At 68.5% G+C, this 56,328-nt stretch carries 56 protein-coding genes (2 of these 56 running past the window's edge); 29 read left to right on the forward strand and 27 right to left on the reverse strand.

Annotated features, from left to right (window positions below; genetic code table 11):
- The 3 genes from purM to GPY60_RS06290 all read right to left on the reverse strand — a co-directional run.
- Positions 1–916 carry the 5' portion of a phosphoribosylformylglycinamidine cyclo-ligase gene (gene purM / locus GPY60_RS06280; RefSeq protein ID WP_156686779.1) on the reverse strand. Its footprint begins 179 nt before the window's first position, so the window shows 916 of its 1,095 coding nt (coding positions 1–916); its start codon is at positions 914–916; the stop codon falls past the left edge of the window.
- Positions 917–988: 72 nt separating this feature from the next.
- Positions 989–2,524 carry an amidophosphoribosyltransferase gene (gene purF / locus GPY60_RS06285; RefSeq protein WP_156686780.1) on the reverse strand — a complete coding sequence of 512 codons (1,536 nt, stop codon included), beginning with the start codon at positions 2,522–2,524 and terminating at the stop codon, positions 989–991.
- Positions 2,525–2,662: 138 nt separating this feature from the next.
- Entirely contained in the window at positions 2,663–3,052 is a 390-nt protein-coding gene (locus GPY60_RS06290; RefSeq protein ID WP_156686781.1) for a sterol carrier family protein, read from the reverse strand.
- A gap of 19 nt (positions 3,053–3,071) precedes the next feature.
- On the opposite strand from GPY60_RS06290, the gene GPY60_RS06295 reads away from it, so the two are divergent.
- The gene (locus GPY60_RS06295) at positions 3,072–4,277 is read left to right on the forward strand and encodes an MCE family protein (RefSeq protein WP_156686782.1); all 1,206 of its coding nucleotides are present in this window, start codon (positions 3,072–3,074) and stop codon (positions 4,275–4,277) included.
- Here the strand turns inward: GPY60_RS06295 and GPY60_RS06300 are convergent.
- Genes GPY60_RS06300 through GPY60_RS06310 form a run of 3 tightly spaced genes read right to left on the reverse strand, consistent with a single transcriptional unit; the run spans position 4,274 to position 8,002 of the window.
- Positions 4,274–4,891: an Rv0804 family intramembrane glutamic endopeptidase gene (locus GPY60_RS06300; RefSeq protein WP_231639401.1), complete on the reverse strand. Its 618-nt coding sequence runs from the start codon at positions 4,889–4,891 to the stop codon at positions 4,274–4,276. The two genes, GPY60_RS06295 and GPY60_RS06300, sit on opposite strands and share 4 nt — an antisense overlap.
- Positions 4,879–7,176, reverse strand: a complete 2,298-nt coding sequence (gene purL / locus GPY60_RS06305) for a phosphoribosylformylglycinamidine synthase subunit PurL (protein ID WP_156686783.1) — start codon at positions 7,174–7,176, stop codon at positions 4,879–4,881. The genes GPY60_RS06300 and purL overlap by 13 nt, the downstream gene beginning before the upstream one ends.
- Positions 7,177–7,186: 10 nt before the next feature.
- The gene (locus tag GPY60_RS06310; protein ID WP_156686784.1) at positions 7,187–8,002 is read right to left on the reverse strand and encodes a helix-turn-helix domain-containing protein; all 816 of its coding nucleotides are present in this window, start codon (positions 8,000–8,002) and stop codon (positions 7,187–7,189) included.
- A gap of 123 nt (positions 8,003–8,125) precedes the next feature.
- Here GPY60_RS06310 and GPY60_RS06315 point away from each other — a divergent pair, with 123 nt between their 5' ends.
- Positions 8,126–8,521: a nuclear transport factor 2 family protein gene (locus tag GPY60_RS06315; protein WP_156686785.1), complete on the forward strand. Its 396-nt coding sequence runs from the start codon at positions 8,126–8,128 to the stop codon at positions 8,519–8,521.
- A 46-nt stretch (positions 8,522–8,567) separates the two neighbouring features.
- Here GPY60_RS06315 and GPY60_RS06320 read toward each other — a convergent pair whose 3' ends face one another.
- On the reverse strand, positions 8,568–8,915 hold the full coding sequence (locus GPY60_RS06320) for a VOC family protein (RefSeq protein ID WP_156686786.1): 348 nt from the start codon (positions 8,913–8,915) through the stop codon (positions 8,568–8,570).
- A gap of 11 nt (positions 8,916–8,926) precedes the next feature.
- On the reverse strand, positions 8,927–10,195 hold the full coding sequence (locus tag GPY60_RS06325; RefSeq protein WP_156686861.1) for a M18 family aminopeptidase: 1,269 nt from the start codon (positions 10,193–10,195) through the stop codon (positions 8,927–8,929).
- A gap of 172 nt (positions 10,196–10,367) precedes the next feature.
- Between GPY60_RS06325 and GPY60_RS06330 the strand changes: the two genes are divergently transcribed.
- The 8 genes from GPY60_RS06330 to GPY60_RS06365 all read left to right on the forward strand — a co-directional run bounded on the left by GPY60_RS06330 (position 10,368) and on the right by GPY60_RS06365 (position 18,612).
- The gene (locus GPY60_RS06330) at positions 10,368–11,384 is read left to right on the forward strand and encodes a Dyp-type peroxidase (protein ID WP_197283560.1); all 1,017 of its coding nucleotides are present in this window, start codon (positions 10,368–10,370) and stop codon (positions 11,382–11,384) included.
- A complete protein-coding gene (locus GPY60_RS06335; protein WP_156686787.1) occupies positions 11,381–12,181 on the forward strand; it encodes a family 1 encapsulin nanocompartment shell protein in 801 nt (266 codons plus the stop codon). The genes GPY60_RS06330 and GPY60_RS06335 overlap by 4 nt, the downstream gene beginning before the upstream one ends.
- 206 nt (positions 12,182–12,387) lie before the next feature.
- A complete protein-coding gene (locus GPY60_RS06340) occupies positions 12,388–13,266 on the forward strand; it encodes an alpha/beta fold hydrolase (protein ID WP_156686788.1) in 879 nt (292 codons plus the stop codon).
- 71 nt (positions 13,267–13,337) lie between these two features.
- A complete protein-coding gene (locus tag GPY60_RS06345; RefSeq protein ID WP_156686789.1) occupies positions 13,338–14,687 on the forward strand; it encodes a TetR/AcrR family transcriptional regulator in 1,350 nt (449 codons plus the stop codon).
- A gap of 161 nt (positions 14,688–14,848) precedes the next feature.
- On the forward strand, positions 14,849–15,898 hold the full coding sequence (locus tag GPY60_RS06350; protein WP_197283561.1) for a zinc-binding dehydrogenase: 1,050 nt from the start codon (positions 14,849–14,851) through the stop codon (positions 15,896–15,898).
- Positions 15,899–15,956: 58 nt separating this feature from the next.
- The gene (locus GPY60_RS06355) at positions 15,957–16,664 is read left to right on the forward strand and encodes a haloacid dehalogenase type II (protein WP_156686790.1); all 708 of its coding nucleotides are present in this window, start codon (positions 15,957–15,959) and stop codon (positions 16,662–16,664) included.
- A 31-nt stretch (positions 16,665–16,695) separates the two neighbouring features.
- A complete protein-coding gene (locus GPY60_RS06360; RefSeq protein ID WP_156686791.1) occupies positions 16,696–18,144 on the forward strand; it encodes a dihydrolipoyl dehydrogenase family protein in 1,449 nt (482 codons plus the stop codon).
- A gap of 3 nt (positions 18,145–18,147) precedes the next feature.
- A complete protein-coding gene (locus GPY60_RS06365) occupies positions 18,148–18,612 on the forward strand; it encodes a cupin domain-containing protein (protein ID WP_156686792.1) in 465 nt (154 codons plus the stop codon).
- Here the strand turns inward: GPY60_RS06365 and GPY60_RS06370 are convergent.
- Positions 18,591–19,007 carry a VOC family protein gene (locus GPY60_RS06370; RefSeq protein ID WP_156686793.1) on the reverse strand — a complete coding sequence of 139 codons (417 nt, stop codon included), beginning with the start codon at positions 19,005–19,007 and terminating at the stop codon, positions 18,591–18,593. The genes GPY60_RS06365 and GPY60_RS06370 overlap by 22 nt on opposite strands.
- Positions 19,008–19,072: 65 nt before the next feature.
- Here GPY60_RS06370 and GPY60_RS06375 point away from each other — a divergent pair, with 65 nt between their 5' ends.
- Together GPY60_RS06375 and GPY60_RS06380 are read left to right on the forward strand one after the other, a co-directional pair.
- Positions 19,073–20,743: an amidohydrolase gene (locus GPY60_RS06375; protein WP_156686794.1), complete on the forward strand. Its 1,671-nt coding sequence runs from the start codon at positions 19,073–19,075 to the stop codon at positions 20,741–20,743.
- Positions 20,744–20,839: 96 nt separating this feature from the next.
- The gene (locus GPY60_RS06380; RefSeq protein ID WP_156686795.1) at positions 20,840–21,298 is read left to right on the forward strand and encodes a YbjN domain-containing protein; all 459 of its coding nucleotides are present in this window, start codon (positions 20,840–20,842) and stop codon (positions 21,296–21,298) included.
- A gap of 9 nt (positions 21,299–21,307) precedes the next feature.
- Here the strand turns inward: GPY60_RS06380 and purQ are convergent, their stop codons facing one another.
- Positions 21,308–21,982: a phosphoribosylformylglycinamidine synthase subunit PurQ gene (gene purQ / locus GPY60_RS06385; protein ID WP_156686796.1), complete on the reverse strand. Its 675-nt coding sequence runs from the start codon at positions 21,980–21,982 to the stop codon at positions 21,308–21,310.
- Entirely contained in the window at positions 21,979–22,218 is a 240-nt protein-coding gene (gene purS, locus GPY60_RS06390; RefSeq protein WP_156686797.1) for a phosphoribosylformylglycinamidine synthase subunit PurS, read from the reverse strand. The genes purQ and purS overlap by 4 nt, the downstream gene beginning before the upstream one ends.
- Before the next feature lie 79 nt (positions 22,219–22,297).
- Between purS and GPY60_RS06395 the strand changes: the two genes are divergently transcribed.
- Entirely contained in the window at positions 22,298–22,936 is a 639-nt protein-coding gene (locus tag GPY60_RS06395) for an MBL fold metallo-hydrolase (protein WP_156686798.1), read from the forward strand.
- Positions 22,937–22,972: 36 nt separating this feature from the next.
- Here the strand turns inward: GPY60_RS06395 and GPY60_RS06400 are convergent, their stop codons facing one another.
- Together GPY60_RS06400 and GPY60_RS06405 are read right to left on the reverse strand one after the other, a co-directional pair.
- Positions 22,973–24,640 (reverse strand): FAD-binding dehydrogenase, encoded by a 1,668-nt coding sequence (locus GPY60_RS06400; protein WP_156686799.1) that lies wholly within the window; start codon positions 24,638–24,640, stop codon positions 22,973–22,975.
- Positions 24,641–24,679: 39 nt separating this feature from the next.
- Positions 24,680–25,384, reverse strand: a complete 705-nt coding sequence (locus GPY60_RS06405) for a DUF2334 domain-containing protein (protein ID WP_156686800.1) — start codon at positions 25,382–25,384, stop codon at positions 24,680–24,682.
- Between the two features lie 171 nt (positions 25,385–25,555).
- On the opposite strand from GPY60_RS06405, the gene GPY60_RS06410 reads away from it, so the two are divergent.
- Positions 25,556–27,196, forward strand: a complete 1,641-nt coding sequence (locus GPY60_RS06410; RefSeq protein WP_197283562.1) for a DHA2 family efflux MFS transporter permease subunit — start codon at positions 25,556–25,558, stop codon at positions 27,194–27,196.
- Here GPY60_RS06410 and GPY60_RS06415 read toward each other — a convergent pair.
- Both GPY60_RS06415 and GPY60_RS06420 read right to left on the reverse strand, forming a co-directional pair.
- Positions 27,160–29,298, reverse strand: a complete 2,139-nt coding sequence (locus GPY60_RS06415) for a S9 family peptidase (RefSeq protein WP_156686802.1) — start codon at positions 29,296–29,298, stop codon at positions 27,160–27,162. The two genes, GPY60_RS06410 and GPY60_RS06415, sit on opposite strands and share 37 nt — an antisense overlap.
- Positions 29,295–30,188: a phosphoribosylaminoimidazolesuccinocarboxamide synthase gene (locus GPY60_RS06420; protein WP_156686803.1), complete on the reverse strand. Its 894-nt coding sequence runs from the start codon at positions 30,186–30,188 to the stop codon at positions 29,295–29,297. The genes GPY60_RS06415 and GPY60_RS06420 overlap by 4 nt, the downstream gene beginning before the upstream one ends.
- 51 nt (positions 30,189–30,239) lie before the next feature.
- Here GPY60_RS06420 and GPY60_RS06425 point away from each other — a divergent pair, with 51 nt between their 5' ends.
- A complete protein-coding gene (locus tag GPY60_RS06425) occupies positions 30,240–30,860 on the forward strand; it encodes a hypothetical protein (RefSeq protein WP_156686804.1) in 621 nt (206 codons plus the stop codon).
- Here GPY60_RS06425 and GPY60_RS06430 read toward each other — a convergent pair.
- From GPY60_RS06430 to purB, 3 genes are read right to left on the reverse strand one after another with little or no spacing between them, the layout of a single operon-like run.
- On the reverse strand, positions 30,754–31,842 hold the full coding sequence (locus GPY60_RS06430) for a tellurite resistance/C4-dicarboxylate transporter family protein (protein ID WP_156686805.1): 1,089 nt from the start codon (positions 31,840–31,842) through the stop codon (positions 30,754–30,756). The genes GPY60_RS06425 and GPY60_RS06430 overlap by 107 nt on opposite strands.
- The gene (locus GPY60_RS06435) at positions 31,839–33,086 is read right to left on the reverse strand and encodes a cytochrome P450 (protein ID WP_156686806.1); all 1,248 of its coding nucleotides are present in this window, start codon (positions 33,084–33,086) and stop codon (positions 31,839–31,841) included. Before GPY60_RS06435 ends, GPY60_RS06430 begins: the two co-directional genes overlap by 4 nt.
- Entirely contained in the window at positions 33,083–34,501 is a 1,419-nt protein-coding gene (gene purB / locus GPY60_RS06440) for an adenylosuccinate lyase (RefSeq protein WP_156686807.1), read from the reverse strand. The genes GPY60_RS06435 and purB overlap by 4 nt, the downstream gene beginning before the upstream one ends.
- 136 nt (positions 34,502–34,637) lie before the next feature.
- Here purB and GPY60_RS06445 point away from each other — a divergent pair, with 136 nt between their 5' ends.
- Positions 34,638–35,372: a DUF429 domain-containing protein gene (locus tag GPY60_RS06445; RefSeq protein ID WP_156686808.1), complete on the forward strand. Its 735-nt coding sequence runs from the start codon at positions 34,638–34,640 to the stop codon at positions 35,370–35,372.
- A gap of 52 nt (positions 35,373–35,424) precedes the next feature.
- Here the strand turns inward: GPY60_RS06445 and GPY60_RS06450 are convergent, their stop codons facing one another.
- Positions 35,425–36,042 carry a TetR/AcrR family transcriptional regulator gene (locus GPY60_RS06450; RefSeq protein WP_156686809.1) on the reverse strand — a complete coding sequence of 206 codons (618 nt, stop codon included), beginning with the start codon at positions 36,040–36,042 and terminating at the stop codon, positions 35,425–35,427.
- A gap of 72 nt (positions 36,043–36,114) precedes the next feature.
- Here GPY60_RS06450 and GPY60_RS06455 point away from each other — a divergent pair, with 72 nt between their 5' ends.
- Both GPY60_RS06455 and GPY60_RS06460 read left to right on the forward strand, forming a co-directional pair.
- Complete coding sequence (locus GPY60_RS06455) at positions 36,115–37,026, forward strand: alpha/beta hydrolase (protein ID WP_156686810.1); 912 nt, start codon at positions 36,115–36,117, stop codon at positions 37,024–37,026.
- A gap of 16 nt (positions 37,027–37,042) precedes the next feature.
- Positions 37,043–38,626, forward strand: a complete 1,584-nt coding sequence (locus GPY60_RS06460) for a gamma-glutamyltransferase family protein (protein WP_156686811.1) — start codon at positions 37,043–37,045, stop codon at positions 38,624–38,626.
- On the opposite strand, the gene purD is transcribed toward GPY60_RS06460, so the two are convergent.
- Positions 38,623–39,891 (reverse strand): phosphoribosylamine--glycine ligase, encoded by a 1,269-nt coding sequence (gene purD, locus GPY60_RS06465; RefSeq protein ID WP_156686812.1) that lies wholly within the window; start codon positions 39,889–39,891, stop codon positions 38,623–38,625. The two genes, GPY60_RS06460 and purD, sit on opposite strands and share 4 nt — an antisense overlap.
- Before the next feature lie 24 nt (positions 39,892–39,915).
- Positions 39,916–40,323 carry a MarR family winged helix-turn-helix transcriptional regulator gene (locus tag GPY60_RS06470; RefSeq protein ID WP_156686813.1) on the reverse strand — a complete coding sequence of 136 codons (408 nt, stop codon included), beginning with the start codon at positions 40,321–40,323 and terminating at the stop codon, positions 39,916–39,918.
- A gap of 81 nt (positions 40,324–40,404) precedes the next feature.
- On the opposite strand from GPY60_RS06470, the gene GPY60_RS06475 reads away from it, so the two are divergent.
- Complete coding sequence (locus GPY60_RS06475; protein WP_156686814.1) at positions 40,405–41,490, forward strand: aldo/keto reductase; 1,086 nt, start codon at positions 40,405–40,407, stop codon at positions 41,488–41,490.
- Positions 41,491–41,515: 25 nt separating this feature from the next.
- On the opposite strand, the gene GPY60_RS06480 is transcribed toward GPY60_RS06475, so the two are convergent.
- From GPY60_RS06480 to GPY60_RS06495, 4 genes are read right to left on the reverse strand one after another with little or no spacing between them, the layout of a single operon-like run.
- The gene (locus GPY60_RS06480; RefSeq protein ID WP_156686815.1) at positions 41,516–41,944 is read right to left on the reverse strand and encodes a carboxymuconolactone decarboxylase family protein; all 429 of its coding nucleotides are present in this window, start codon (positions 41,942–41,944) and stop codon (positions 41,516–41,518) included.
- Entirely contained in the window at positions 41,944–42,801 is an 858-nt protein-coding gene (locus GPY60_RS06485; RefSeq protein WP_156686816.1) for an NAD(P)-dependent oxidoreductase, read from the reverse strand. Before GPY60_RS06485 ends, GPY60_RS06480 begins: the two co-directional genes overlap by 1 nt.
- Positions 42,802–42,847: 46 nt before the next feature.
- Positions 42,848–43,597, reverse strand: coding sequence for an SDR family oxidoreductase (locus GPY60_RS06490; protein ID WP_156686817.1), 750 nt, complete (start codon positions 43,595–43,597; stop codon positions 42,848–42,850).
- A 13-nt stretch (positions 43,598–43,610) separates the two neighbouring features.
- Positions 43,611–45,089: an aldehyde dehydrogenase gene (locus GPY60_RS06495; RefSeq protein ID WP_156686818.1), complete on the reverse strand. Its 1,479-nt coding sequence runs from the start codon at positions 45,087–45,089 to the stop codon at positions 43,611–43,613.
- A gap of 201 nt (positions 45,090–45,290) precedes the next feature.
- On the opposite strand from GPY60_RS06495, the gene GPY60_RS06500 reads away from it, so the two are divergent.
- The 9 genes from GPY60_RS06500 (at position 45,291) to GPY60_RS06540 (ending at position 53,966) form a co-directional block, all read left to right on the forward strand.
- Positions 45,291–45,935 carry a TetR/AcrR family transcriptional regulator gene (locus GPY60_RS06500; protein ID WP_370462658.1) on the forward strand — a complete coding sequence of 215 codons (645 nt, stop codon included), beginning with the start codon at positions 45,291–45,293 and terminating at the stop codon, positions 45,933–45,935.
- Entirely contained in the window at positions 45,932–47,149 is a 1,218-nt protein-coding gene (locus GPY60_RS06505) for a cytochrome P450 (protein WP_156686820.1), read from the forward strand. The genes GPY60_RS06500 and GPY60_RS06505 overlap by 4 nt, the downstream gene beginning before the upstream one ends.
- Positions 47,150–47,974 carry an SDR family oxidoreductase gene (locus GPY60_RS06510; RefSeq protein WP_156686821.1) on the forward strand — a complete coding sequence of 275 codons (825 nt, stop codon included), beginning with the start codon at positions 47,150–47,152 and terminating at the stop codon, positions 47,972–47,974.
- Between the two features lie 57 nt (positions 47,975–48,031).
- Positions 48,032–49,393 (forward strand): cytochrome P450, encoded by a 1,362-nt coding sequence (locus GPY60_RS06515; RefSeq protein ID WP_156686822.1) that lies wholly within the window; start codon positions 48,032–48,034, stop codon positions 49,391–49,393.
- A gap of 2 nt (positions 49,394–49,395) precedes the next feature.
- On the forward strand, positions 49,396–49,602 hold the full coding sequence (locus GPY60_RS06520) for a ferredoxin (protein WP_156686823.1): 207 nt from the start codon (positions 49,396–49,398) through the stop codon (positions 49,600–49,602).
- Positions 49,603–49,604: 2 nt separating this feature from the next.
- Positions 49,605–50,150, forward strand: a complete 546-nt coding sequence (locus GPY60_RS06525) for a nuclear transport factor 2 family protein (RefSeq protein WP_156686824.1) — start codon at positions 49,605–49,607, stop codon at positions 50,148–50,150.
- 232 nt (positions 50,151–50,382) lie between these two features.
- Positions 50,383–51,510: an NDMA-dependent alcohol dehydrogenase gene (locus tag GPY60_RS06530; RefSeq protein WP_156686825.1), complete on the forward strand. Its 1,128-nt coding sequence runs from the start codon at positions 50,383–50,385 to the stop codon at positions 51,508–51,510.
- Positions 51,511–51,524: 14 nt separating this feature from the next.
- Positions 51,525–53,522, forward strand: a complete 1,998-nt coding sequence (locus GPY60_RS06535) for an oxidoreductase (protein WP_156686826.1) — start codon at positions 51,525–51,527, stop codon at positions 53,520–53,522.
- Positions 53,523–53,537: 15 nt separating this feature from the next.
- Complete coding sequence (locus GPY60_RS06540) at positions 53,538–53,966, forward strand: ketosteroid isomerase family protein (RefSeq protein ID WP_156686827.1); 429 nt, start codon at positions 53,538–53,540, stop codon at positions 53,964–53,966.
- 21 nt (positions 53,967–53,987) lie between these two features.
- On the opposite strand, the gene GPY60_RS06545 is transcribed toward GPY60_RS06540, so the two are convergent.
- Together GPY60_RS06545 and GPY60_RS06550 are read right to left on the reverse strand one after the other, a co-directional pair.
- Positions 53,988–55,385 carry a hypothetical protein gene (locus GPY60_RS06545; RefSeq protein WP_231639387.1) on the reverse strand — a complete coding sequence of 466 codons (1,398 nt, stop codon included), beginning with the start codon at positions 55,383–55,385 and terminating at the stop codon, positions 53,988–53,990.
- A gap of 151 nt (positions 55,386–55,536) precedes the next feature.
- Positions 55,537–56,184 carry a dihydrofolate reductase family protein gene (locus GPY60_RS06550; RefSeq protein ID WP_156686829.1) on the reverse strand — a complete coding sequence of 216 codons (648 nt, stop codon included), beginning with the start codon at positions 56,182–56,184 and terminating at the stop codon, positions 55,537–55,539.
- 91 nt (positions 56,185–56,275) lie between these two features.
- Between GPY60_RS06550 and GPY60_RS06555 the strand changes: the two genes are divergently transcribed.
- Positions 56,276–56,328 carry the beginning of an HIT family protein gene (locus GPY60_RS06555; protein ID WP_156686830.1) on the forward strand. 352 nt of this gene lie beyond the right edge of the window, so the window shows 53 of its 405 coding nt (coding positions 1–53); it begins with the start codon at positions 56,276–56,278; the stop codon falls past the right edge of the window.

The following is a 56,328-nucleotide window of genomic DNA, read 5'->3' on the forward strand; positions in this document are numbered from 1 at the left end:
TCTCCTCGCGGGACACCCGGCCGCGCTGGGCGATCATGGCGAACACGGGTGCGGGCGTCCAGGTTCCGCGGTCGATTTCGGCGACCAGCCCGTGCGGGACGACCCGCTGCAGGTTGCCAGCAAGACCGCCTCCGGTGACGTGGCAGAACGTGCGCACGTGGGTTTCGGCGGCCAGCGCCAGGCAGTCCTTGGCGTAGATCCGCGTCGGTTCCAGAAGTTCCTCGCCGAGGGTGCGGCCGAATTCTTCGACGTAGCCCGCCAGGTTCATCCGGTCGATCTCGAGCAGCACCGCGCGGGCCAGCGAGTAGCCGTTGGAATGCAGGCCCGACGAGCCCATCGCAATGATCACGTCGCCGGGTTTGACGCGGTCGGGTCCCAGCACGTCGTCGGCCTCGACCACGCCGACGCCGGTGGCCGAGATGTCGTAGTGGTCCGGTTCCATCAGGCCGGGGTGCTCGGCGGTCTCGCCGCCCAGCAGCGCGCAGCCGGCGCGCACGCATCCCTCGGCGATGCCCGCGACGATGGCGCTCAGCCGTTCCGGCACGGTGCGGCCGACGGCGATGTAGTCCTGCAGGAACAGCGGCTCGGCGCCGCACACCACGAGGTCGTCGACCACCATGGCGACCAGGTCCAGGCCGACGGTGTCGTGTTTGTCCATCGCCTGCGCCACCGCCAGCTTGGTGCCGACGCCGTCGGTGGACGCCGCCAGCACCGGCTCCCGGTAACCGCCCCGCAGGGCGAACAGACCGGCGAACCCGCCCAGCCCGCCGCGAACCTCGGGTCTGGTGGCCTTCGTGGCCAACGGCCGGAACAGTTCGACGGCGCGGTCACCGGCTTCGATGTCCACCCCGGCCGACGCGTAGGTGATGCCCTGGCTGCCCGGTTCGCGTCCGGGGCTTTTTCCGGGATCCGTCATCGCGATAAAGGCTACCGGGCGCCGCTTGAGGCCGGTATCACCCGTCTGTGAAGTAATTTCACTTCAACACGGTCAGTGAACGACCGGCACCTCGTCCGGCGCCAGGTCGTCGAGCCCTGCCCCGCGCGCGGCGTTGGCGAGCATGTGCTCGATGACGTTCTTGCCCAGCGCACTCTCGCTTGGCAGTTCGATCGGGTACTTGCCGTCGAAGCAGGCGGTGCACAGCCGAGACGCCGGCTGCTCGGAGGCCGCCACCAGTCCCCGCAGCGAGATGTACCCGAGCGTGTCGGCGCCGATGGCGTGCCGGACCGCCTCGAGCATTTCCTCTTTGTCCTGCACGGCGTTGGCGATCAACTCGGCCGGGGACGGGAAGTCGATGCCGTAAAAGCAGGGCCACTTCACGGGCGGAGAGGCGATGCGCACGTGCACCTCGACCGCGCCGGCCTCGCGCAGCATCCGCAACAGGGCGCGCTGGGTGTTGCCCCGCACGATCGAGTCGTCGACGACGATCAGCCGCTTCCCGCGGATCACCTCTTTGAGCGGATTCAGCTTGAGCCGGATGCCCAGCTGCCGGATGGTCTGCGACGGCTGGATGAACGTGCGCCCGACGTAGGCGTTCTTCATCAGGCCCTGCCCGTACGGGATTCCGGACTCCTGCGCGTAGCCGACCGCGGCGGGGGTGCCCGATTCCGGGACGCCGATCACCAGGTCGGCCTCGACGGGGCATTCGCGGGCCAGCCGGCGACCGATCTCGACCCGGGTGCCGTGCACCGACCGGCCGGCGATCGTGCTGTCGGGCCGCGCGAGGTAGACGTACTCGAAGACGCAGCCCTTCGGGGTGGGGTTGGCGAAGCGGGTGGAGCGCACGCCGTCGGCGTCGATCGCCAACAGTTCGCCGGGCTCGATGTCGCGGACGAACGAGGCGCCGACGATGTCGAGGGCGGCGGTCTCGGAGGCGACGACCCAGCCACGGTCCAGCCGGCCCAGCGACAGCGGCCGCACGCCGTGCGGGTCGCGGCACGCATACAGGGTGTTCTCGTCCATGAAGGTGAGGCAGAACGCGCCGCGCACGGTCGGCAACAGTTCCAGCGCCGCCTGCTCGAGCGTGGAATCGGCGGCCCCGTGGGCCAGCAGCGCACCGAGGATGTCGGAGTCCGTCGTAGCGGGGGCGGGCGCGCGCTTGGCGATCAATCCCTCGTCCCGGGCGCGGGCGGCAAGCTCCGCGGTGTTGACCAGATTGCCGTTGTGCCCCAGGGCCACTCCGGTGCCCGCCGCGGTGTTGCGGAACACCGGCTGGGCGTTCTCCCACGTGGTGTCGCCCGTCGTGGAGTAGCGGCAGTGCCCGATCGCGACGTGGCCCTGCATCGCCGCGAGGGTCTGCTCGTCGAACACCTGACTGACCAGGCCGAGATCTTTGAACACGAGCACCTGCGAGCCGTCGGCGACGGCGATGCCGGCCGCCTCCTGCCCCCGGTGCTGCAGCGCGTACAAGCCGTAATAGGTGAGCTTCGCGACGTCCTCGCCCGGGGCCCAGACCCCGAAGACGCCGCACTCTTCACGGGGTGAGTTCAGGTCCTGCTCGGGTGCTTCTGGTCCTGAGACGGTCACGGTTCGGCGGCTCCCTGGCGAACGATTGGTGACGTACCGGAGTCTACGGGCACGGCGACCGCAGTACCCAATTCACAGCGCGTGTTGCGGGCCGAAAATTCCGGGTCGATACCCTAAACCTGCAGTTCACGGTTATGTTCAGCTGATATCGAACAAGGGCAGCCAGTGTTCAATCTCACCGGCGCGCGACCCGGACAGGCTCAGCGCACCGTCGCTCTTCGCCTCCGCAATCGACGACAGCCCGGTGACCAGTCGCAGCCACGTCCGGGGGTCGGCCTCGACGACGTTGGGCGGCGTGCCGCGGGTGTGCCTGGGCCCGGCGATGCACTGCACCGCGGCGAACGGCGGAATGCGGACCTCGACGCTGGAACCGGGCGCCATCGCGGCCAGCGTGCGCGCCGTGAGCCGGACGGCGGCCGCCAGGGTCCCGCGGTCGGGCGCCGGCCGGGATCCGTCGCGCAGCCATTCGGCCACGGCCAGGACGGCCTGCCGGGTCTTCGCCGGATCGGCTCTGTCGCGGGCGGCCATACCTTAGGGTCTCAGAACCATGGATCCGCGCGGCGGGCCACCATACAAGGCCGTGGGCCTCGTGACGATCGCGGTCACGGGGTTGGTCAGCCTGGTGTTGTATCTGCAATTCCGCGGCGATCTGACGCCGAAGGTGAAGTTGACGATGCTGGCGCCCCGGGCCGGCCTGGTCATGGATCCCGGGTCCAAGGTGACCTTCAACGGCGTCGAGATCGGCCGGGTGTCAGCCATTTCCGCCGTCGACCGGGACGGCGAACCGGCGGCCAGGGTCGTCCTCGACGTCCAGCCGGCGTACGTCGCGCGGATTCCGGCCAACGTCATCGGGGCCATCAAGGCGACCACCGTCTTCGGCAACAAGTACGTGGCGTTGACATCGCCCAGAGCCCCGGCGGCAGAGCCGATCTCGCCGGCGAGCCTGATCGACGCGACGTCGGTGACGACGGAATTCAACACGCTGTTCGAGACGCTGACCTCGATCACGGAGCGGGTCGACCCGGTCAAGCTGAACCTGACCCTCGGCGCCACGGCGCAGGCCCTGGCCGGGCTCGGCGAGAAGTTCGGTGCGGCACTGACCAACGGCGAAGCAATCCTCGATGACGTAAACCCTCGAATGAGACTTGCCCGCAACGACATCCGCCAACTGGCCAACCTGGGCGACACCTACGCCGACGCGTCCCCCGACCTGTGGGACGCGCTGGAGCACGCGGTGGTCACCGCACGCACCGTCGACCGTCAGGAGCGCGACTTGGATGCCGCGCTGCTGGCCGCCGCCGGGGTCGGCGAGGACGGCGCGGAGGTCATCGGCCGGGGCGGGCCGTACCTGCGGCGCGGGGCGGCCGATCTGGTGGGCACCAGCGAGCTGCTCGACGAGTACAGCCCCGCAATCTTCTGCACCATCCGCAATTTCCACGACGTCGCGCCGAAGATCCGAAACGCCCTCGGCGACAATCGCTATTCGCTGGGGGCGCACGCGAGCGGCGCGATCGCCGGCGCGCCCAATCCCTACATCTATCCGGAGAACTTGCCGAGGACCAACGCGCGGGGCGGTCCGGGCGGGCGGCCGGGCTGTTGGCAGACGATCACCCGGCAACTGTGGCCGGCCCCGCTGCTCGTGATGGACACCGGCGTGAGCATCGCCCCCTATAACCATTTCGAGCTCGGTTCGCCGTTGATCGTCGACTACGTGTGGGGCCGCCAGCTCGGCGACTACACCATCAACCCCTAGCTATTTCGCACCGCCAGCGCGGCGATCGCACCGGCCTCGTTGATCGCCAGGTGCGCCAGCATCGGCGCGGCGAGGCTGCCGGACCGGTCGGCCAGCCAACCGAACACCCAGCCGGCGGCGCCGGTGACCAGCACCGTGGGCAGGACCGGCGCGCCCGCCTCGCGCGCGTCGACGATGTGGGAGAGCCCAAAGGCGAAGGCCTGCAACATCCTTCCGCCGCGTCGGCCGAACGCGTCCGAGGCGGCGCGCGCCAGCGCCGCGCGAAAGGCGGCCTCCTCGGCCCACACGGTGCCCAGGGGTATGCGCACCAGCAGCCAGACCCGCACCGACGGCGGCAGCTCGCGGGTGGCCATCGATGCGCGCACGGGCGGCAGCCACGCGGAGGCGGCGATCGCGCCGCCGGCCGCCGCCGCGGCCGCCGACCCGATCCGCAGGCCCGAACCCAGGCTCGGTGGCCGCAGGCCGAGCCCAGGGCGGGTGCCCAGCACCAGCAACCCGCCGACGCCCGCCTGCGCCGCCACCCGCGTGGCGGTCGGCAGCCGCGGCGTCACAAAGCTCCAGCCGACCAGGGCGGCGGCCAGCGCCAGCGCCCGAAGGCCGCCTACCCGAAGAATCGCGGCAGCACCGCCTCGGAGGTCTCGCGGAGTTCTGTCAGCGAGACGGTGAACAAGCCCTGAACCTCGACAACTTCTGAATCCGGGTCCGCCACACCGATGCGGGTCGCGGGCAGTCCGCGCGCCTCGCACATCGAGCGGAACCGGCTCTCCTCGGTGCGCGGCACGGCGACCAGCACGCGTCCGGAGGACTCGGAGAACAACGTCACGAAGGGATCGACGTCGTCGGGAAGCACAATGCGGCAACCGGTTTCGCCCGCCAGGGCGGACTCCACGATGGCCTGGGCCAGCCCGCCCTCGGACAGGTCGTGGGCCGCGGACACCAACCCGTCGCGGGAGGCCGCCGTGAGCACGTCGGCCAACAGCTTCTCGCGCGCCAGGTTGACCCTGGGCGGCAGCCCGCCCAGGTGGTCGGCGGTCACCTGTGCCCACACCGAGCCATCGAACTCGTCGTGGGTGTCGCCGAGCAGGATGAGGGTTTCGCCCGGCTCGGCGCCCAGGCCGGTGGGGATGCGCCGTGCTACGTCGTCGATGACGCCGAGCACGCCGACCACCGGCGTGGGCAGGATGGCAACGGACCCGGTCTGGTTGTAGAAGCTCACATTGCCGCCGGTCACCGGAATGCCAAGGGCCGCACAGCCGTCGGCGAGCCCGCGGACCGCTTGCGAGAACTGCCACATCACACCGGGGTCCTCCGGAGAACCGAAGTTGAGGCAGTTCGTCACCGCGACGGGGGTGGCGCCGGTGACGGCGACGTTGCGGTAGGCCTCGGCCAGCGCGAGCTGGGCGCCGGTGTAGGGGTCGAGCGCGGTGTAACGCCCCGACGCGTCGGTCGAGATCGCGATGCCGCGGCCGGTGGTTTCGTCCACGCGCAGCACGCCGCCGTCCGCGTGCTCGGCCAGCACGGTGTTGCCGCGCACGTACCGGTCGTACTGCTCGGTGATCAGCGCACGGCTGCACAGGTGCGGGCTGCCCAGCAGCGCAAGCAAAGTCGCGCGCAGCTCCGCCCCGGTCGCGGGCCGCGGCAGCGCGCCCGACCCGTCGGCGTTCAGGGCGTCCTGCGACTCCGGCCGGGCGACGGGCCGCTGGTACACCGGCCCCTCGTGGGCCACGGTGCGGGGCGGCACGTCGACCACCGTCTCCCCGTGCCAGGTGATGCGCAGCCGGTCGCCGTCGGTGACCTCGCCGATCACGGTGGCGAGCACCTCCCACTTGCGGCAGACCGCGAGGAAGGCGTCGACGTTCTCCGGCGCGACCACGGCGCACATGCGCTCCTGCGACTCGCTGCAGAGCACCTCGGCGGGGGTCATCTCCTTGGCGCGCAGCGGGACGGTGTCGAGCCGGACGGACATGCCGCCGTCCCCGGCGGACGCGAGTTCCGAAGTGGCGCAGGCTAATCCGGCGCCACCCAGGTCCTGGATGCCGATCACCAAACCGCCGGAGTAGAGCTCGAGGCAGCACTCGATGAGCACCTTCTCCATGAACGGGTCGCCCACCTGGACCGACGGCAGCTTCTTGCGCGATCCGGTGCTGTCGAACGTGTCGGACGCCAGCACCGACACCCCGCCGATCCCGTCGAGCCCGGTGCGCGCCCCGAACAGGATGATCTTATTGCCCGCGCCGGAGGCGAAAGCCAGATGCAGGTCTTCCTGCCGTAACACGCCCACGCACAACGCATTCACCAACGGGTTGCCGGCGTAGGACGGGTCGAAGACGGTCTCGCCCCCGATGTTCGGCAGCCCCAGCGAGTTGCCATAGCCGCCGATTCCGCGCACCACGCCGTCGACCACGCGGCGGGTGTCGGGTGCGTCGGCCGCACCGAAGCGAAGCTGGTCCATCACGGCGACCGGTCGCGCGCCCATCGCCATGATGTCGCGGACGATGCCGCCGACCCCGGTGGCCGCGCCCTGGTAGGGCTCGACGTAGGACGGGTGGTTGTGCGACTCGACCTTGAACGTCACGGCCCAGCCGTCGCCGATGTCGACGACCCCGGCGTTCTCCCCGATGCCGGCCAGCATTCCGGCGCGCATCTCCTCGGTGGTGGTCTCGCCGAAGTAGCGCAGGTGCACTTTCGAGGACTTGTAGGAGCAGTGCTCGCTCCACATCACCGAGTACATCGCCAGCTCGGTGTCGGTGGGCCGACGGCCCAAGATCTCGCGGATGCGCTCGTACTCATCCTCTTTGAGGCCCAGCTCGGCGAACGGCTGCGGTTCGCCGGGGGTGGCCGCCGCGCGCTCGACGGTGTCGATCGCCTGCGTGGGTGCGCTCGTCCCGGAGACAGTCACGCCTGACAGTCTAGGGTGGCGCCGCCGCGGGTGTCCCGACGCCGCGGAGCAGGCGGTCGCTCACTTCATCGGCCGGGTAGAACAGCTCGACCGCGAGTTCGTCGAGGGTGACGTCGAGCGGGGTTCCGAAGGTTGTCAGCGTGGTGAACATCGACAGCGGTTGCCCGCCGCCCACGTCGAGCACGAAGGGGACGAGCAGCGCGCCCGCGTTGTCCGCCGGCCAGGCGTGCGTCTTGGCGGCTCTCGCGACCCCCGGGTAGGCGCGCACCTCCTCCTCGAGCGCCCGCAGTCCGGGGTCGCCGGTGAGCGTGATCGTGCGACGGAGCTGGTGCAGCAGGTAGGCCGACCATTCGGGAAAGTTCAGCGTCCGCCGGGCGAGGCCGTCGGGGTGAAGCGACAACCGGTAGACGTTGGCCGGGGGCCCGAGCAGCTCCGGCGGCAGGCCGTCGGTCAACGCGGATGCGGCGGCATTGGCGCCCATGATGTTCCAGAAGCGATCGATCACGACGCCGGGGTACGGGTCGTGGGCGTCGAGGAGCCGCTGCACCGCGTCACGGGCCGGGGACAGCGCGGCGTCGTCGAGCGGACGCGCTTGGTACCGGGGCGCGAAACCGGCGGCGAGCAGCAGCGTATTGCGCTCGCGGAGGGGAATGTCGAGGCCCTCGGCGAGGGTGAGCACCATCTCCGGACTGGGGCGCGCACGCCCGGTCTCGATGAAGCTCAGGTGCCGCGCCGATACGCCCACGGTCAGCGACAGGTCGAGCTGGCTCACCCGTCGCCGCTCCCGCCATTCGCGCAACAGAGTGCCTACCGCCGCGTGACCCACGCAGCAACGGTAACCGCGGCGGCGGACCCGTGGCGATGACCTCGGAGGTAATTGTGCCGCCGCACCGCGCGGGACACGCTTGCCACGACGCGCTCGATCGAAGCGCCCGACCCGGGAGGAATCATGACCGACATCCAATCCGCTCCGAAGTTCAGCGCCGAGGTGTTCGCGGCGTATTGGGCCGAGCCCACCATGTCCCGAGGCTTCGAGATCCTGGCCGACGACATCGTCGGCTATTGGCCCGGCGATCCCGAGCCGGTCCGCGGCATCGAGCCGTACACGGCCAAGATTGCCGAAATACTCGACACGGCACCGGATCTAACCCTTGAGGTCATCGACAGCGCCACGGTGCCCGGCGCCGACCCGGGCGAGGAGCTGGTGTTCCTGCACTACGTCGGCCGCGGAACCGGCCCCGACGGGCCGTTCGAGATACGCGGAATCGACCGGGTCCGCACCCGCGACGGGATCGTCGTGGAGAACGTGATCCGTTACGAGCCGATGTTCGTCGGCCGGTCCTGAGTGGGATCGAGTGTGCGCTCGCGCACTCAAGTGCGCGGGCGCACACTCACTGCCCCACCACGCAGAACACGTTGCCCTCGGGATCGGCCAGCACCACCCATCGGAAGTTCTCGCCGAACGAGTGCCGGCCCAGCTCGCGCGCCCCGGCCGCCGTCAGCCGGGACGCCTCGGCGTCGACGTCAGCAGCACTGAAGTCGAGGTGCACGCGGTTCTTCCCCGGCGTCGGATCGGGCACCTTCTGGAAGCCGAGCTTGGGTCCGTCCGGCAACGTGACGGCGGTGAACTCGTCGGCGAGCAGTTCCTGCGTCGTGCCGCCGAACTGCTCGGCCCACCAGCCGGCCAGCTGCGCCGGGTCGCTGCAGTCGAAGGTCACCATCTCCACTGTGAGCGCCATACGCTCAGACCTTAGGCGCCGACGGTCTCCGGGGAAAGAAACGCTTGCAGCGCAGCCGAATAGGCGGCCACGTCGCGGGCGCCCATCAACTCGCGCGCGGAGTGCATCGCGAGCTGGGGCGCGCCGACGTCGACGGTGGGGATGCCCGTGCGCGCCGAGGCGAGCGGACCGATCGTCGACCCGCACGGCAGGTCGGCGCGGTGCTCGTAGCGCTGGAGGGCGACCCCCGCCTGCTCGCACGCCAGGGCGAACGCCGCCGCCGTGCGCCCGTCGGTGGCGTACCGGAGGTTCGGGTGCACCTTGAGCACCGGCCCGCCGTTGACCTCGATGAGGTGGGCGGGCTCGTGGCGCTCCGGGTAGTTGGGGTGGGTGGCGTGCGCCATGTCCGCCGAGGCCAGCAGCGACGCCGGCAGCCGGCGCAGATAGTCCTGACGGTCGCCGCCGGCGGCCAGCACGATCCGTTCCAGCACGGTGCCCAGTAGGTCGGACTGCGCCCCGTGGTCGGACGCGGACCCGACCTCCTCGTGGTCGAAAAGCACCAGCACGGGGTGGTATTCGCCGGGCTCGGCCGCGAGCAACGCCTCCAGACCCGCATAGCAACTTGCCTGATTGTCCAGGCGCGGAGCGCTGAGCATGCTCGCGTCGGCACCGACCACCCTTGACGGCGTCAGGTCGTGCGTCATGAGGTCGGCGGACAACACGTCGCCGGGTGCCACCCCGGCACGCTCGGCGACGTAGTCGACGAACGACGCCGGTTCGGCGCCGGCGGCCCACACCGCGTTCAGGTGGCGCTGCGGGTCGAGCGTCAGCGACTTACGGTCCTCGGCCAGGTGGATGGCGAGCTGCGGAACCCGCAGGATCGGGTCGTCGATCCGCACGAGCCGGTGAGCGACGCCCGCGCCGTCGCGGATTGACAGCCGCCCGCTGATACCCAGATCGCGGTCGAGCCAAGAGTTGAGCCACGCTCCCCCGTACGGCTCGAGCGCCACGACCCGCCAGCCGACCACCAGCCGGTCGGGGTGTTGCTTGACCCGAAGGTTGGGGCTGTCGGTGTGCGCGCCGACGATTCGGAACGGCCGCGCGTTTGCGTCGGAGTTCCAGGCGATCAGGGATCCCGCGCGGACCGTGAAGTAACGGCCAGGTGTGTCCGGCCAGCGGTCGGCTTCGGCGAGTTCGGCGTATCCGGCCGCGGTCAGCCGCGCCGCGACCGTCGCGCAGGCGTGAAACGGCGACGGGGACGCGTCGATGAATTCGCAGAGGCCTGCGGCGCTGGCCGACATGCTCACCATCATCGCTGTCCGCACGAGTGGTGTGCGCGCCAGGTCGGACGTCGCGCCCGGCGCGGCTCCACACTTGCGCCGCATCGCGGCGCTCGTCGTCGCCACGCTCGGCGTATGGCGCGGCTCCATACTCGCGCCGCATCGCGGCGCTCGTCGTCGCCACGCTAGGGTCATGGGAGTGCCTCCGGTCCAGCCGCAACCCATCCTCGAGCCGTTGACGCCTGCCGCGATCTTCCTCGTGGTCACGATCGACGACGGCGGCGAGCAGGCTGTGCGCGACGCGCTCCCGGACATCTCCGGACTGGTGCGCGCGATCGGGTTCCGCGAACCGCCGAAACGGCTGTCGGCAATCGCCTCGATCGGCTCCGACGCGTGGGACCGGTTGTTCTCCGGGCCACGCCCCGCCGAACTGCATCCGTTCATCGAGCTGCGCGGCCCGCGGCACACCGCGCCGGCCACACCCGGTGACCTGTTGTTCCACATCCGCGCCGAGAGCCTCGACGTCTGTTTCGAGCTGGCCGACCGCATCCTGCGGGCGATGGAGGGCGCGGTCACCGTCGTCGACGAGGTGCACGGGTTCCGCTACTTCGACAACCGCGACCTGCTCGGCTTCGTCGACGGCACCGAGAACCCCGACGGCGCGCTGGCGGTCAGCGCCACCCGGATCGGCGCCGAGGACCCGGACTTCGCCGGATCGTGTTACGTACACGTGCAGAAGTACCTGCACACGATGTCGTCGTGGAACTCGTTGCCGGTCAACGAGCAGGAGCTGGTGATCGGCCGGACCAAACTCGAGAACCTCGAGATGGACGACGACGAGAAGCCGGCGAACTCCCACATCGCGCTGAACGTCATCACCGACGAGGACGGCACCGAGCTGAAGATCGTGCGGCACAACATGCCGTTCGGCGACCTCGGCAAGGGCGAGTACGGGACCTATTTCATCGGCTATTCCCGCACCCCCCGCGTCACCGAGCAGATGCTCGAGAACATGTTCCTCGGCGACCCGCCCGGAAACACCGATCGCATCCTGGAGTTCTCCACGGCGGTCACCGGATCGCTGTTCTTCTCCCCGACGGTCGACTTCCTCGACGACCCACCGCCGCTTCCCACCTCCGCGGAACCCGCGGCGCCGCTCCACGACGACGGCTCACTGTCGATCGGCAGCCTGAAAGGAACCACCCAATGAAGAACAACCTGTATCGCGAACTGGCACCGATCACCGACGCCGCTTGGGACGAAATCGAGATGGAGGCGACGCGCACGTTCAAACGTCACATCGCCGGACGGCGCGTGGTGGACGTCAGCGGCCCGGGCGGGCCGACGACCGCCGCGGTCAGCACCGGCCGCCTGACGGACGTCGCGGCCCCCACCGACGGCGTGGTGGCCCACCTACGGGCCAGCAAACCCCTTGTCCGCCTGCGTGTTCCGTTCAACCTGTCGCGCACCGAGATCGACAATGTCGAGCGGGGCGCCAACGACTCCGACTGGGACCCGGTCAAGGCGGCGGCCAAGAAGCTGGCCTTCGTCGAGGACCGCACGATCTTCGAGGGCTACGCGGAGGCATCGATTGACGGCATCCGCAGCTGCAGCTCGAACCCGGCGCTGACGCTGCCGGAGGACCCCCGTCAAATTCCGGACGTGATCACACAGGCGATCTCCGAACTCAGGCTGGCCGGTGTCGACGGCCCGTATTCGGTGCTGCTGTCGGCCGACGTCTATACAAGGGTCAGCGAAACCACCGAACACGGATACCCGATCCTCGAACACATCGACCGCCTGGTTCCGGGCGACATCATCTGGGCGCCGGCCATTGACGGCGCCTTCGTACTGACCACCCGCGGCGGCGACTTCGACCTGCAGCTGGGCACCGACGTGGCCATCGGCTACCTCAATCACGACGCCGACAACGTGCAGCTCTACCTGCAGGAGACGCTGACGTTCCTGTGCTACACCGCCGAGGCGGCCGTCTCCCTGGCCCCCTAGAAGCCCGGAAATTGGCCTGACATAAGCACTTTCGCACCACGGCCGAACGCTGTACGGCCGGCTCACCAGTTGCACATCAGGATGGCGACCGCCGGCCCACACTGACCACATGGCAGACCCGGCTGTTGCGCACCGTCGACTTGATGCATACTGGGTCACGCAACCCAAACTGGGGTTCCCGCCGTCACGCCGCGAGGAGGCAACTCGTGCCGCCAGTCCACCATCGCCACGCCAGCGTCGACGCCCATCGCCTGTTCTATCGGGAGGCAGGCGATGCGAACGCGCCCACACTGGTGCTGCTGCACGGCTTTCCGACCAGCTCGTACATGTTCCGTAATCTGATTCCCGCGATTGCCGATCGATACCACGTGATCGCGCCGGACCATCTGGGCTTCGGGCTCTCCGATGCGCCGCCCGTCACGGATTTCGACTACACCTTCGACGCCTTGACGGACCTGACAGAGCGCCTGCTGGAGACCCTGGGGTGTAATCGTTACGCCATCTACGTCCAGGACTATGGCGCCCCCATCGGTTGGCGGCTCGCTCTGCGCCGCCCACTCGCCATCGAGGCGATCATCACGCAGAACGGCAACGGATACGACGCCGGATTCGTGGAGAGCTTCTGGAAAATCGTCCAGGCTTACCAGCGCGAACCAACCGTGGACACCGAGACCGCGGTGCGGCAGTTCTTCACGTTGGAGGCCACCCGATGGCAGTACCTCACCGGGGTCCCCGACGAAACGGTGGTCGACCCGGAATGCTGGCACCATGACCACGCCTTGATTTCGCGGCCGGGCAACGACCTCATCCAACTGAAGCTGTTGCGTGACTACGCAACCAACGCACCGCTGTACCAGCGACTGCACGAGTATTTTCGGGCCAGCCAAGTGCCACTGCTAGCCGTGTGGGGCCGCGGTGACGAAATCTTCGGGCCGGCCGGGGCCGAAGCGTTTGGTGAGGACCTTCCCGACGCCGAGATCCATCTGCTCGACGGTGGACACTTTCTGCTCGAATCCGCTCTGGACGATGTCACGCTGCGGATTCGCGACTTCCTCGCCCGGCGCCTTTCGACGGCGCCGGGATAGGAGGGCCGACGCGCCCCACCAGTGGGCTGGATATCCCATTACCGCGGTAGTGTGCGGGCTAGCCTGAGGCGATGGCGGGTCCCGACGTTCGCGAGGAACAACGGTTGACCGCCAAAGGGCGCCTCACCCGCGACCGAATCGTGCAAGCGGCCGCCGAACTGATCGTCAACGAGGGGCTGTCGGCGGCGAGCATGGACAACGTGCGGAAGGCGGCGTCGGTCAGCGGCTCTCAACTCGCGCACTACTTCACGGACAAAAGCGCCTTGATACGGGCGGTCATCAGGCGCCAAATCGGTGTCGTTCTCGATTTTCACCGGCAGCCTCGCCTTGGCGGCCTGGAGTCATTCGACGACTTCGAGCGATGGATCGATCTGAACATGCGCTACCTGCGTCGGATCGGGTACACCGGCACGCCCACGTACCATGCCCTCGCCGCGCAGCTCGTGAAGTCCGACGACATGACGCGTGCCACCCTGGCCGAGGGGTACCGGGGCTGGATCGAAATGCTCCAAGGGGCCATCACGCGGATGAAAGACAGCGGTGTGCTGGTCAAACACGCCGACCCCCGGAACGTGGCGCTGGTCATCGTTGCCGCTCATCAGGGTGGCGGGACACTGGCATTCACGTATCGGGCCGAATGGCCGCATGCGGATGCCGTTCGGTTTGCGGTGAACTTTTTGCGACTGTTCGCAGACGACCCCGTCGAGCGAACCGCGCGTCCCGTGCGGCGACCCCGAGGTGGGCCTGGGCGGTCCAGCCGAGTGCGCAACGGGGGCAATATGCCTGAGAGTGCGCGGCTCACGCAGAAGGGACTGGCGACGCGGGCCCGCATCGTCGGCGCCGCCGCCCGCCTCATGTTTGCCCGGGGGGTCGCCGACACGAGCATCGATCAGGTCCGCCGGGCGGCAGGGGTGAGCGGGTCGCAGATCTCCCATTACTTTCACGACAAGGACGAGTTGACCCGTCGCGTCGTGGCCGCCCGCCGCGACGAGGTCCGGGATTTTCACACCCAACCGGCGTTGGGCAGCCTCGACGGCTTCGATGCGCTGCAGGCGTGGGCCGACGCCTGCATTGCCGCAACGGACGCCGTCTATCGAGTGGGTGGCTGCGTTTACGGATCGCTGGCCGGCGAGTTGATCGAGGCCGGAGATCAAGTACGACAGGAACTTTCGGCTGGGTACGACGAGTGGATCGCACTTTTCAAGAACGGCCTGACGGCGATGCGTGACCGTGGCGAGTTGCGTCCCGACGCCGATCCGCGCCACCTGGCCGTATCGCTCGTGGTGGCCCATCAGGGTGGCGCCATGCTCACCCACGCCACCAACGAGCCCGAGCCAATGCGGGTGGCCGTCAATGCCGCCGTCGACTACGTGCGCTCGTTCGCCGCGCGAAGGTCGACCCAACGCCGAGCGAAGATTTGACACCGACCTCACACCAGGACTGGACAGGAATGGGTCACACGGCCCATAATTAGTGGGTCACACGGCCCATAATGAGGGCCAGGGTGGGGAACGACGTCCGACGCTGCATCGATGAACCGGTGTTCGCCGACGTGTCAACGAGTCAGGAAGAGGCACAACACATGTCGATCACCGATGCACGCACAACGCCTCTCACGCAGCCGACCGTGGTCCGTGAGGAGCCCGGCGGGGAGATGATGCGGGCGATCGTGTTAGACGGCTTCGGTGGGCTCGAGAAGCTTGTCTACACCGACATTCCCAAGCCGCTGCCGAAAGACGGCGAGGTCGTCATCGCGGTCAAGGGCTTCGGAATCAACCACGCCGAGATGCACATGCGGCGGGGCGAGTGGGCCGAAGCCGCCGAGGTGAGCGGGATCGAATGCGTCGGGATCGTCGACGCATGTCCAGGGGGCGAATTCCGGGTTGGCGCGAAGGTGGCGGCGCTGATGGGGGGCCTCGGTCGAACCGTCAACGGCAGCTACGCCGAGTTCACGCGGGTGCGCGCGGACAACGTCGCACTCATCGAATCCGACCTGCCCTGGTCAACGCTGGCCGCGCTGCCCGAGACCTATGCCGTGGCCTGGACGTGCCTGTTTCGCAACCTCAACCTGAGCGCCGGACACACGCTCCTGCTGCGCGGCGCGACCTCCTCTTTCGGACAGGCCGCACTCAAGCTGGCGGTCGCCGCCGGCGCCGCCGTCATCGCGACCACCCGCAACCCCGAACGCGCTGGGCTCCTCATGAGCCTCGGCGCATCGCGGGTCGAGCTGGAGAGGCCGGACCTTGCCTCCCACCTCAACGAGTCCCGGCAACTCGACGCTGTTCTCGACCTGGTCGGAAACAGCACCATCCACGATTCCCTGGACATGCTGCGCCGCGGCGGCACCGCATGTCTGGCGGGATGGCTTGGTGGACTGGAACCGATCTCCGACTTCAATCCGTTGTTGCGCATGCCAAGTGGGGTAAACCTCAACTTCTTCGGCAGCTTCGTGTTCGGAACTCCGAGTTTCCCTCTTTCCGACGTGCCCCTGCAAGACATCGCCCGGCAGGTCGCCGAGGGCAAGCTCGACGCCAAGCCGGCACGTGTCTTCCCTTTCGACCAGATCCGCGAGGCGCACCGAGTCATGGAGGCGGGACAGGCCGGCGGCAAGATGGTCGTCGTCATGCAGTGAGGCAGCCGGGAATGCGGAGGCCACACGCCGCCGAACGAAGGAATCTTGAGCGCCGACTATGACCAATCCCTCTGAACCAGCCACCGCACCGTCCGTACTCGTCTTCGATGTCAACGAGACCCTCCTCGACATCGAATCGCTGGCCCCGCTTTTCGGCGAATTGTTCGGCGACGAGCGGGTATTGCGCGAGTGGTTTGCACAACTCGTCATGTATTCGATGACCATCACGCTGGCGGGCCGGTACGTGACCTTCTCGGTCCTCGCGCAGGGGGTGCTGCGCATGCTGGGCGACGTCCACCGGGTTGACGTCACCGACGATGACCTACAGCGCTTGAAGACGGGCTTGCTCACCATGCCGGCGCATCCCGACGCGGCCGACGGGCTCGCTGCATTGCGCAGCAATGGGTTTCGGCTCGTATCGTTGACCAACTCACCACCCAATCCCGACGGCCCGACGGCCTTGCAGCACTCCGGGCTGGGCGAGTTCTTCGAACATCAACTGACGGTCGACGCGTGCCGGGCCTTCAAGCCGTCGCCGGCGGTCTACCGGTACGCGTGTGAGCAGGTCGGCGCCCAGCCGCGGGAATGCATGATGGTGGCCGCCCACGCGTGGGACACACTCGGTGCGCAGAGCGTCGGCTTCAGCGCGGCCCTCATCACCCGACCGGGTAATCCGCCGTTGCCCGTACCTGGCCTGCCTCAGCCTGACCTCGTCGCGCAGGACGTGCGGCAACTGGCCGAACGACTCACCAGCAAGCCGGGTTGACGTCTCATTCATCCCGGGAAAGGACCGAAACATGCCCACTGACAACGCCTTCGACGTGATCGTCCTCGGCGCCGGGCCCATTGGGCAGAACGCCGCCGAACGCGCGACGGCGGCCGGCCTCGCCGTCGCCGTGGTCGAGCGTGAGCTCGTGGGTGGTGAATGCTCCTACTGGGCATGCGTGCCCAGCAAGGCAATGTTGCGTCCGGTCATCGCGCTCGCGGATACCCGTCACATCGACGGCGCGCGTGAGGCGGTGACCGGTTCAATCAACCCCGCGGGGGTCTTCGCCCGCCGCGACCGCTACGTCACCAACTGGGACGACGCCGGGCAGGCCGACTGGGTGCACGGAATAGGCGCGACATTGGTGCGCGGCCACGCGCGCTTCGACGGCCCGCGGCGAGTCACCGTGACGAGCCCGGGCGGCCAACACGTCGCGCTGATCGCACGCCATGCCGTCGTCATCTGCACCGGAAGCCGGCCGTCGCTGCCCGACTTACCCGGAATCGCCACGGCGAACCCGTGGACCAACCGTCGGGCGACCGACAGCAGCTCTGTCCCGGAGCGGCTCGCGATCGTCGGCGCGGGCGGTGTCGGCGTCGAAATGGCTTTTGCCTGGCAGGGTTTGGGCTCTCGAGTGACGTTGCTCGCCCGGACATCCGGCCTATTGCCCCGCATGGAGCCGTTCGTGGGCGAGCTGATCGGTCGCGGCCTCGTCGAGGCGGGCGTCGACGTGCGTATCGGGGTGGCCGTCCGCGCGCTGCGCCGGCCGGCGGGGGGTCCAGTGACGCTGGAATTGGACGACGGTTCCGCGCTGCAGGCCGACGACGTGCTGTTCGCCACGGGCCGAGTTCCGCTCACGGATGACATCGGCCTGGAGACGGTCGGCCTGACCCCGGGCAGCTGGCTCGACGTCGACGACACGTGCCGCGTGCGGGCGGTAACCGAGGGCTGGCTGTACGCGGCGGGCGACGTCAATCACCGGGCCCTGCTCACCCATCAGGGCAAGTACCAGGGCCGGATCGCCGGCGCGGCCATCGGCGCCCGTGCGGCCGGCATCCCGTTGGACACCGCCCCGTGGGGGGCGCACGCGACGACGGCAGATCATCACGCGGTGCCCCAGGCGTTCTTCACGGATCCGGAAGCCGCCGCGGTGGGGATGACGGCGGAGCAGGCCGACCGGGCCGGTCGTCGTACGCGTGCGGTGGATGTGGCAATCGGCGACGCTGTGATGGGGGCCAAACTCTACGCCGACGGATACCAGGGCCGGGCCCGGATGGTGGTCGACCTGGATCGCGGCTGCCTGGTTGGCATGACCATGGTGGGTCCCGGTGTCACCGAATTGCTGCACTCGGCGACGATCGCTGTGGCGGGCGAGATCCCCGTCGACCGGCTGTGGCACGCCGTGCCCTGCTTCCCCACGATCAGCGAACTGTGGCTGCGGTTGCTCGAAGCGTATCGGGACGCGCCCGGCGATAATTGACCCATGCCAACCGCAGACGGATTCCACCCCGATTTCGGCGACGATGCAACGGAAGTCGCGGGGACCCGCGTCCACCACGTCAGGTCGTCGGACCTGAACGCCGACACCGCGCAATCGGAAGGGCTGCGGCGCTTCGCCGCGCTCAGCGGCCGGTCGGTCGGCGCCGCGAAGCTATGGATGGGCGAGACGCACGCGTCGCCGCAAGCCGTCTCCTCGAACCATCATCACGGCGAATCGGAGACCGCGATCTACGTGCGAAGCGGCAATCCGGAGTTCGTGTTTCACGACGGCGTCAACGAGGTTCGAATTGCAACGGCGCCAGGCGATTACGTTTTCATCCCGCCGTACCTGCCGCATCGCGAGGAGAACCCCGATCCCAGCACGCCGGCGGAAGTGGTGATCGCCCGCAGCACCCAGGAGGCCATCGTGGTCAACCTGCCGGAACTCTATCCGCTGCGGGCCGAGTGATAGACGGCGATCTCGACGAGATTCCCGTCGACGTCGCGGCAGTAGTGGGAGGTCATGGGTCCCAGCGCGCCCGCCTTGGTCACGGGGCCGGCGATGATCTCCACTCCGCATGCGGCAAGGTGGCCGCGGACGTCGTGCGGACTGGACCGCGTGACGAAGCACAGGTCCGCCGAACCGGCCGCCTCGCCCGCGCCGGTCATCCAGGCGGGATCATCGGCGAGGGCCCCGACGGGCCGCAGGTTGATCTTCTGCTCGCCGAAGCGCAGCGCTATGCGGTTCGACGGCCCGAACACCTCCCGCCGCATCCCGAGCACCCGCTCGTACCAGGCCGCCGTCGCCTCCACGTCACGGCAGTTCAGCACGATGTGGTCGAACCGTTCCACCGTCAACGCCACGCTCGGTCCTCGTTTTCACTCCGTCGGGATCGACCCGGGCCCGCAGCCGCCACCATAATCGGTCGATGACCGCCGCAGCGCCGACGGTGTATCCGGCCCGCCGGCTCATCACCATGGAGCCGGACGGCGTCGACGCCGACGCCGTCGCGGTGTCGGGTGACCGGATCGTCGCGGTGGGATCGTTCGCGGACCTGCGGCACGACGGTGTTGTCGACGACCGGTTCGCCGACGCCGTGGTGTGCCCCGGCTTCATCGACCAGCATCTGCATCCGGCCCTCGGCGCGACCACGTTGATGACCGACGTGATCGCCCCGGAAGAGTGGGCGCTTCCAGGCCGCACCTTCCCGGCGGTGCAATCCGAGGAGGATTATCGGCGCGCGCTGCGCACCGTTGAGCGCGCCCAAGATAGTCCACGGGAGTGGCTGTTCTCCTGGGGCTATCACCCGTTGTGGCACGGTGCCCTCGACCGGGCCGTCCTCGACGGGATCAGCCGCACCCGCCCCATCGCGGTCTGGCACCGATCCTGCCACGAATGGTTCCTCAACTCGCCGGCGATCGAGGCGTTGGAGCTCACCGAGGCGCAGATGGCGGCCGGCGGCCCGGCCAGCCACATGGTGGACCTCGACCGCGGGCACTGGTGGGAGTCGGGGATGAACCTACTGCTGCCGAGGCTCGCTCCGGTCTTCATGAGTACCGAACGCGTCACCGCGGGCCTTCGCCAGCTGGTCCGCTACCTGCACCGCAACGGGGTCACCGCAATCAACGAACCCGGCATCATGTGGGACCTCGAGCCCTGGCCGCTGTACCAAAAGATTCTGGGGGCCGACGACACGCCGCTGCTGTCGACCTTCTTCGTCGACGCCCGCAGCCAGGCCGACGCCGGCATGGATCCCGCCGACGCGGTGGCCGACGCCGCGGCACAGGTGGCGCGGGCCCGCGTTGGCAAGGTTCGGCTGCTGCCCAAACACGTGAAACTGTTCGCCGACGGCGCCATCATCAGCCAGCGCATGCAGCTGAGGGAGCCCTACCTCGACGCGGCGGGGCACCCCGATCTTTGCCACCACGGTGAATGGATGATGCAGCCCAACGTGTTTCGCGCATTCGCCAAGGTGTATTGGGACGCAGGGTGGCAGCTGCACATCCACGTCAACGGCGATGAGGCCCTGGACATGGTGCTCGACACGATCGAGGCTTGCGCGGCCGAGCGTCCGCGCCGCGATCACCGCACGGTGATCGTCCACTTCGCCAATTCGAGCGAGGACCAGATCGACAGGATCGCCCGGATCGGCGCGATCGTCTCGGCTAACCCCTACTACCCGGTCGGCTTCGCGGACAAGTACGCCGAGTACGGCCTAGGACCCGCGCGTGCGGACGCGATGGTGCGGTCGGCCTCGGTGCTGCGGCGCCGAATACCGCTGTCGTTTCATTCGGACCTGCCGATGGGCCCCGCCGCCCCGCTGACCCTGGCCTGGTGCGCGGTCAACCGCCGCACCCCCAGCGGACGGACCGTCTGCCCCGAGCAGCGGGTTGCGGTGCACGACGCCCTGCGCGCGATCACGATCGAGGCGGCGTACTCGTGGCGGATGGACCACGACTTGGGCAGCATTGCCGCGGGCAAGCTCGCCAACTTCACCGTTCTCGGCGACGACCCGTATGCCGTCGAACCCGATGTCCTGGACCGCATTCCGGTGCTCGGCACCGTCTACGCGGGGCGGTGGTTTCCGGCCGGCGGGTGAGCGCGCAGGCCCGCTCAGCAAATTCTCAACCTTTTCTTCGACACCACATTGCCTGCCTCCAAGGGTGCCCAAAGTCACAAACACCACCATGGATCCATGACGAGCGAGCCCTTGGGCGCCAAGCTGATCGAAAGCTATCTCCAGACCCGCGGCAGCCGGTATTTCCGCGGCCGCCACGACGGGGAATTCTTCTACGTCGCAAATACCCGACCCCGGCGGCTGCACGTCCACCTCGAGATGTCCGCAGACAACGACGTGCTGGTCATCCGTGTGTCTCCGGCGTCCTTTTTCCCCGCAGCGCAGCGTTCGTCGCTGACACGGTTCGTCGACGCGTGGAACGCCCAGAACCGCGAGGTGACCGCCATCCTGCACGATTCGTCGGATCCGGAACGCATCGGCGTCGTCGCTCACAGGTCTCAGTGGATCCCGGCCGCGGCGTCATTCGACGACTTCGCAACCTTCGTCGACGGCACGCTCGCCGACGCCATCGAGCTGTTCGGTGAGTTGGCGCTCGTGGCCGACTTGTCGGCGCCGGCGCTGCGCGACGCGAGCTGAGGCGCGTGCTCAGGCCGCGAGCACCGCATCCAGCGCCGAGTAGAACAGGCCGAGCCCGTCGTCCGACGGACCCGTCAGCGCCTCGATGGCGTGCTCGGGGTGCGGCATCAGCCCGACGACGCGACCGTTGGCGGAGCTGACGCCGGCGATGTCGTTCAGGGAGCCGTTGATGTTCTCGTGGTAGCGGAACACCACCCGGCCCTCGCCCTCGAGCTCGTCGAGCACCTCGGCCGGGGCCACGTAGCGACCCTCGCCGGATTTGAGGGGGATGAGCAGGTCCGCCTCGGGCTCGAAGCGCGAGGTCCAGGCCGTCGACGTCGACGCCACCCGCAACCAGACGTCACGGCACACGAAGTGCAGCCCGATGTTGCGGGTGAGCGCGCCGGGCAACAGGCCCGCCTCGCACAGCACCTGGAATCCGTTGCAGATGCCCAACACCGGCATGCCGTCGCGGGCGGCGTCGATCACCTCGGCCATCACCGGCGCGAACTTGGCGATCGCGCCGGCCCGCAGGTAATCACCGTAGGAGAAGCCGCCCGGCACCACCACGGCGTCGACGCCACGCAAATCGGCATCGGCGTGCCACAAGCTGACCGCCTCGGCGCCGACGCGACGCGCGGCGCGGGCGGCGTCCACGTCGTCGAGCGTGCCGGGGAAGGTGATGACACCGATCCGGGCGGTCACGGGGTCTCCCGGCTGATCGTCCAGTCCTCGATCACGGTGTTCGCCAACAGCGATTCGGCGATCTCGGCGAGCGCGGCGTCGTCCACCGAGTCGTCGACTTCCAGCTCAAATCTCTTGCCCTGACGGACATCCGAGATGCCGGGATGACCCAGCCGGCCCAGCGCCCCGACGATCGCCTGACCTTGCGGGTCGAGGATCTCCGCTTTGGGCATCACATTGACGACCACCCGGGCCACTGGCGTTCCTCCTAGCTCCGTCTTCCGGCCAACCTTACCGGCGACCTCGCCCGACGGGCACGAGAGCACAATCGTAAGCATGCAGCTGACGCATTTCGGCCATTCCTGCCTGCTTGCCGAGTTCGGCGACACCCGCCTGCTTTTTGACCCGGGCACATTCGCGCACGGGTTCGAGGGAATCACCGGGCTGACCGCCATCGTGATCACCCACCAGCATCCCGACCACGTGGACGTCGGGCGGCTACCGGCCCTGCTCGAAGGCAACCCGGACGCCGCGCTGTACGCCGACCCGCAGACCACCGCGCAGCTGGGCGACCCGTGCCGCCAGGTGCGCGTCGGCGACGAGCTGGCGATCGGCCAGGTGACCGTTCGCGCCCTCGGTGGGCGGCACGCCGTCATCCACCCGGACATTCCGGTGATCGAGAACATCTCGTATCTGGTGGGCGACGGCGAGCATGCCGCGCGCTTCATGCATCCCGGCGACGCGCTGTTCGTGCCCGACGAGCCGGTGGACGTGCTGGCCACTCCGGCGGCCGCCCCGTGGATGAAGATCGCCGAGGCCGTCGACTACCTGCGCGCCGTCGCCCCGCGGCGCGCGGTGCCCATCCACCAGGGCATCATCGCCCCCGATGCGCGCGGAATCTATTACGGCCGGCTCAGCGAAATGACGAGCACCGACTTTCAGGTGCTGCCCGAGGAGGACGCGGTCACCTTCTGACCGCGAGCTGGGGGCACCCCAGCTCGGCGAACGAACCTAGGCGATGTCGTCGGCGGCGGCCCGGCCGGCCGCGCGTCCGGAGAAGATGCAGCCGCCCAGGAACGTGCCCTCCAGCGCCCGGTAGCCGTGCACGCCGCCGCCGCCGAACCCGGCCGCCTCGCCCGCCGCGTACAGCCCGTTGAGCGGAGTGCCGTCGCCGGTGAGCACCCGCCCGTTGAGGTCGGTTTCGATGCCGCCCAACGTCTTTCGGGTGAGGATGTGCAACTTGACCGCGATCAGCGGGCCCGCCTTGGGGTCGGTCAACCGGTGTGGTGCGACCACCCGCCCCAGCCGGTCGCCGAGGTACCCGCGTGCGGCCCGGATCGCGGTGATCTGGCCGTCCTTGCTGAACCTGTTGGCGACTTCGCGGTCGCGGGCGGTGACCTCGGCCTCCACCGTCGCGTAGTCCAGCCGCTCCACCCCGGGCAGCCTGTTCATCGCGGTCACCAACTCCCGCAACGAATTCGCGCTCACAAAGTCGGCGCCGCGGTCGACGAACGCCTGCACCGGCGCCGGCGGCCCCGAACGCGCACGGTTACGCACCAGCTCGCGCACGCTCTGGCCCGTCAGGTCGGGGTTCTGCTCCTGACCCGACAGCGCGAACTCCTTCTCGATGATCTTGGCGTTCAAGATGAACCAGGTGTAGTCGTGCCCGGAATTGGTGATGTACTCCAGCGTGCCGAGGGTGTCGAACCCGGGATACAACGGCACCGGCAGGCGTTTGCCCGTAGCGTCCAGCCACAGCGACGACGGCCCCGGGATGATGCGGATGCCGTGCAACGGCCAGATCGGGTCGTAGTTCGTGATGCCCTCGGTGTAGTGCCACATCCGGTCCGGGTTTATCACCCGGGCACCGGCCTTCTGGGAGATGGCGATCATCCTGCCGTCGACGTGGGCGGGTACCCCGCTCAGCAGCTGCTCGGGCACCCGGCCCATCCGCTTCGGCCAGTTTTTGCGCACCAGGTCGTGATTGCCGCCGATGCCGCCGCTGGTCACCAGCACCGCCGGTGCGCGAAACTCGAACTGCCCCAATGGCTCCCGCGAGGAGGGCGCCCCGCGTGGCGCCGCCGACGGCTCCAGCACCGTGCCCCGGACGCCAATCACCGCGTCGCCCTCCGTGATCAGCTCGTCAACCTGATGACGGTGCGCGAAGCGCACCGTCGAGCGGTCGCGGAGCTGACGAACGAAGATGTCGACCAGCGCGGGCCCGGTGCCCCAGGTGATGTGAAAACGCGGCACCGAGTTGCCGTGGCCCTGCGCGCCGTAGCCGCCGCGCTCCGCCCAACCCACCAGCGGGAAGAGCTTCAGCCCGCGGGCGCGGAGCCAGCTGCGTTTCTCCCCCGCCGCGAAATCGACGTAGGCGTGCGCCCACTGGCGCGGCCAGTAGTCCTCGGGACGATCGAACGCCGCCGTACCCAGCCAGTCCTGCAGGGCGAGTTCGTGGCTGTCGCGGATACCGAGGCGGCGCTGCTCGGGACTGTCCACGAAGAACAGGCCGCCGAACGACCAAAACGCCTGTCCGCCCAGGTTCGCGCTGTTCTCCTGGTCGACGATCAGCACCCTGAGCCCGCGGTCGACCAGTTCACAGGCCGCGACCAGGCCCGACAGCCCCGCGCCCACGACAATCGCGTCAGCGGCGAAGGCCGCCGCCGGGGAGTTGCCCATGTCGGACCAGGGTAATGGCCGATAGGCCGGACCCCGGGATCAGGCGGCGTCGAGTATCGCCTTGTCCGATCGCCAGTGGTACACCGACGGGGTGCAGCCGTGCATCAGGGCCAGGTCGACCGCGTCGACCATGGCCTGCAACGGTCCGGGTTTGCGCAGCTGGCGGGCGGCCACGGCCACCCGCACGATGCCCTCGCGGCGGGCGATGCGCTCGGCCGACAGCACCACCATGCGACACCACCACGGCTCGGTCAAAAATCCCTCCCCGATGCCGAGCACCCGGGTGCGGACGGTCTGGTGACGAACCAGATCGGTGATGCCGTGCAGATCGGCGAGCAGACGAAAACCGTTCTGCGGCAGCGCCTTCACCACGCCCGGTGACACGACCCAGCCGGGCGCCGCGAACAGCCTGGTCCGCAGGCCCAGGTGCTCGAGCACCCGGTCGGCCGCCATCAACTTCAGGTTGGCCTCGTGCGCCCGCAGCACGGCGAACTCGCCGCGGCGTTTCTTGGTGGCCGGGTCGTCGTAACCGTGCAGCACGATGGCGTCGCCGCCGGCGCGGCGTGCGGTCAGCCACTCAACGGTGTGCGGATCGTGGTCGAGCCGGTAGTCATTCTTGAGCCGGGGGGCCACCAGCAACGAGAGGGGGACGCCGCGGGCGTCCATTTGCGCGCAGAACGCCTCGACGTCGCCGAGGGTGCGTTCGCCGATCCCCGAGACCGAGACGATCAATTTTCCAGACACACCCGCAGTTTGCCGATCCCAGGTTTCAGGACGGTGAAGGACACGCTGACAGCAGGCGTATATACCGCGCCGCCGACGCCCAGCAAAGCCCCGGCGACGTGCGGAAAGGAGCGCAAGAACGCGGTCGTCCAGCAAACACCCGTCCCGGCCCGGCCGGGCGATCGGTTCGATATGCTAAGCAACGCCATGGAGAAGGCCCATTCCGCAGCGGCCGATGCCCCGCCGTCCGCCGCACCCGCCGAGCAGCAGGGCGAATTCGCCTACCCCGACCGGCTCGACGCCGGGCTGCTGAAGGTCGCCGGTGTCTGCATCCTGGCCACCGTGATGGCGATCCTCGACGTCACCATCGTCAGCGTCGCGCAACGCACCTTCATTCAGGAATTTGGCTCGTCGCAGGCCGTCGTCGGATGGACGATGACGGGCTACTCACTCGCCCTGGCCACCGTGATCCCGATCACCGGGTGGGCGGCCGACCGCTTCGGCACCAAACGACTGTTCATGGGCTCCGTCGCCGCGTTCACAATGGGCTCGATACTGTGCGCGCTGGCGTGGAACATCCTGTCACTCATCGCCTTCCGGATGGTCCAGGGCGTCGGCGGCGGGATGCTGCTGCCGCTGGGCTTCATGATCTTGACGCGCGAAGCGGGGCCGAGGCGGCTGGGTCGGCTGATGTCCATATTGAGCATTCCCATGCTGCTCGCGCCAATCTGCGGGCCGATTTTGGGCGGCTGGCTCATCGGTGTCGCCAGCTGGCGGTGGATCTTTTTGATCAATCTGCCCTTCGGGATCATCACCCTGATCCTCGCGGCCGTCGTGTTCCCGAGGGATCACGCGGCCCGGTCGGAGACCTTCGACGTCGTCGGCGTGCTGCTGCTCTCCCCCGGCCTGGCGACCTTCTTGTTCGCCGTGTCGTCCATCCCGGGCCGTGGGACCGTGGCCGACCGCCACGTGGTGATACCGGCGATCATCGGGCTGGCCCTGGTGGCCGCCTTCGTGGTGCACGCCTGGCGCCGCACGGATCACCCGCTCATCGACCTGCGACTGTTCCGCAATCCCGTGCTCACGCAGGCCAACGTGACGATGCTGATCTTCGCCGTGGCGTTCTTCGGCGCCGCCCTGCTGCTGCCCAGCTACTTCCAGCAGGTCCTGCACAACACGCCGATGCAGGCGGGCGTCCACATGATCCCGCAGGGGTTGGGTGCCATGATCACCATGCGGCTCACGGGGCCATGGGTGGACCGGCAGGGTCCGGGCAAGATTGTGTTGGTCGGCATCGTGCTGATCACCGTCGGCCTCGGCACCTTCGCGTTCGGCATCGCCCGGCAGGCGCACTACCTGCCGACCCTGCTGATCGCACTGACGATCACGGGCCTGGGCATGGGGTGCACCATGATGCCGCTCTCGGTCGCCTCGGTGCAGGCCCTGGCGCCGCACCAGATCGCGCGCGGCACAACGCTGATCAGCGTCAGCCAGCAGGTCGGCGGCTCGGTGGGCACCGCGCTGATGTCGATGGTTCTGACCAACCAGTTCAACCGCAGCGAGAACATCGCCGCGGCGAACAAGATCGCGGCGCTGCAGCAGCAGGCCCCGGTCACCGGTGTTCCCGTCGACCAGTCCGCCCTGCCGCGGGAATCCCTGATGCCCGGGTTCTCCGCCGACGTGCTGCACGACCTTTCCCACGCGTACACAGTGGTGTTCATGATCGCCGTCGCGCTGGTCATCTCCACCATCGTCCCGGCGTTTTTCCTGCCGAAGGCGCCGGCAGATCCCGTGCCCTACGAGGAGTTCGCTGCGCGACCTGAATGGTCGTAACGGTCCGGATCGGCGACGGCCAGCAGCCAGGCGTACTGGAAAGCAGTTTCCTGCCAGGCTTTGTAGCGGCCGCTGACGCCGCCGTGGCCGGCGTTCATCTGGGTCTTCAACAGGACGGGCTTGCCGTCGGGGTTGGCGTGCCGTAACGCCGCCACCCATTTGGCCGGCTCCACATAGTAGACCCGGGTGTCGTTGAGCGACGTCATCGCCAGGATCTGGGGATATGGCCTGGCCGCGACGTTCTCGTAGGGCGAGTAGGACTTCATGTAGAAGTAGACGTCCTTGTCGCTCAATGGGTTTCCCCACTCGTCCCACTCGGTGACCGTCAGCGGCAACGAGGGATCCAGGATGGTGGTGAGCGGGTCGACGAAGGGAACCTGGGCGAGGATGCCGGCGAACAGTTCGGGCGCCAAATTAGCCACCGCGCCCACCAGCAGACCACCGGCACTGCCGCCCAAAGCCACCAGTTTACCCGCGCCCGTGATCCCCGAATCGATCAAATGCTTTGCCGCCGCGACGAAGTCGGTGAAGGTGTTCTTCTTCTCGAGCAACTTCCCGTGCTCGTACCACAGCCGTCCCATTTCACCGCCGCCCCGCACGTGGGCGATGACGAAGACCATGCCCCGGTCCAGCAGGGACAACCTCGCGATGGAAAAGCTTGGGTCCGTGCAAATCTCGTAGGCGCCGTACCCGTACAGCAGCGTCGGCGCGGGTAACTCGATGCCGGCGCGATGGATGATCGAGAGCGGGATGCGGGTGCCGTCGTGGGCGACAGCCCACTCGCGTCGTTCGACGTAGTCCTCGGGCCGGTATCCGCCGAGCACCGGTTGCTCGCGCAGCAGCGTGCGCTGCCCGGTGGTGAGGTCGACGTCGTAGATGCGGGCGGGCGTAGCGAGAGAGCCCGCGCCGATCCGCAGCTTGGGCGCATCCCACATCGGGTTCCAGCCGAGGCCGACCGACATCAGCTCCGAGTCGAACGCGAGTTCCTGCGGTTCACCGTATCCACCGTCGGAATCCAACGGCCACAGCTGGATTCGCGGCAGGGCCGCCCGCCGGTAGCTCACCACCAGGTGGCCGGCGAAGGCGTCCACGCCGTCGATCCGGACGTCGTCGCGGTGCGGGATCAACGTGCGTTGCCGGGTCGGCTCGCTCACCGGCGCCTCGGCGAGCGTGAAGTTGACCGCGCCGTCGTTGTGCAGGATCAGGAAACGATCCTCGCCGCCGACCACCGCGTGTTCCACCGAATATTCCACGCCGTCGCGGCGGGGCAGCACGACGGTGAACCGCGCATGCGGATCGGCCGCGTCCGCGTAGCGCATCTCGGTCGTGATCGACGATCCGGCGGCGATCAGGACGTAGGCGTCGCTGCGGGTAAGTCCCACACCGAGCCAAAAACGTTCGTCGGCTTCGTGATACACCAACTCGGGATCCGCCCCGGAGCCGAGTCGGTAGCGCCACACCTTGTCCGGGCGGTGGGCCGCATCCAGGGTCAGGTAGTACACCGTGTTGTTGTCGGCCGCCCACGTCGCGCCCGCCGCGATGTCGGCGATTTCGTCCGGGTACAACTCGCCGGTGCGAAGATCCTTGAACCGCAACGTGTAACGTTCGTCGCCGACGGTGTCGACGGAGTACGCGAGCAGGTTGCCATCCAGGCTCACCCGCGCCGCGCCGAGCGCGAAGAACTCGTGACCCTCCGCCTCGGCGTTGGAGTCGAGCATCACCTGCTCGCCGGGGATCTCGGTCGTCTCGTCGAGCACCGGCGGATCCCAGTCGTCCGGATCGGCGACGGGACAACGGCACTGGACTCGGTACTGCTTGCCCTCGAAGGTGCGGGCGTAATACCACCACTGGCCCAGACGGGTCGGGACCGAGAGATCGGTCTCCTTGGTGCGCGATTTGATTTCGTCGAAGATCTTCTGCCGCAACGGTTCCAGGTCGGCCAACATTTCGTCGACATAGGAGTTCTCCGCCTCGAGGTGGGCGATGACCTCCGGGTTGTCCTTGTCGCGCAGCCATTCGTACGGGTCGAGGAACACGTCTCCGTGGAACTCGCGCGGGGTCTCCACCCGCTTGGCCGGCGGGGGCAGAGGGGCGCCGCTCATGCGCGCGGGCCGATCCATTCGCCGAAACTCATACCCGAAATCCGTTCGTAGGCCTCTATGTACCGCTCCCGGGTCGCAGCGACGATGTCGTCGGGCAGGGGGGGCGGCGGTTGCGAACCGTGGCGGTCCCAGCCGGACTCCGGGCTGGTGAGCCAGTTGCGGACGAACTGTTTGTCGAAGCTGGCCTGCACGACGCCGGGCCGGTAGTCGTCCGCCGGCCAGTACCGCGACGAGTCGGGCGTGAAGATCTCATCGGCCAGCACCAGGTTTCCGTCGGGGTCGGTGCCGAATTCGAACTTGGTGTCGGCGATGATGATTCCCTTCGTCAGAGCGTGTTCGGCGGCCTGTTCGTAGATGCGCAGCGTCCGGTTGCGCAATTCGTCGGCGCGCGCCGCGCCCACCAGCTCGACGACCCGGTCGAACGAGATGTTCTCGTCGTGATCCCCCAGCGCCGCCTTCGTCGCCGGGGTGAACAGCGGCTCGGCGAAGCGGCTCGCCTCCACCAGACCGGCCGGCAGGGCGATTCCGCAGACATTCCCGGTGGCCTGGTAGTCGAGCAGCCCCGAGCCGGTCAGGTAACCGCGGGCCACACATTCGACCGGGAGCATCTCCAGGCGCCGCACCACCAGCGCACGGCCCAGCGCCTCGTCGGGAATCCGCGGGTCGTCCGGCGGGCCGGCCAGGTGGTTCGGCGCGTCGACGAGGTCGAAGAAGAAGACGCTCATCGCGGTCAGGATGCGGCCCTTGTCCGGAATCGTGCTGTCGAGCACGTAGTCGTAGGCGGAGATCCGGTCGGTGGCGACCAGCAGCAGGTGCTCGTCGTCGACGCGGTAGATCTCCCGGACCTTGCCGCTCGCCAGGTGCTCGTAATCGGACAACGCGGGACGCATCCGGCCAGCCTATCCGGCAGCTAACCGTCGATCCTGTGCTGGTATGGGGCTATGACTTCGCGGTACTTGCCCTACTCGACCCGACCCGGCCGGCTGATCGCCCAGTTTCTCAGCGACGTCGCCATCTTCTTCTGGACCGCGATATGGCTCCTCGTGGGGACCGCCGTGCACGACGCGATCGCGACCATCGCGGAGGCCGGCCAGCAGGTGGAGAGCGGCGCGAACGGCATCGCCGGCAATCTCGCGTCGGCGGGCCACGGGGCGCAGCACATTCCGCTCGTCGGCGATCCGGTCAGCAAGTCGCTCGACTCGGCGAGCAAGGCCGCCCTCGACCTCGCCGGGGCCGGGCACAGCCTGAATTCGACGGCGAGTTGGCTGGCGATCCTGCTCGCGATGGCGGTGGCCGCGCCGCCCATCCTCGCCGTCGCCGGGCCGTGGCTTTTCCTTCGGCTGAGGTTCTTTCGGCGCAAGCTGACCGTCACCTCGCTGGCCGCGACCGCGGCCGGTCAGCAACTGCTGGCGCTGCGGGCGCTCACCAACCGGCCGCCACGCAAGCTGACGGCCGTCAGCGCGGACCCGGTCGGCGGGTGGCGCCACGAGGACCCCGCGACCATGCGGGCGCTCGCCGCGCTCGAACTCCGCGCGGCCGGGGTCCGGCTTCGCGCGGAATGACGAGCACGCGCCAGAGCCGCAGCAGGCCCGCGATCGCGACGATCAGCCACACCGCCAGCGCGTCCCAGAAGAACACCAGCGACACCGTTTTCAGGGCGGGGCGGTTGAGCTCGCCCGCCATCGCGTAGGTGGCGGCCGAATACATGCCCAGCGGGAACACCAGCGACCACCAGACGCCGGCGAAGTGGAGCACCTCGGGCCGCCGGCCGATTCGGTGCAGCGCGAAGTAGATCAGCGGCGGGATCCACAGGGTGGCCGCGACCCACGTCACCACCGTGATCCCGCGCAAGCCTCCGAACAACCACTGCGGCGCCTCGTGGTGGATGTAGTAGCCGCAAAGGGTTGCGATCGCGAGACCGCCCATCAGGATCCACGCGTCGGGCTCGAACCCATCGCGGTGTTGTCGCTCGCTGACCGCCCGCCACAGGATCAGCCACGTCATCAGCGCGTAGATGCCCAGGGCCACAAGCCACACCGGGACCGCGATCGCGAGCCACCACCGATGACCGGTGTGGTGGGCGACCTGAGCCATCAGGATCGCCAGGCCCGACGTTCCGACGCTGCCCAGCTCCCACGCCCCGTGCGCGTGGTCGCGCAGTTCCGTCCACCGGCGCGCCCGCATGTTGCGCGCGGTCAGCGCGATCAGCACCAGCCAGGAGGACAGGGCCACCGCTCCAAGCACCCGCAGCACGGCCAGGTGAGCCGACAGGCGGGCGTCGACGACGGCGCACGCGGCGACGAACGTGAACAGGCGCAAGGTGACGTCTGGTTTGGTCAGGTCCCAACGGGCCGCGCGGCGCCTACCGATCACCGCCGCGACCACCACGGTCAGGACGACGAGAGCGGCCGTGGCCAGGACACCGAGAACGTCGCTGATCCAGCGGTACCCGTGGTCGCGGGCGGCGATCGACAGTATCCCCGTCGCCATCACGGCGGCGAACACGTCCGGTGTCGGCTCGACGCGCGCGAGCCGGGCCATCACCGCTCCCCGAGCAGTTCCACGACGAGGTGGCGGATGCCGGTGTGCCGGTTGCTCCGCGTCCATTCGACCGGCCGCACCACCCGCACACCCGAGAAGCGCGTCAGCAGCTCCTCGAACAGCACCCGCAACTCCAGGCGCGCGAGGTTGGCGCCCAGGCAGTAGTGCACGCCCTGGCCAAACCCCAAGTGCGGATTGGGTTTTCTGGTGATGTCGAACTCGTCGGCGCGGGGGAAGACGCCGGCGTCCCGGTTGGCCGAGCCCTCCCAGACCTGAACCTTTTGTCCCGCGCCGATCCGGTGACCGCCGAGGGTGACATCGCGGGTGGCGGTGCGCCGCTTGGACGGCGACGGCGACGTCCACCGCACCATCTCCTCGACGGCGGTGGGCAGCCCAACCGGATCCGCACGAAGGGAACGCCATTGCTGCGGGTGTTCGGCGAGCGCCAGCAGGCCGCCCGCGACGGCGTTGCGCGTCGTCTCGGCGCCGGCGCTGAACAGCAGGCTGAAGAACAGGTACAGCTCGAGGTCGGACAGCGCGGGCGCATCCGCATCTTCGACGGTCGCGTTGGCGACCACCGACAACATGTCGTCGGTAGGGTTCGCGCGCTTGGCCGCGATCAATTCCTGGCCGTACGCGTACATCCGCGACCCGGCCTCTTCGACCGACAGCTGCGAGAGGTTGGCCTTGCGGGAGCCACCGAAATCGAATTGGGGCTCGATCGCCTCGAACAGCCAATGCCGTTCGGAATCAGGCACTCCCAGCAGGATGCAGATCATCTGCATCGGCAGTTCCGCCGCGATGTCGACCAGGAAGTCGAAGGGCTCGCCGGGCGCCACCGCGTCCAGCAACCGGCGCGCCCGGGCCCTCAGGTCGTCCTCGACGCGGCGGATCATCCGCGGTGTCAGCCCGGAGCTCACCAGCCGCCGGATCTGCGAGTGTCGCGGGTCGTCCATCATGTTGAGCACCTGGCCCGCGATCGCCAGGTCCTGCAGGAGGGTGCCGCCGTACGGCCGCTGCCCGCCGGTGACCGACGAATATGTCACCGGATCCTTCAGCACCTCAAGGGTTTCCGCGTACGTGGCGACCGACCAGAAGCCCTCGCCATCGGGAGTGTTGTCCGTGGGCTCGTGCCAGTAGACCGGCGCCTCGCGCCGGTGCACCGCGAACAGGTCGTGCGGGAACCCGTTGGCGAAGTTGTCCAGGTCGGTGAAGTCGATGTCGGCGAGCGCGCCGGCGAGCGTCACAGGATCTGCCCCGGTGTGTACTTGGCCGCGTCCGGATGCCGGCTCACCAGCTGCTCGACGGCCGCGACCACCTCGTCCACCTGATCACCGGCGGCGCCCGTGAACGCCTGCCTGTCGGCCAGCGCGGCGTCCAGTCCCGCCCGGTCCAGCGGCAGCCGCTCGTCGGCGGCCAACCGGTCGAGCAGGTCGGGTTCGGCGCCGCGCTCGCGCATGGCCAGTGCGGTGGCGACGGCGTGTTCGCGGATGACGTGATGGGCTGCCTCGCGGCCCATTCCGGCGCGCACCGCCGCGATCAGCACCTTGGTGGTGGCCAGGAAGGGCAGGTAGCGGTCGAGCTCGCGCTGGATGACGGCCGGGTACGCGCCGAACTCGTCGAGCACCGTCAGGAACGTCTCGATCTGCCCGTCGATCGCAAAGAAGCTGTCCGGCAACGCAACCCGTCGCACCACCGAGCAGAACACGTCGCCCTCGTTCCACTGCGCGCCCGCCAGTTCGGCCGCCATGGAGGCGTACCCCCGGAGCACGACCTGCAGTCCGTTGACGCGCTCGCAGCTGCGGGTGTTCATCTTGTGCGGCATCGCCGACGAGCCGACCTGTCCCTCGGCGAAACCCTCGGTGACGAGTTCGTGCCCGGCCATGAGCCGGATGGTGTGGGCCAGCGACGACGGTCCGGCGCCGAGCTGGACGAGCGCCGAGACCACGTCGTGGTCCAGCGAGCGCGGATACACCTGCCCGACGCTCGTCAAAACCTCTGAGAAGCCGAGGAATTCGGCGACCCGCCGCTCGAGCTCGGCGAGCTTGGCGGCGTCACCGCCCAGCAAGTCGAGCATGTCCTGCGCGGTGCCCATCGGGCCCTTGATGCCGCGCAGCGGGTAGCGGTCGATCAACTCCCGCAGCCGGGTCAGCGCGATCAGCGTCTCCTGGGCCGCGGACGCGAACCGCTTGCCCAGCGTGGTGGCCTGCGCGGCGACGTTGTGGCTGCGCCCCGCCATCACCAGGTCACGGTAGGTCACCGCCCGCTCGGCGAGCCGCGCCGCCACGGCCACCCCGTGCGAGAAGACCAACTCCAGCGACCGCCGGACCTGCAACTGTTCGACGTTCTCCGTGAGGTCGCGGCTCGTCATGCCCTTGTGCACCTGCTCGTGACCGGCCAGCGCGTTGAACTCCTCGATGCGCGCCTTGACGTCGTGGCGCAACGTGCGCTCGCGGGCCGCGATCGAGGCCAGGTCGACGTCCTCGAGCACCCGCTCGTAGTCGGCGACCGCCTCCGGGGGCACGTCCACGCCCAGTTCCGCCTGCGCCCGAAGCACCGCCAGCCACAACCGCCGCTCGGCGACGACCTTGGCTTCCGGCGACCAGATCGCGACCATCTCGGCGCTGGCGTAACGGCCGGCCAGCACGTTCGGAATGCTCACAAACACACAGCTTACGATCGCGGCCGTTCGTCGCTGGCCGAGCGCCCCGCCAGCCGGGCGCGGCGCGTCGAGCGCCCGGCCAGCCGGGCTCTCGGCCTCCCCGCCAAGCGAGCCGGAGCCGACCTACCCTGAGCGGGTGTACTTCGCGGGCGTCGACCTCGCCTGGGCCGGACGCAACCCCACCGGGGTGGCCGTGCTCGACGCGGACGGCAGGCTGGTCCACCTCGGCGCGGTGCGCGAGGACGCGTCGATCGTCGCCGCCCTGTCGCCGTACGTCCGGGGCGAGTGCCTGGTCGCCTTCGACGCGCCGCTGGTGGTGAACAACCCCACGGGCCAGCGGCCCGCGGAGGCCGCGCTCAACCGCGACTTCCGCCGGTTCGAGGCGGGCGCGCACCCCTGCAACACCGCCAAGCCCGAATTCGCCGACGGGCCCCGGGCGGCCCGGCTCGCCGACGCGCTCGGCCTCGACATCGACCCGCGGTCGGCGGCCGCGCGCCGCGCCATCGAGGTCTATCCGCATGCGGCGACCGTCGTCCTGTTCCGGCTGGCGCGGACGCTCAAGTACAAGGCCAAGCCTGGCCGCACCCTCGACGGGCTCCGGTCGGAGCTCGTGCTGCTGATGGACGGCATCGAACGCCTCGCGGACACCGCGGTGCCCCTGGGCGTCGAACACCATGCCGGGTGGGGCGAGCTGCGCCGGCAGGTGGTCGCGGCTCAACGCAAGAGCGAGCTGCGCCGCGTCGAGGATCCCGTCGACGCCGTCGTCTGCGCCTACGTCGCGCTGTACGCGGAGCGCCGCCCGGAGCGCATCACGCTGTACGGCGACCATGCGACCGGCTACATCGTGACGCCGTCGCTGTCGTCGATTTAGTGGCGATCGCAAGCGCGGCGGAGCCGGGCGATGCGGGTCGCCACCATCGAGGTCAGATCTGTACGGGTCGCGGGTCGATGGGCGCCAGCACCTCGACGAGGTCGACCACCGTCCCTAGCGCCGCCGTCCGCGGGTCCCTGCCCTCGACCAGGGCGGACACCACGGAACCGTCTACCGCGCAGATCAGGGTGCACACCAGTTCGATGTGCACGGACCGGCCGGACCGCTCGATCGCCTCGGCTACGGCCTCGGCCCGTTGCCGCAGGCTGCGGCGCATCGTCTCGCGCAGCGCGGGCAGGCGGGTGCAGGCGATGTGCCGCTCGTAGCGCGAGATCAGCTGATCGGCCAGACCCGGGCCCGACACGTCACCGACGAGCAGGTCCACCAGCACCTCGGCGGTGGTCTCCGGCCCGCGCCGCCGCCGGGACAGGGCCGTGACGCGCGCGCGCAGCTGCGCCACTTCGATCATCGCGATGTGTTCGACGGCTCGCGCGATCAGATCGTCCAGCGATGAGAAGTAATACGTGGTGGAGGCCAACGGCAGGCCGGCCCGACGCGCGACCGCCCGGTGCCGCACCGCCTCGAAGCCGCCCTCGGCAAGCAGCTCGGCGGCAGCGCTGACCAGCGCATACCGTCGACGTTCTCCTTTTGGAGTAACTGCTGCGGTCACGAGAAGCCATCGTGCCAGAAAAGTGGTACTGCATTGCCATTTCCGCCAAACGGCCCGTTAATCCGACATGGCATGATGGCCCGCATGCCCGACTTGAACCGACGCGCGATGCTCCGTCTCGGCGCCGGCGCGGCCGTCGGTGCACTCGGCGCCTACGGGCTCGACTCGGTGCTACAGGCTCGCCCGACTCGTGCCATTCCGGTCACGACCACCGGCACGCAGCTGCCGCTGGCGCCGGCGCCACCCCAGGAGCCGGCGCCGCCGGCTCAACCGGCGCCGACCATGGTGACCGGCTCCTTCGTGTCGGCGGCCCGCGGGGGCGTCAACACCAACTGGGCGATCGCCCGGCCGCCGGGCCAGACCAAGGCGCTGCGACCGGTGATCGCGCTGCACGGCAAGGGCAGTGACGCGTCGACGGTGATGGCCGGCGGCGTCGAGCAGGGCCTCGCGCAGGCCGTCAACGCGGGGCTGCCACCGTTTGCCGTGGTCGCCGTCGACGGCGGCGGCAGCTACTGGCACAAGAGGGCCTCCGGCGAGGACAGCGGGGCGATGGTGCTGGGCGAGCTCATTCCCATGCTGAGCACCCAGAACCTGGATACATCGCGCGTGGCGTTCCTGGGCTGGTCCATGGGCGGCTACGGCGCGCTGCTGCTCGGCGGGCGGCTCGGGGCCGGGCGCACCGCGGCGATCTGCGCCGTGAGCCCGGCGCTGTGGATGGCGTCCGGCGCCGCGGCCCCCGGCGCGTTCGACGGACCCGACGACTTCGCGGCCAATTCCGTGTTCGGGATGCCCGCGCTGGCGTCGATTCCCATCCGGGTGGATTGCGGCGACAGCGACCCCTTCTATTCGGCGACCAAGCAATTCATCGCTCAACTGCCGAACCCGCCCGCGGGCGGCTTCTCGCCCGGTGGCCACAACGGCGAGTTCTGGAGTTCCCAGTTGCCGGCCGAGCTGACCTGGATGGCTCCCCTGCTGACGGCCTGAGGTTACGCTCGCGGAGGTGACGACACCCTTCGGTTGGGACTTTCCCTACGCCTGGCCGCGAAAGCCCGTCCTCGCGTCGAACGCGGTGTGCACGTCGCAACCCCTGGCCGCCCAGGCGGGTCTGCGCGTGCTGGCCGAGGGCGGCAACGCCGTCGACGCGGCCATCGCCACGGCGGTCACGCTCACCGTCGTGGAGCCGGTGAGTAACGGCATCGGCTCGGACGCCTTCGCCATCGTGTGGGACGGCGAGCGATTGCACGGGTTGAACGCATCGGGCCGTTCGCCCGCGGCGTGGACGCCGGAGTACTTCAGGGGCGGGGCCGTTCCGGCGCTCGGTTGGAACTCGGTGACGGTGCCCGGGGCGGTGTCGGCGTGGACGGAACTGCACGCGAAATTCGGCAGGCTCCCGTTCGGGCGGCTCTTGGAGCCGGCGATCTCCTACGCGCGCAACGGGTTTCTGCTGTCACCGACGGTGGCCGAGCAATGGGCGGCGCAGGTGCCGCTGTTCAAGGACCAGCCCGGCTTCGCCGAGGCGTTCATGCCCGGCGGGCGAGCGCCGAATCCCGGTGAGCTGGTGCGGTTTCCGGACCACGCGGCGACGCTGGAACGCATCGCCACAACCACCGGAGAGGACTTCTATCGTGGCGGCCTCGCCGCGAGGCTCGAGGCGCACGCGCTGGCCAACGGCGGGGCCATGCGTGTCACGGATTTGGCCGCGCACCGCGCCGACTGGGTGGGCACCATCGACGCGACCTACCGCGGCTACACAATCCACGAGATCCCACCTAACGGCCAGGGCATCGTCGCGCTCATCGCCCTGGGGATCCTCGAGCACTTCGACATGCCTTCGCTGCCAGCCGATTCCGCCGACAGCGTGCACCTGCAGATCGAGGCCGTGAAGCTGGCCTTCGCCGACGCCGCGGCCCACGTCGCCGACATCGACCACATGGCGGTGCCTCCCGAACGACTGCTCGACGCCGACTACCTCGAGCACCGCGCCGCGCTGATCGATCGGCATCGGGCCAAGCCCGCATTCGCCGGCACCCCGAAAGGCGGCACGGTCTACCTCACGGCCGCCGACGCCGCGGGAACGATGGTTTCGATGATCCAGTCGAACTACATGGGATTCGGCTCGGGCGTGGTGGTGCCCGGCACGGGAATCGCGCTGCAGAACAGGGGAACTCACTTCGGTTTCGAGGAAGGGCATCCGAACCGGGTCGGGCCGAACAAGCGTCCGTACCACACGATCATCCCGGCCTTCGTCACCAAGGACGGCGCCCCGGTGATGAGTTTCGGGGTGATGGGCGGCATGATGCAGCCCCAGGGTCATGTGCAGGTGATGGTCCGCATCGCCGACCACGGCCAGAATCCCCAGGCGGCGTGCGACGGCCCACGATTCCGGTGGGTGCAGGGCACGCAGGTGAGTTGCGAAAGGGGCTTTCCCGAGCGCACTTTGGCGGAGCTCGCGCGGCGCGGGCACGACCTGGTCACCGTCGACGACTACAACGAATTCGGCAGCTGTCAAGCCATTTGGCGGCTCGACGACGGCTATCTCGCGGTGAGCGATCCACGTCGCGACGGTCAGGCCGTGGGTTTCTAGACGGTGAGCTTGCCCTCGGCCGCGGCCAGGGCGATGTCGGTACGAAAGTGGCTGCCCGGCAGCCGGATCGAACGCAGGGCGGCATAAGCGGCGGTGCGCGCGGCGGGCAGGTCGGCGCCGGTGCCGACCACCGACAGCACCCGGCCGCCCGCCGAGACCACCTCGCCGTCCTCGCGCCGGGCCGTCCCCGCATGCAGCACACCGTCGGCCTCCGCGCCGACGATGACGTCGCCCACGCGCGGGCGGCCGGGATAGTTCTCGGCGGCCAGCACCACCGTGACGGCGGCACCCTCATGCCAGCGCAACTCGTCGAAGTCGGCCAGCGTGCCGGTGGCCGCGGCGTGCAGCAGCTGTGCGAGCGGCGACTCCAGCAGGGCCAGCACGGCCTGCGTCTCGGGATCGCCGAAGCGACAATTGAATTCGACCACGGCCGGGCCCTTCCCGGTGATCGCGAGCCCGACGTAGAGCAGCCCGGAGAACGGGCAGCCGCGCGCCACGAGCTCGGCCGCGACGGGTTCGACGATATCGGTGACGATGTGCCGGTATACCTCGTCGGGAAGCCACGGCAGCGGCGCGTACGCGCCCATGCCGCCGGTGTTGGGACCGGTGTCGCCGTCACCCACCCGCTTGAAGTCCTGGGCCGGCAGCAGCGGCACCACGGTCTGGCCGTCGACCACGCAGAACAGCGACACCTCGGGCCCGTCGAGAAAGGACTCCAGGAGCACCGGGTGACCCGCTTCGAGCAGACCCGCCGCATGGGCTCGGGCGGCGTGGCGATCGCCGGTCACCACCACACCCTTGCCGGCGGCGAGGCGGTCGTCCTTCACCACCCAGGCGGGGTCGCCGGCCGGCGGGCCGAAGCGGTCCAGGGCCGCGTCCAGGAGCGCCGGGTTGTCGACGATTTCGCTTTGGGCCGTGCGCACACCGGCCGCGGCCATGACCTCTTTGGCGAACGCTTTGGAACCCTCGATGCGGGCGGCGTCCTTGCCAGGCCCGAAGCAGGCGATGCCGGCGGCGCGCACGGCGTCGGCAACGCCGAGGACCAGGGGCACCTCGGGGCCGATGACGACGAGGTCGGCGCGGACGTCGCGCGCCAGGGTGACCACGTCTTCGCCCGACGTGACGTCGACGTCGCGCTGCTCGGCCAACCGCGCGGTGCCGGCGTTGCCCGGGGCGATGGCCAGGCCGGTGACCTGCGGGTCTCGCCGAAGCGCCAGCAGCAGCGCATGCTCACGGGCTCCGGAGCCGATCACCAGGACGCGCACGACACGTCAGAGTAGCTCAGGCGTTCAAACGATTCGCTCGAGCAGGCTTTTCAGTTCCTTCTGCTGTGCGGCGGTGAGACGGCTGAGCCGCTTGTTGAACTCCTCCGCCAGCAGCGCCAGGCCGTCGGCCTTGACTTCCCGTCCCGCCGGGGTGAGCAGCAGCCGGTGCCGCCGCAGATCCGCGGGGTCGATTTCACGGCGCACGAAACCGGCCGCTTCAAGCCGTTTCACGTACGCCGTCACCGTCGGCTTGGGCATGCTCAACGCCACCGCGAGTTCGGCCGGGTAGGCGTGCTCGTCGATCTCGGCAAGCAGCAACAGTTCCTTCGTCTCGACCCCGAGCGCGCAGATTCGGCTTTCGGCGCAGGAAATGACCGAGAGCAGCACCCGATAGTTCAGCGACCAGACCTTGGCCGCGTCGACCGCGGACATCAACTTGCAGGTCGTTCAGATACGAACTAGTTTAGATTGGAACATACGCATAACCGAACAATTTACCAGAAAGCGCCTCCTATGCCCCTCGATCGATACGTGACACTCGGACGCTCCGGACTGCGCGTCAGCCCCCTGTGCCTGGGCGCAATGACCTTCGGCGAAGACCTCGGCTGGGGCACCAGCGTCGAGGAGTCGCAACGGATCATCGATCGGTTCCTCGCACTCGGCGGCAACTTCATCGACACCGCCAACTTCTACACCCGCAGCCACTCCGAGAAGATCGTCGGCGACCACATCGGGCGCCACCCCGCGCGTCGCGACCGCACGGTGATCGCGACGAAGTTCAGCGGGAACCTGTATCCCGGCGACCCCAACGGCGGCGGATCCGGCCGCAAATCACTGATCAGTGCGTGCGAGAACTCGCTGCGCCGCCTGCAAACCGACTACATCGACCTCTACTGGCTGCACATCTGGGACGCGAACACCCCCATCGAGGAAACAATGGCCGCGCTCGACGAACTCGTCCGGGCCGGCAAGGTGCGATATGTCGGCGTTTCCGACACCCCGGCGTGGAAGATCGCCCAGGCCAACCTCATCGCGCAATTCCGCGGCTGGTCGGCGTTCGTCGGGCTGCAGGTCGAGTACTCGCTTCTCGAACGCGACATCGAACAGGAACTCGTGCCGATGGCCTCCGAGTTCGGACTCGGCATCACACCATGGTCGCCGCTCAAGAGCGGTGTGCTCAGCGGCAAGTACACCCGGCGGAATGCCGGACAGCACAACGCCGATCGCGGCGCGATGGTTGACGCGTTCCTGAACGAGAAGACGTATGCGGTGATCGACGAACTCGAGGCTATCGCCAAGGCGCACGACACGACGGTGGCCAGCGTCGCGCTCGCGTGGGTCCTGGCGCAGCCCGCCGTGTCATCCGTCATCATCGGGGCGCGCAGGCTCTCGCAGCTCGAGGACAACGTCCGGGCCGTCGAGATCACACTCACCGGGGACGAATTGGCGCGGCTCGGCGCGCTCACAAAGCCGGCTTTAGGGTTTCCGCACAACATGCTGGAGATGGCTCCGGGCATCATCAACGGCGGGACGACCGTCAACGGAGTCTCCGCGCCGATCTCGGAGTATGTGATGCCGGAAGGCGTTCAGCCGTACTGACATTCCCTGAGCCGCCGGCGGCGCCCTACTCGCCCGAGTGCATCTTCAGCGCCGCGTCGACGTTGGCCTTCTTGTCCTCGCCCGCACCCTTTGCCGCGGCCTTCTTCCGCTTCGCCACCACGGCGCTCACCGCGCCGTTGAACGTCGAGCCCAGGGGGAACCCGAGGTAATGCGTCAGGAAGACGGCCATCTCCTTCAGTTCGTCCTCGGTGAGCTCGCCGTTGAGCAGCGCGGCGTTGATCTGGATCTCGGCCAGGTCGCGATTCCCCAGGGCGGTCACGGCGGTCAGCGTCATGATCCGCTTGTCGCGCATCGACAACCCGGGTCGCGTCCAGATGGTGCCGAAGAGGTGGTCGACGGTGAGGTCGAAGAACGCGTCGCCCTCGACGTTGGGCATCTCCCAGCCGTAGACCTCGTTCATCTTCTCGAGGCCCTTGCGGCGCAGTTCGTCCATCACTCTTCTCCTCCGGAATGCGGCACTCCCAGGCCGGCGGCCAATCGCTCGAGGGCCAGCTGCGCGAGGGGCAGGTCGACCGACACCGCCTCGCCCAACGCCAGCGCCAGGCTCAGATCCTTCTCGCCCAACCCGCGCGTGTGCAGGAACGGCTGGTAGAGAAAGCTTTCCGGATTCAGGTCGTTCATGTCGTCGCGCACCATGATCGCGCCCGGGCCGCCGGTGAGCGCATCGGTATGCCGCACGACTCTGCCGAGGGCCTGCACGTCCAGCCCGGCCGCCTCGGCCAGATTCATCGCCTCGCACGCCGCGGCGTACGAGGTGAAGGTCAACATGTTGCGCGCCAGCTTCATTCGCGTCCCGGCACCCGCGCCGCCGGCGTGGATCACCACCGCCGCCCAGAGTTTGAAGGCCGGCTTGATCCGTTCGTACACCTCGCGCTCGGCGCCCACCATGGTGGCGAGCTCGCCCTTCGCCGCGGCGGCGGCCCCACCGCTGACGGGAGCGTCGACGACGTGGATGCCCTGGGGCTTGTGTTCGGCGGCCAGTTCGACGGCGGTCGTGTCGCTGATCGTCGAGTGAATCGCAATCACCGTGCCGGGCTTCGCGTTGGCCGCCAGCTCACCCACCACCTCGCGCACCTGGTCGTCGTTGAGCACGGTGACGTGGATGATGTCGGCCGCGGCAACGTCGGCGACGCTGTCGGCCAGCCCGGCGCCCTTTTCGGCGAGCGGGGTCATGGCCTCGGGCCGAATGTCGTAGACCGTTACGCCGCCGGGCCATTCGGTCATCTTCGTGGCCATCGGGGCCCCCATGTTCCCCAGGCCGATGTAGCCGAGCCGCAATTCGCCGGTCATACGCGCCGCTCCTCCTCATCGCTGCGCTCTGCATCGTCGCTGGCGGTCATGAGCGGAAGATCTGTCCGCCGTCGACATTGAAGATCTGCCCGGTGATCCAGGACGCCTCGTCGGACAGCAGGAAGAGGCACATTCCGACGAGGTCCCCCGGCGTCCCCATCCGCGAGAGGGGGAGGCCCTTGACGATGTCGTCGACGATCTCCTTGGGGGTGGTGGTCCGGTTGGCCTCGGTGTCGATGGGTCCGGGCGCTATCGCGTTGATCCGGATGTTCTGGCCACCCAGCTCGCGCGAGAGTTGTTGCGTGAGACCATTGATCCCGACCTTGGCCAACCCGTAATAGTTCGCGTAGAGCCAGGCGGCAGTGGAGGACTGGTTGACGATGGCGCCGCCACCGCGCTTGGCCATCTTCTTGTACACCGCGCGGGTGCACCACAGCGCCCCGTCGAGGTTCACGCTCATGAACTTCTTGTAGTACTCCGGGTCGACGGTGAGCAGGAAGTCGATCTTCATGCCCCCGAAGATCGCGGCGTTGTTCACCAGATAGTCGATGCCACCGAACTCCGCCAGCGTGCGGTCGGCCATCGCCTTCGCCGACACCGGATCGGACACGTCGACGGGGACGGCGAGCGCCGAGCCGCCGTCGGCGACAATCTGTTTGGCCACGCCCTCGGCGGCCTCCGCGTTGATGTCGGCGACCACGACGGCCGCGCCCTCGCGAGCCAGCGCCTCGGCGTATGCCTGCCCGATCCCGCCACCGGACCCGGTGACGATCGCGACCTTGTTCTCGAACCTCATATCCGGGCGCCCCCTAGTTGACCGCTGTCGCAATGGTTTTGATCTCCAAGTACTCCTCGAAACCGGCCAGACCCATCTCGCGGCCGTTCCCGGACTGCTTGTAACCGCCGAACGGCGCGTCCGCCGAATACCAGACGCCGCCGTTGACGTTGATCGTGCCCGCGCGAATCCGGGCGGCGGCTCTTGCGGCCCTGTCCGGGTCGGCGCCGAACACGGTGCCCGACAGTCCATAGGGCGAGTCATTGGCGATGCGCACCGCGTCGTCGTCGCCGTCGTGCGGTATCACCGTCAGGACGGGCCCGAAGATCTCCTCGCGCGCGCAGCGGGCGTCGTTGCCCAGGCCGGCGATCACGGTGGGCTCGATGAAGAACCCGACGTCGCGGTCGGCCGGCCGCCCACCCCCGCAGGCGAACGTCCCGCCCTCGGCGGTTGCCGAGTCGAGGTAGCCCTGGATCCGATCGCGCTGGCGCGCCGAAATGACTGGCCCGCAGATGGTTCCGGGATCGGTCGGGTCGCCCGCCTTGATGCCTCCCACCGTCGCGGCCGCGATGGAGACGGCCTCGTCATACCGCGCACGCGGCACCACCAGCCGGGTGGTGATGGCGCATCCCTGCCCGGCGTGCATGCAGACCGAGAACCCGGCGACGCCCACCGCGCCGCCCAGGTCGGCGTCGTCGAGGACGACGAACGCCGACTTGCCGCCCAACTCGAGGAAGACCTTCTTGATGGTCGCGGCACCGTCGGCCATCACGCTGCGACCGGTGGCGGTCGACCCGGTGAACGAAACCATGTCCACGCGAGGGTCTTTCGCGAGCATCGCCCCGACGCCGTGGTCGCTGGAGGTGACGATGTTGATGACGCCGGGCGGGAAGTCGGTGTGCTCGGCGATGAGTTCGCCCAGCACGGCGGCACACCACGGCGTGTCGGGTGCGGGCTTGAGGACGACGGTGTTTCCGGCGGCCAGCGCGGGGCCGATCTTGGCGAGGTTGATCTGGTGGGGGAAATTCCACGGGGTGATCGCGCCGACCACACCGACGGCCTCACGGGCGATGGTGCGCCTCGTGGGAATGCCCATCGGCGACGCCACGCCGAGATCCTGGTTGTACTCGTAGGATTCGGCCGTATCGGCCGCGAATGCGAGGTCGTTGACCGGCACTTCGAGCTGGGCGATGCCGGTGAGCATCCGCGGCGCGCCAACCTCGGCGATCGTCAGCTCGCGCAGTTCCTCGAGGTGCTGCTGCATCGCCTCGCGCAACTGCCGGACGCACCGCACCCGCAACTCCGTGTTGCGTGACCAGTCGGTCTCGTCGAAGGCCCGCCGCGCCGCGTCGATGGCGCGATCCATGTCGTCGGCGCCGGCATCGGCCGCGACCCCGAGCACTTCCTCCGTCGCGGGGTTGATCGTCGGGAAGGTGCCCGAGCTGCCGGCCGAGAACTTGCCGTCGATGAACAATGCGCTGACGCCGTCGGCCAACAGGGTGGTCTGGGCCATTTCTGCTCCCGCCTAGGACACGATGGGCACGCTTAGAGTGGACAGCTGTCCGATATTTCCCCCTGGCACCATAGCGTTCGCGGCGCGGCGGAAGCAAGAGCCGATCGAGGCAGGGACCGCAGGATGGCCGGAAGGCGTATTTATACAGCTTCTTTGCTACGGCGCTTGCTTTGCGACGAGCCGATCCGATACTTTGGACAAGTGTCCAGCGACGCACTGGTATCTCTCGCCTCGGGAACCGGGCACCAGACCGGTCAGACGCCCCGCAACCGGCGCCAAGAGGAGACGTTTCGCAAGGTGCTGGCCGCCGGCATCGAGACGCTGCGCGAGACGTCCTACACCGAGTTGACGGTGCGGGCCGTCGCGGCGCGCGCCAAGGTCGCACCGGCCACCGCGTACACCTACTTCTCGTCGAAGAACCATCTGATCGCCGAGGTGTACCTGGACCTCGTGCGGCGGGTTCCCTACTTCACCGACGTGAACGACCCGATGCCGACCCGGGTCGAGCAGGTCTTGCGTCACCTGGCCCTGGTGGTGGCGGACGAGCCCGAGGTCGGCGCGGCCTGCACGGCGGCGTTGCTCGGCGGCGGCGCGGACCCCGCGGTGCGGGCCGCGCGCGACCGGATCGGCGCCGAGATCCACCGCCGCATCGCGTCGGCCATCGGGCCGGGCGCCAACCAGGCCACCGTCTCGGCGCTCGAGATGGCGTTCTTCGGTGCCCTGGTGCAAGCCGGCAGCGGTCAATTCACGTACCGGGACATCGCCGACCGGTTGGCCTTCGTCGTGCGGCTCATCTTGGCCGGCGCCGGACAGGCGGTCGAACGAGCAGACTGGACCCAGCGATGACCGTGCACGTCGGCGACCACGAGGTGGTTCTGGACCCCTACGACTACGACTTCCACGAGGATCCGTACCCGTACTACAAGCGGCTGCGCGACGAGGCGCCGCTGTATCGCAACGAGGAGCTCAACTTCTGGGCGCTGTCGCGGCACCGCGACGTACTGCAGGGGTTCCGCAACAGCACGACGCTGTCCAACCGCGACGGCGTGTCGCTGGACCCGGTCTCGCGGGGGCCGCACGCGTCGAAGACGATGTCGTTCCTGGCCATGGACGACCCCGCCCATCTGCGGCTGCGCACGCTGGTGTCAAAAGGGTTCACGCCGCGCCGGATCCGCGAACTCGAGCCCCGGGTCACCGAACTGGCCCTGCAGCATCTCGACGCCATGCTGGACCAAGCGGGTGCCGGCACCGTCGACTATGTCGCCGAATTCGCCGGCAAGCTGCCGATGGACGTGATCTCCGAACTGATGGGTGTTCCGGTGGCGGACCGGGACCGAATCAGGGCGATGGCCGACGGCGTCATGCACCGCGAGGACGGCGTCAACGACGAGCCGGCGTCGGCGATCGAGGCGTCGATCAACCTCATCGTCTACTACCAGGACATGATCGCCGAGCGCCGCAAGAAGCCGACCGACGACCTGACCTCGGCGCTCCTGGCCGCCGAGATCGACGGCGACCGGCTGACCGACGAGGAGATCCTCGGATTTTTGTTCCTGATGGTGATCGCCGGCAACGAGACGACCACCAAACTCCTTGCCAACGCGGCGTTTTGGGGCCACAAGAATCCCGACCAGCTCCAACCGGTGTACGCCGACCTCTCGCGCGTGCCGCTGTGGGTCGAGGAGACGCTGCGCTACGACACCTCCAGCCAGATCCTGGCGCGGACCGTGTCCGGTGAACTCACGCTGTACGACACCACCATTCCGGTCGGTGACGTCCTGCTGCTGCTTCCGGGGTCGGGTCACCGCGACGAGCGTGTCTTCGACCATCCCGACGACTATGTGATCGGGCGCGAAATCGGGCCCCGGCTGTTGAGTTTCGGTAGCGGTGCACACTTCTGTCTGGGCGCACACCTGGCGCGGATGGAGGCTCGGGTGGCGCTGACCGAGTTGTTCAAGCGAATCCGCGGATATGAGGTGGACGAGGCCAACGCCGTCCGCGTCCATTCGAGCAATGTCCGCGGATTCGCTCACCTACCGATGAGCGTGGAGGTCCGCTGAATGCCCCGCTTTGACCCCCTGCCCGAACGTCGCCCGGCGATCGTGGCGGGCGCCTCCTCCGGCATCGGCGAGGCCACCGCCATCGAGCTTGCGGCGCATGGCTTCCCGGTCGCCCTCGGCGCCCGACGGGTCGAGAAGCTCAACGACATCGTCGGCAAGATCAACGCCGACGGCGGCGAAGCCGTGGGCTTCCACCTCGACGTCACGGACCCGAACTCGGTGAAGTCGTTTGTCGCGCAGGCGGTCGAGGCGCTCGGCGACATCGAGGTGCTTGTAGCGGGTGCCGGCGACACCTACTTCGGCAAGATCGCCGAGGTCACCACCGACGAGTTCGAGTCGCAGCTGCAGATCCACCTCGTGGGCGCCAACCGGCTGGCCACCGCGGTGCTGCCTGGCATGCTCGACCGGCGGCGCGGCGACCTGATTTTCGTCGGCTCGGACGTGGCGCTGCGCCAACGGCCCCACATGGGCGCCTACGGGGCCGCCAAGGCCGGCCTGGTCGCCATGGTGACCAACCTGCAGATGGAACTCGAGGGCACCGGGGTGCGCGCCTCGATCGTTCACCCCGGGCCGACGAAGACCTCGATGGGCTGGAGCCTGCCGCCCGAGAAGATTGGTCCGGCGCTGGAGGACTGGGCGAAGTGGGGCCAGGCGCGCCACGACTACTTCCTGCGGGCGTCCGACCTGGCCCGGGCGATCACGTTCGTCGCGGAGACGCCGCGCGGCGGCTTCATCGCGAACATGGAACTTCAGCCCGAAGCCCCGCTGGCCGACAACAAGGACCGCCAGAAGCTTGCGCTCGGAGAAGAGGGGATGCCGTCATGACGACTTCGCGAAACGACGATGCGGCGCGAGGTACGAGCGGCGAGGAGAAGTGAGCATATGACCACCGCAACGGTGCCCCGGGTTTCCGGCGGCGAAGAGGAACACGGCCACCTCGAGGAGTTCCGCACCGACCCGATCGGGTTGATGCGGCGCGTTCGCGACGAGTGTGGCGACGTCGGGTGGTTCCAATTGGCCGACAAGCACGTCATCCTGCTGTCCGGCGCCAAGGCCAACGAGTTCTTCTTCCGTTCCGCCGACGAGGATCTCGACCAGGCCGAGGCCTACCCGTTCATGACGCCGATCTTCGGCAAGGGTGTGGTGTTCGACGCCAGCCCCGAACGCCGCAAGGAGATGCTGCACAACTCCGCGCTGCGCGGCGAGCACATGAAGAGCCACGCCGTCACCATCGAGCGCGAAGTGCGCCGGATGATCGAAAACTGGGGCGACGAAGGCGAAATCGACCTGCTGGAGTTCTTCGCGGAGCTGACCATCTACACGTCGACCGCGTGTCTGATCGGTCCGAAGTTCCGCAACCAGCTCGACTCGCGGTTCGCCAACTTCTACCACCAACTCGAACGCGGCACCGATCCGCTGTGCTACGTCGACCCCAACCTGCCGATCGAAAGCTTCCGCGTCCGCGACGAGGCCCGAAAGGGCTTGGTGGCGTTGGTGCAGGAGATCATGAACCAGCGCATCGCCAACCCGCCGGCGGACAAGAGCGACCGCGACATGCTTGACGTGCTCGTGTCGATCAAGGACGAAGACGGCACACCCCGTTTCTCGGCCGACGAGATCACCGGCATGTTCATCTCGCTCATGTTCGCGGGGCACCACACGAGTTCGGGAACGTCGGCGTGGACGCTGATCGAGCTGATGCGTCACCCCACGGCGTACGCCGAAGTGATCGCGGAGCTCGACGAGCTGTACGGCGACGGCCAGGCGGTGAGTTTCCATGCGCTGCGGCAGATTCCGAAGTTGGAGAACGTCCTGAAGGAGACGCTGCGGCTGCACCCGCCGCTGATCATTCTCATGCGGGTGGCCCAGGGCGAGTTCGAGGTCGAGGGCTACCCGATCCACAAGGGCGACTTCGTCGCCGCGTCACCGGCGATTTCCAACCGCATAGCGGAGGACTTCCCGAACCCGGACGAATTCGTGCCCGAACGCTACGACCAGCCTCGCCAGGAGGACCTGATCAACCGCTGGACGTGGATTCCGTTCGGCGCCGGGCGGCACCGCTGCGTGGGCGCGGCGTTCGCCACCATGCAGATCAAGGCGATCTTCTCGGTGTTGTTGCGCGAGTACGAATTCGAGATGGCTCAGCCGCCGGACAGTTACCGCAACGACCATTCGAAGATGGTCGTGCAATTGGCCAGGCCGGCCAAGGTCCGGTACCGTCGCCGCGCGTCGACGGGAGCGTGATCGTGGGTTATCGGGTGGAGGCCGATCTGGACCTGTGCCAGGGCCACGCGATGTGTGAACTCGAGGCGCCCGATTACTTCCGGGTGCCCAAGCGCGGCAAGGTCGAGATCCTCGACGCCGAGCCGCCCGAGGAGGCCCGCCGGGAGATCGAGCAGGCCGTGCTGGCGTGCCCCACCCAGGCGCTGTCAATTAGAGAAACAGGAGAGTAACCGTGGTCGCATTTCCCCGCGAAGAACTCGACGAATGGGTGCAGTCCTGGCTGCAGGCCAACAAGGACTGCGAGAAGGCCGGCGACTGGCGGCCGCTCGCCGACTTCTACGCCGCCGACGCCACCTACGGCTGGAACATCGGGCCCAAAGAGGACGTGATGTGCGTGGGCGTCGACGAGATCCGCGATATCGCGCTCGGCCTGGAGATGGAAGGCCTCGAGAACTGGGTCTACGAGTACCAGAAGGTCCTCATCGACGAGAAGCAGGGCGAGATCGTCGGGTTCTGGAAGCAGATCGTCAACAAGACCGACGGCAGTCAGGACGAGATCTACGGCATCGGTGGCAGCTGGTTCCGGCTGGGCGCCGACAAGCTCATCGAGTGGCAGCGCGACTTCTTCGACTTCGGCCACGTCGCGAAGATGTTCGCGACCCTCATCGAGTCCGGTGACCTCAGCGCCGGCATGCAGAAGAGGATCGAGCGCAGCATCGCCGGGGAGAAGCTTCCCGGTTATTACCCGCTCGGCCAGGCACCGGTGCCGATCTGGTGAAGGGCTCAGACGGCGCCGATGGCGGCGACCCGCAGCGCCCGGTCCCCCGCAAGCGGGAGGTGCCGCCAACGCCGCGCTCGCGATCGCCGCTGGAGCGACCAACCAAGCATTTGATTTGTCGCACACGCTATGCTGACGCCACAGGGGTGCCCTGTGGCACTCGTCACCTCACTGCCCGGCGCGACGTGGCCAGGCAGTCTCACTTCAAAGGCGAAATGGGGTCCGGTCCAAAGTGAAGACAAAAGGCGCTCTGATCTGGGAGTTCAACCAGCCCTGGCAGATCGAGGAAATCGAGATCGGCGACCCGCAGGCGCACGAGGTCAAGATCCAGATGGAAGCAGCGGGCATGTGCCACTCCGACCACCACCTGGTGACCGGCGGCATTCCCATGGCGGGCTTCCCCGTTCTCGGCGGCCACGAGGGGGCGGGCATCGTCACCGAGGTCGGGCCCGGCGTGGAGGACATCGCCCCGGGCGATCACGTCGTCCTCTCGTTCATCCCCTCGTGCGGGCAGTGCCCGACATGTCAGGCGGGCCTGCGGAACCTGTGTGACCTGGGCGCCGGCCTGCTGGGCGGTGCGGCGGTGTCCGACGGCACGTTCCGCATCCAGGCCCGCGGCCAGAACGTCTACCCCATGACCCTGCTCGGCACCTTCTCGCCGTACATGGTCGTGCACCGCAGCTCGGTGGTGAAGATCGACCCGGCGGTTCCGTTCGAGGTGGCCGCGCTGGTCGGCTGCGGCGTCACCACCGGGTACGGGTCGGCGGTCCGCACCGCCGACATCCGGCCGGGTCAGGACGTCGCCATCGTGGGCGTCGGCGGAGTCGGCATGGCGGCCCTTCAGGGCGCCGTGAACGCCGGCGCCCGCTACATCTTCGCGATCGACCCGGTCGAGTGGAAGCGCGATCAGGCCCTCAAGTTCGGCGCCACCCACGTCTACCCCGACATCAACGCCGCGCTGATGGGCATCGCCGAGGTCACCTACGGCCTGATGGCGCACAAGGTGGTGGTCACCGTGGGCGAGCTGCAGGGCGCCGACGTGGACAACTACCTGAACATCACCCAGAAGGGCGGGACCTGCGTGCTGACCGCCATCGGCAGCCTGCTCGACACCAACGTGACGCTGAACCTGGCGATGCTGACCCTGATGCAGAAGAACCTGCAGGGCACCATCTTCGGCGGCGGCAACCCGCAATACGACATCCCGCAGCTGCTGTCGATGTATCAGGCCGGCAAGCTCAACCTGGACGACATGGTCACCACCCAGTACCGCCTCGAGCAGATCAACGAGGGTTACCAGGACATGCTCGACGGCAAGAACATTCGCGGCGTGATCCGCTACACGGACGCTGATCGGTAACCCACACCGCAAGAGTGGCCGGCTTCCCGCATCTGTTGGCGCCGGGACGAATCGGCGCCATGACGGTGCGCAACCGCGTGGTGATGTCTCCGATGGAGACCATGTACGGCACTCCCGACGGGCTGCCGTCCGAGCGCACCCGCGACTACTTCGCCGCCCGGGCCAAGGGGGGCGTCGGGCTGATCACGTTGGGCGCCACTGGGGTTGACCACCGGCACCCGGAGACTCCCGGCGGTCTGCACCTGGCCACGGACGACGCGGTCGGCGCGCACCGGGAGCTGGTTGACGCGGTGCACGAGCACGGCGCCAAGATTCAGCCGCAGATCGTGCACGCCGGGCCCGACGGGCTGGGTCCCGAGATCTTCGGGGTGACGTCGCTGGGGCCGTCGGTGATCCCCTCGTACCTGACCGGACGCGCGTCGGCCGAGATCAGCCCGCGACAGCTGTGCGGGGTGCTCGACCTGTTCAAGGCCGCGGCGCGGCGCGCCGCCGAGGCGGGCTACGACGGCATCGAGCTGCACGCCGCCCACGGCTACATGTTGCTCGGGTCTTTCCTTGCGCCCCAGCGCAATCGGCGCTCCGACGACTACCGGGGCGATTCCCCCCGGGGAAGGCTGCGGGTGGTGCTGGAGGCGCTGGCCGCGATCCGCTCCGAGATCGGCGAGGCGCTGCCGATCACCCTGCGCATCTCCGGCTACGAGCGGGTCGCGGGCGGGCGGCCAATCTACGAGACCGCCTGCTGGGCGAACGAACTCGTCGCCGCCGGGGTCGACGCCTTCCACATCAGCGGCGGTGTCATCGATCGGCTCGTCACCGGCATGGTCAACGGCGCCGACGACGGCGACGAACTCAACGTCGGCGCGGCCGCGGCGGTGAAGCAGGCGGTCGACGTGCCCGTGATCGCCGTCGGCCGCATCCACGACCCCTCCCGGGCCGAGCGGATTCTCGCCGACGGGCGCGCCGACTTCATCGCGATGGGACGCCCGCTACTCGCCGACCCAGACCTACCGGCCAAGCTTTTGTCCGGGCAGGGCGACCGCGTACGCAGGTGCATTTCGTGCGAAAACTGCATCGACGCAATGGAACAGCGCTTCTCCGTCGACTGCGCCGTGAACCCGCGGACGGGTAAGGAGCGGGAGCTTGCGCCCCTCCCGGCCGCCCCCGCCAAACGGGTGATGGTGATCGGCGGCGGCCCCGCCGGCATGGAGGCCGCGCGGGTGGCCGCCGAACGCGGACATCGGGTCACGCTGGTGGAGCGCAACGCGCAACTGGGCGGGGCGCTGCGCTGGGCGTCGGTATTGCATCCCGAGAACCAACCCTTCCTGAACTACCTGCGCGGCGAGGTCAAACGGAGCGCGACGAAGGTGTCGTTCGGCCAAGCGGTTTCGGTGGACGACGTGGTTCGTGCCGCGCCCGACGCGGTGGTGGTGGCCACCGGCGGGCACCTCGCGGTGCCACCCATCCCGGGCGCCGAATTGCCTCACGTGCGCACCGGATCGGAACTGCGTGAGCTGCTGGGCGGCTGGAGGCAAAGGCTCGCACGCCCCACCGCGGTACGCTTCGCCAGCCGCGTCTGGATGCCGCTGGGCCGCCGAGTGGCCATCATCGGCGGCGACCTGGTCGCGTTGGAACTCGCCGAGTTCCTGGCGGCCCGGGGGCGGTTCGTGTCGATCCTGGAAAGCGGCAAGGACCTTGCGCCCGAGGTGGGCAACAAACGCAAGACCGAGCACATGGACCGCCTCGACCGGTTGGGCGTCACCGTACACGTTCGAGCGGCGACGGAAGAGATCACCCGGGAGGCCGTGGAATTCACGCCTTTTGGCGGCCTGCGTCGTCGGTTGCCCGCCGACACCGTCGTGCTCGCCGGAAGCCTGCAGCCCGACACCACCCTGTTCGACGCCCTCGTCGCGGCCATGCCCGGCGCGGACGTCCACGCCGCCGGTGACTGCACCGGTCTGGGCCTCATCCGCAAAGCCACCGAAGAGGGCGCACGCGCCGCGTGCGCGATCTAGAGACAGGAGATTCACATGACCCAAACCGCGGAATCGAAGGCGTCCCCGGCCCTGGCCGCATCCCAGGCCTCCTGGCGCTGCGTCCAGGCGCACGACCGGGACGGCTGGCTGGCGCTGATGTCCGACGACGTCGTCATCGAGGACCCGATCGGCAAGTCCGTCACCAATCCCGACGGCACCGGGGTCCGGGGCAAGGAGGCGGTCGGCGCGTTCTTCGACACCAACATCGCGGCCAACCAGCTGACCATCACCTGCGAGGAGACCTTCCCGTCGAGTTCGCCCGACGAGATCGCCCATATCCTGGTGCTGGACAGCAAGTTCGAGGGCGGGTTCACCAGTTCGGTCCGCGGCGTGTTCACCTACAAGGTCGACGAGGCCGGGCTGATCACGAACATGCGCGGGTACTGGAACCTCGACATGATGAAGTTCGGCAAGGACGAATAGCGGCACTTGCTCAGACGCGGCTCACCCTATCCGCCCCAGCCCGGTGATGTTGCCCTGCATGATCCTTCGGTGCAGCAGCACCATGGTGGGCGTCTGGATCGGGTCGGTGAGGATGGTGGCCGACTTGGGCTGCTGATAGAGCAGCCTGCCGGATTCGGCGTCGACGACCGCGTAGGCGAACACGTCGAGCGGAGTGGTGTTGTCGAATCCGATCCGAATGATGGTGTAGAGCAGGCCGTCGGCGATGGACAGGTGGGGTAGCGCGGCGCTGCGAACGGTGTTCTCCCACACGGTATGACAACCCGCGCTGTCGAGGTCCACCCGCGTCATGCCGCCATAGAACGGCGCCGTGGGCGGAACCGCCGGACCGGCGTTCGGCGGCACGGCCGGGTAGGGGTAGCCGTAGGTGCTGGTGACGAACACCGAGTCGCCGATGCCGATCGGGGCGTTCTCGCTGCCGGGTCCGCCCCGCGTCAACACCGCTTGTTGGCAGACCAATTGACCCGTGCCGGACTGGTAGACCAAAGCATGCACCACGGGGCTGGCGTTGTCGACGATGGTCACAAAGTCGGCGCCGGTCATGGGGCCGAAGTACACCGGGGTCGAGCCGGTGCCCCAGCTGAGTTGCCCGGGCTTGCGGGCCGGCCCGCGGTCATAGGCTGCGCGCCAAAGGATTTGCGGGTTCCCCGCGATGTCGAGATTCATCTCGTAAAGGGCGAAGGTGGTGGCGACCGCGACGCGCCCGCTGGGCGCGGACGAAATGCTGTTCGCCACTTGCTCTCCCGCCGGCAGTTGCAGGGTGGCAACGCCGCCACCGCCCGGCTTGACCACGCCGACGACGCCGTTGCCGGTGGCGAACCAGACGTTGCCGGCGTAATCGGGCACGATGCCGACCGAACCGTCGCCCGCGGGTATCGCGCCGTTCAGATCCGTGGACTCGGTGACGATCAGCTTCCAGCACCCCGGCGGTCCCTCCTGGGTGTGCGCGATGCGCAGCAGGTGATTGGTTCCGTCGATCATGACGACCTGATTGTTGTTGTCCAGGTAGGCATAGACACCGCCGAGCAGGGTGCCCTTGGCGACCGGCAGGCGAGCCAGCGGGATGATACGTGGGACGATCCCGCCGGGGTCGATCAGAAAGATCGTCGGCGTCTGGTCGAGGTCGGTGGTGCACAGCGCCAGCACCAGGCCGTCGGTGCCCTGCATGATCGTCGGGCACGCCGCCAGCAGCGGATACCCGAACACGGGGTTCAAGCGCGCACCCGGCCCCGGAAGTGGCCCGGCATCAGAGGATTCGGCGTCGTTGTGCAGCGACGCGAGTCCCAGCGGGGCCATGAACGGGTTGGGCGGCGCCAACGGCCCGAAGGCGGCGGCCGCCTGTACGGGTGAAGCGGCGCCGGAGACTAGTGCCGGGGCCATGGCGACCAGACAAGCGGCCAGCGCTGGCAGGGGAAACCGCACGGAGGTCTCCTCCCGTGTTTCGGGTACAGCGATTTTCCCGCGGCCCCGGAACGAAATGGCAACGTCGCGCTAACGATTCGGCCGCGAGACGGCGTGGCTTAACAGCCACCTAGCGGCGCGTGAAGCTGAGATGCGTGACGCCGCTGGGGCTCGTCACCGACTCCACGGCGAATCGCTGCTCCAGGCCCTCCAGTCCCTGCCATAACGGCTCCCCCCGCCCGAGGATTATGGGTACCACCGCGACGTGAAGATGGTCGACGAGGTCGTCAGCGAGGAACTGCCGGATCGTCGACGGCCCCCCACCGAGCCGAACGTCGAGTCCTCCGGCGGCTTTTCGTGCGATCTCGAGGGACTCTGCCGGGGTCGCATCGATGAAGTGGAAGGTGGTGCCACCATCCATCTCGATCGGGGCCCGGGGGTGGTGGGTAAGCACGAAGACCGGGGTGTGAAACGGCGGGTCGGCACCCCACCAACCCTTCCATTCCTCGCCGCTGGCCCATGGACCGCGCTGCGGGCCGAACTTGTGGCGTCCCATGATTTCGGCGCCGATGCCCGGCATCCAAGCGCGGGCCAAGGCGTCATCGATGCCCGTCGTCCCGCCCGACTCGCCGTGCATCGCGCGAAAGGTGCGCGTCGCGAAGAACCACTCGTGCAACCGGCCGCCCGCATGCCCGAATGGTGCGTCGGCGCTTTGTCCCTCGCCGGTGCCGAAACCGTCAAGGGAAATCGAGAAGTTGTGCACGCGCACCTGTGACATGGCTTAACTCCTGGGCATCTCGGGTCATCGCTGGATTGACCGTCAACACCCGCCAAAGTCATCGGTGGCCCGCCGAACCTATGCTGGGCCCATGGCGTCGATCTTCACCAAGATCATCAATCGTGAACTTCCCGGCCGATTCGT

The sequence above is a fragment of the Mycobacterium sp. Marseille-P9652 genome, assembly GCF_902652685.1.
In the GTDB taxonomy this organism is placed as follows: Bacteria; Actinomycetota; Actinomycetes; order Mycobacteriales; family Mycobacteriaceae; genus Mycobacterium.

What these genes read in the sequence shown, in the direction of transcription:
- GPY60_RS06290 (WP_156686781.1), bottom strand. Translation starts at nt 3,052, where the DNA reads ATGGCCGCCCGCGACAGAGCCGATCCGGCGAAGACCCGGCAGGCCGTC.
- GPY60_RS06295 (WP_156686782.1), top strand. Translation starts at nt 3,072, where the DNA reads ATGGATCCGCGCGGCGGGCCACCATACAAGGCCGTGGGCCTCGTGACG.
- GPY60_RS06315 (WP_156686785.1), top strand. Translation starts at nt 8,126, where the DNA reads ATGACCGACATCCAATCCGCTCCGAAGTTCAGCGCCGAGGTGTTCGCG.
- GPY60_RS06320 (WP_156686786.1), bottom strand. Translation starts at nt 8,915, where the DNA reads ATGGCGCTCACAGTGGAGATGGTGACCTTCGACTGCAGCGACCCGGCG.
- GPY60_RS06325 (WP_156686861.1), bottom strand. Translation starts at nt 10,195, where the DNA reads ATGTCGGCCAGCGCCGCAGGCCTCTGCGAATTCATCGACGCGTCCCCG.
- GPY60_RS06330 (WP_197283560.1), top strand. Translation starts at nt 10,368, where the DNA reads ATGGGAGTGCCTCCGGTCCAGCCGCAACCCATCCTCGAGCCGTTGACG.
- GPY60_RS06335 (WP_156686787.1), top strand. Translation starts at nt 11,381, where the DNA reads ATGAAGAACAACCTGTATCGCGAACTGGCACCGATCACCGACGCCGCT.
- GPY60_RS06345 (WP_156686789.1), top strand. Translation starts at nt 13,338, where the DNA reads ATGGCGGGTCCCGACGTTCGCGAGGAACAACGGTTGACCGCCAAAGGG.
- GPY60_RS06350 (WP_197283561.1), top strand. Translation starts at nt 14,849, where the DNA reads ATGTCGATCACCGATGCACGCACAACGCCTCTCACGCAGCCGACCGTG.
- GPY60_RS06355 (WP_156686790.1), top strand. Translation starts at nt 15,957, where the DNA reads ATGACCAATCCCTCTGAACCAGCCACCGCACCGTCCGTACTCGTCTTC.
- GPY60_RS06360 (WP_156686791.1), top strand. Translation starts at nt 16,696, where the DNA reads ATGCCCACTGACAACGCCTTCGACGTGATCGTCCTCGGCGCCGGGCCC.
- GPY60_RS06365 (WP_156686792.1), top strand. Translation starts at nt 18,148, where the DNA reads ATGCCAACCGCAGACGGATTCCACCCCGATTTCGGCGACGATGCAACG.
- GPY60_RS06375 (WP_156686794.1), top strand. Translation starts at nt 19,073, where the DNA reads ATGACCGCCGCAGCGCCGACGGTGTATCCGGCCCGCCGGCTCATCACC.
- GPY60_RS06380 (WP_156686795.1), top strand. Translation starts at nt 20,840, where the DNA reads ATGACGAGCGAGCCCTTGGGCGCCAAGCTGATCGAAAGCTATCTCCAG.
- GPY60_RS06395 (WP_156686798.1), top strand. Translation starts at nt 22,298, where the DNA reads ATGCAGCTGACGCATTTCGGCCATTCCTGCCTGCTTGCCGAGTTCGGC.
- GPY60_RS06400 (WP_156686799.1), bottom strand. Translation starts at nt 24,640, where the DNA reads ATGGGCAACTCCCCGGCGGCGGCCTTCGCCGCTGACGCGATTGTCGTG.
- GPY60_RS06410 (WP_197283562.1), top strand. Translation starts at nt 25,556, where the DNA reads ATGCTAAGCAACGCCATGGAGAAGGCCCATTCCGCAGCGGCCGATGCC.
- GPY60_RS06415 (WP_156686802.1), bottom strand. Translation starts at nt 29,298, where the DNA reads ATGAGCGGCGCCCCTCTGCCCCCGCCGGCCAAGCGGGTGGAGACCCCG.
- GPY60_RS06420 (WP_156686803.1), bottom strand. Translation starts at nt 30,188, where the DNA reads ATGCGTCCCGCGTTGTCCGATTACGAGCACCTGGCGAGCGGCAAGGTC.
- GPY60_RS06425 (WP_156686804.1), top strand. Translation starts at nt 30,240, where the DNA reads ATGACTTCGCGGTACTTGCCCTACTCGACCCGACCCGGCCGGCTGATC.
- GPY60_RS06455 (WP_156686810.1), top strand. Translation starts at nt 36,115, where the DNA reads ATGATGGCCCGCATGCCCGACTTGAACCGACGCGCGATGCTCCGTCTC.
- GPY60_RS06470 (WP_156686813.1), bottom strand. Translation starts at nt 40,323, where the DNA reads ATGTCCGCGGTCGACGCGGCCAAGGTCTGGTCGCTGAACTATCGGGTG.
- GPY60_RS06475 (WP_156686814.1), top strand. Translation starts at nt 40,405, where the DNA reads ATGCCCCTCGATCGATACGTGACACTCGGACGCTCCGGACTGCGCGTC.
- GPY60_RS06480 (WP_156686815.1), bottom strand. Translation starts at nt 41,944, where the DNA reads ATGGACGAACTGCGCCGCAAGGGCCTCGAGAAGATGAACGAGGTCTAC.
- GPY60_RS06485 (WP_156686816.1), bottom strand. Translation starts at nt 42,801, where the DNA reads ATGACCGGCGAATTGCGGCTCGGCTACATCGGCCTGGGGAACATGGGG.
- GPY60_RS06490 (WP_156686817.1), bottom strand. Translation starts at nt 43,597, where the DNA reads ATGAGGTTCGAGAACAAGGTCGCGATCGTCACCGGGTCCGGTGGCGGG.
- GPY60_RS06495 (WP_156686818.1), bottom strand. Translation starts at nt 45,089, where the DNA reads ATGGCCCAGACCACCCTGTTGGCCGACGGCGTCAGCGCATTGTTCATC.
- GPY60_RS06505 (WP_156686820.1), top strand. Translation starts at nt 45,932, where the DNA reads ATGACCGTGCACGTCGGCGACCACGAGGTGGTTCTGGACCCCTACGAC.
- GPY60_RS06510 (WP_156686821.1), top strand. Translation starts at nt 47,150, where the DNA reads ATGCCCCGCTTTGACCCCCTGCCCGAACGTCGCCCGGCGATCGTGGCG.
- GPY60_RS06515 (WP_156686822.1), top strand. Translation starts at nt 48,032, where the DNA reads ATGACCACCGCAACGGTGCCCCGGGTTTCCGGCGGCGAAGAGGAACAC.
- GPY60_RS06540 (WP_156686827.1), top strand. Translation starts at nt 53,538, where the DNA reads ATGACCCAAACCGCGGAATCGAAGGCGTCCCCGGCCCTGGCCGCATCC.
- GPY60_RS06545 (WP_231639387.1), bottom strand. Translation starts at nt 55,385, where the DNA reads ATGGCCCCGGCACTAGTCTCCGGCGCCGCTTCACCCGTACAGGCGGCC.
- GPY60_RS06550 (WP_156686829.1), bottom strand. Translation starts at nt 56,184, where the DNA reads ATGTCACAGGTGCGCGTGCACAACTTCTCGATTTCCCTTGACGGTTTC.